Annotated in this window: 41 protein-coding genes, 1 tRNA gene and 1 pseudogene (1 of these 43 running past the window's edge); 24 read left to right on the forward strand and 19 right to left on the reverse strand. The window is 68.6% G+C overall.

Annotation, left to right across the window (positions count from 1 at the left end):
- Nucleotides 1–49 precede the first annotated feature (49 nt).
- Together EO081_RS00005 and EO081_RS00010 are read left to right on the forward strand one after the other, a co-directional pair.
- Nucleotides 50–126 (forward strand) — tRNA-Met (locus tag EO081_RS00005).
- Nucleotides 127–384: 258 nt separating this feature from the next.
- Nucleotides 385–640 (forward strand): annotated as a pseudogene (locus EO081_RS00010) (HutD family protein); the annotation flags it as partial.
- Nucleotides 641–919: 279 nt separating this feature from the next.
- Here the strand turns inward: EO081_RS00010 and EO081_RS00015 are convergent.
- Nucleotides 920–3,367, reverse strand: a complete 2,448-nt coding sequence (locus tag EO081_RS00015) for a zinc-dependent metalloprotease (protein WP_240697466.1) — start codon at nucleotides 3,365–3,367, stop codon at nucleotides 920–922.
- 141 nt (nucleotides 3,368–3,508) lie between these two features.
- On the opposite strand from EO081_RS00015, the gene EO081_RS00020 reads away from it, so the two are divergent.
- The 3 genes from EO081_RS00020 to EO081_RS00030 all read left to right on the forward strand — a co-directional run bounded on the left by EO081_RS00020 (nucleotide 3,509) and on the right by EO081_RS00030 (nucleotide 8,944).
- Entirely contained in the window at nucleotides 3,509–4,066 is a 558-nt protein-coding gene (locus EO081_RS00020) for an Lrp/AsnC family transcriptional regulator (RefSeq protein WP_129339956.1), read from the forward strand.
- A 187-nt stretch (nucleotides 4,067–4,253) separates the two neighbouring features.
- Nucleotides 4,254–7,313 (forward strand): TonB-dependent receptor plug domain-containing protein, encoded by a 3,060-nt coding sequence (locus EO081_RS00025; RefSeq protein ID WP_240697467.1) that lies wholly within the window; start codon nucleotides 4,254–4,256, stop codon nucleotides 7,311–7,313.
- 59 nt (nucleotides 7,314–7,372) lie between these two features.
- Entirely contained in the window at nucleotides 7,373–8,944 is a 1,572-nt protein-coding gene (locus EO081_RS00030) for an amidohydrolase (RefSeq protein ID WP_240697468.1), read from the forward strand.
- Nucleotides 8,945–8,991: 47 nt separating this feature from the next.
- On the opposite strand, the gene EO081_RS00035 is transcribed toward EO081_RS00030, so the two are convergent.
- The 3 genes from EO081_RS00035 to EO081_RS00045 form a co-directional block, all read right to left on the reverse strand.
- Nucleotides 8,992–10,893, reverse strand: coding sequence for a glycoside hydrolase domain-containing protein (locus tag EO081_RS00035; RefSeq protein ID WP_129339957.1), 1,902 nt, complete (start codon nucleotides 10,891–10,893; stop codon nucleotides 8,992–8,994).
- A 202-nt stretch (nucleotides 10,894–11,095) separates the two neighbouring features.
- On the reverse strand, nucleotides 11,096–12,496 hold the full coding sequence (locus EO081_RS00040; protein WP_206364333.1) for a sulfatase family protein: 1,401 nt from the start codon (nucleotides 12,494–12,496) through the stop codon (nucleotides 11,096–11,098).
- A 20-nt stretch (nucleotides 12,497–12,516) separates the two neighbouring features.
- On the reverse strand, nucleotides 12,517–14,997 hold the full coding sequence (locus EO081_RS00045; protein WP_240697469.1) for a TonB-dependent receptor: 2,481 nt from the start codon (nucleotides 14,995–14,997) through the stop codon (nucleotides 12,517–12,519).
- Between the two features lie 348 nt (nucleotides 14,998–15,345).
- Here EO081_RS00045 and treF point away from each other — a divergent pair, with 348 nt between their 5' ends.
- The 3 genes from treF (at nucleotide 15,346) to EO081_RS00060 (ending at nucleotide 18,416) form a co-directional block, all read left to right on the forward strand.
- A complete protein-coding gene (gene treF, locus EO081_RS00050; RefSeq protein ID WP_129339959.1) occupies nucleotides 15,346–16,923 on the forward strand; it encodes an alpha,alpha-trehalase TreF in 1,578 nt (525 codons plus the stop codon).
- 10 nt (nucleotides 16,924–16,933) lie between these two features.
- A complete protein-coding gene (locus EO081_RS00055; RefSeq protein ID WP_129339960.1) occupies nucleotides 16,934–17,398 on the forward strand; it encodes a MaoC family dehydratase in 465 nt (154 codons plus the stop codon).
- 142 nt (nucleotides 17,399–17,540) lie between these two features.
- A complete protein-coding gene (locus EO081_RS00060) occupies nucleotides 17,541–18,416 on the forward strand; it encodes a manganese catalase (RefSeq protein WP_129339961.1) in 876 nt (291 codons plus the stop codon).
- Nucleotides 18,417–18,457: 41 nt separating this feature from the next.
- Here EO081_RS00060 and EO081_RS00065 read toward each other — a convergent pair whose 3' ends face one another.
- Nucleotides 18,458–21,202, reverse strand: coding sequence for a DUF5695 domain-containing protein (locus EO081_RS00065; RefSeq protein ID WP_129339962.1), 2,745 nt, complete (start codon nucleotides 21,200–21,202; stop codon nucleotides 18,458–18,460).
- A 176-nt stretch (nucleotides 21,203–21,378) separates the two neighbouring features.
- On the opposite strand from EO081_RS00065, the gene EO081_RS00070 reads away from it, so the two are divergent.
- The 9 genes from EO081_RS00070 (at nucleotide 21,379) to EO081_RS00110 (ending at nucleotide 36,269) form a co-directional block, all read left to right on the forward strand.
- Complete coding sequence (locus EO081_RS00070) at nucleotides 21,379–23,763, forward strand: beta-L-arabinofuranosidase domain-containing protein (protein ID WP_311719738.1); 2,385 nt, start codon at nucleotides 21,379–21,381, stop codon at nucleotides 23,761–23,763.
- A 29-nt stretch (nucleotides 23,764–23,792) separates the two neighbouring features.
- Entirely contained in the window at nucleotides 23,793–24,800 is a 1,008-nt protein-coding gene (locus tag EO081_RS00075) for an Ldh family oxidoreductase (RefSeq protein WP_129341345.1), read from the forward strand.
- 2 nt (nucleotides 24,801–24,802) lie between these two features.
- Nucleotides 24,803–26,587 (forward strand): DUF885 domain-containing protein, encoded by a 1,785-nt coding sequence (locus EO081_RS00080; protein WP_240697470.1) that lies wholly within the window; start codon nucleotides 24,803–24,805, stop codon nucleotides 26,585–26,587.
- Between the two features lies 1 nt (nucleotide 26,588).
- Nucleotides 26,589–28,139 carry a family 43 glycosylhydrolase gene (locus EO081_RS00085; protein ID WP_129339963.1) on the forward strand — a complete coding sequence of 517 codons (1,551 nt, stop codon included), beginning with the start codon at nucleotides 26,589–26,591 and terminating at the stop codon, nucleotides 28,137–28,139.
- 224 nt (nucleotides 28,140–28,363) lie between these two features.
- On the forward strand, nucleotides 28,364–28,789 hold the full coding sequence (locus EO081_RS00090) for an organic hydroperoxide resistance protein (RefSeq protein WP_129339964.1): 426 nt from the start codon (nucleotides 28,364–28,366) through the stop codon (nucleotides 28,787–28,789).
- A 214-nt stretch (nucleotides 28,790–29,003) separates the two neighbouring features.
- Nucleotides 29,004–30,596, forward strand: coding sequence for an alpha-N-arabinofuranosidase (locus tag EO081_RS00095; protein ID WP_129339965.1), 1,593 nt, complete (start codon nucleotides 29,004–29,006; stop codon nucleotides 30,594–30,596).
- A gap of 108 nt (nucleotides 30,597–30,704) precedes the next feature.
- The gene (locus EO081_RS00100) at nucleotides 30,705–31,718 is read left to right on the forward strand and encodes an arabinan endo-1,5-alpha-L-arabinosidase (protein ID WP_129339966.1); all 1,014 of its coding nucleotides are present in this window, start codon (nucleotides 30,705–30,707) and stop codon (nucleotides 31,716–31,718) included.
- Nucleotides 31,719–31,747: 29 nt separating this feature from the next.
- Nucleotides 31,748–33,193, forward strand: a complete 1,446-nt coding sequence (locus EO081_RS00105; RefSeq protein WP_129339967.1) for a glycoside hydrolase family 43 protein — start codon at nucleotides 31,748–31,750, stop codon at nucleotides 33,191–33,193.
- Between the two features lie 220 nt (nucleotides 33,194–33,413).
- On the forward strand, nucleotides 33,414–36,269 hold the full coding sequence (locus EO081_RS00110; RefSeq protein WP_129339968.1) for a TonB-dependent receptor: 2,856 nt from the start codon (nucleotides 33,414–33,416) through the stop codon (nucleotides 36,267–36,269).
- A gap of 76 nt (nucleotides 36,270–36,345) precedes the next feature.
- Here EO081_RS00110 and EO081_RS00115 read toward each other — a convergent pair whose 3' ends face one another.
- Together EO081_RS00115 and EO081_RS00120 are read right to left on the reverse strand one after the other, a co-directional pair.
- Complete coding sequence (locus tag EO081_RS00115; protein ID WP_129339969.1) at nucleotides 36,346–36,696, reverse strand: MliC family protein; 351 nt, start codon at nucleotides 36,694–36,696, stop codon at nucleotides 36,346–36,348.
- Nucleotides 36,693–37,034: a DNA primase gene (locus EO081_RS00120; protein ID WP_129339970.1), complete on the reverse strand. Its 342-nt coding sequence runs from the start codon at nucleotides 37,032–37,034 to the stop codon at nucleotides 36,693–36,695. Before EO081_RS00120 ends, EO081_RS00115 begins: the two co-directional genes overlap by 4 nt.
- A 211-nt stretch (nucleotides 37,035–37,245) precedes the next feature.
- Here EO081_RS00120 and EO081_RS00125 point away from each other — a divergent pair, with 211 nt between their 5' ends.
- Complete coding sequence (locus EO081_RS00125; protein ID WP_129339971.1) at nucleotides 37,246–38,193, forward strand: isopenicillin N synthase family dioxygenase; 948 nt, start codon at nucleotides 37,246–37,248, stop codon at nucleotides 38,191–38,193.
- 174 nt (nucleotides 38,194–38,367) lie between these two features.
- Nucleotides 38,368–39,660, forward strand: a complete 1,293-nt coding sequence (locus EO081_RS00130; protein ID WP_129339972.1) for a homoserine dehydrogenase — start codon at nucleotides 38,368–38,370, stop codon at nucleotides 39,658–39,660.
- Nucleotides 39,661–39,913: 253 nt separating this feature from the next.
- On the opposite strand, the gene EO081_RS00135 is transcribed toward EO081_RS00130, so the two are convergent.
- Both EO081_RS00135 and EO081_RS00140 read right to left on the reverse strand, forming a co-directional pair.
- Nucleotides 39,914–41,110: a M24 family metallopeptidase gene (locus EO081_RS00135; RefSeq protein WP_129339973.1), complete on the reverse strand. Its 1,197-nt coding sequence runs from the start codon at nucleotides 41,108–41,110 to the stop codon at nucleotides 39,914–39,916.
- A 16-nt stretch (nucleotides 41,111–41,126) separates the two neighbouring features.
- Entirely contained in the window at nucleotides 41,127–42,344 is a 1,218-nt protein-coding gene (locus EO081_RS00140; RefSeq protein WP_129339974.1) for an NAD(P)/FAD-dependent oxidoreductase, read from the reverse strand.
- A gap of 75 nt (nucleotides 42,345–42,419) precedes the next feature.
- Between EO081_RS00140 and EO081_RS00145 the strand changes: the two genes are divergently transcribed.
- The 4 genes from EO081_RS00145 to EO081_RS00160 all read left to right on the forward strand — a co-directional run bounded on the left by EO081_RS00145 (nucleotide 42,420) and on the right by EO081_RS00160 (nucleotide 46,510).
- Entirely contained in the window at nucleotides 42,420–43,334 is a 915-nt protein-coding gene (locus tag EO081_RS00145; protein ID WP_129341347.1) for a dihydrodipicolinate synthase family protein, read from the forward strand.
- A 12-nt stretch (nucleotides 43,335–43,346) separates the two neighbouring features.
- Nucleotides 43,347–44,345, forward strand: a complete 999-nt coding sequence (locus EO081_RS00150; protein ID WP_129339975.1) for a 4-hydroxyproline epimerase — start codon at nucleotides 43,347–43,349, stop codon at nucleotides 44,343–44,345.
- Between the two features lie 61 nt (nucleotides 44,346–44,406).
- Nucleotides 44,407–45,063, forward strand: coding sequence for a GntR family transcriptional regulator (locus EO081_RS00155; RefSeq protein WP_129339976.1), 657 nt, complete (start codon nucleotides 44,407–44,409; stop codon nucleotides 45,061–45,063).
- A 25-nt stretch (nucleotides 45,064–45,088) separates the two neighbouring features.
- A complete protein-coding gene (locus tag EO081_RS00160; protein ID WP_129339977.1) occupies nucleotides 45,089–46,510 on the forward strand; it encodes an amino acid permease in 1,422 nt (473 codons plus the stop codon).
- Nucleotides 46,511–46,605: 95 nt separating this feature from the next.
- On the opposite strand, the gene tal is transcribed toward EO081_RS00160, so the two are convergent.
- The 10 genes from tal to EO081_RS00210 form a co-directional block, all read right to left on the reverse strand.
- On the reverse strand, nucleotides 46,606–47,727 hold the full coding sequence (gene tal, locus EO081_RS00165) for a transaldolase (protein WP_129339978.1): 1,122 nt from the start codon (nucleotides 47,725–47,727) through the stop codon (nucleotides 46,606–46,608).
- A gap of 80 nt (nucleotides 47,728–47,807) precedes the next feature.
- Complete coding sequence (locus EO081_RS00170; protein WP_129339979.1) at nucleotides 47,808–49,007, reverse strand: FAD-dependent oxidoreductase; 1,200 nt, start codon at nucleotides 49,005–49,007, stop codon at nucleotides 47,808–47,810.
- Nucleotides 49,004–50,083, reverse strand: coding sequence for a DNA polymerase IV (dinB, locus tag EO081_RS00175; protein WP_129339980.1), 1,080 nt, complete (start codon nucleotides 50,081–50,083; stop codon nucleotides 49,004–49,006). The genes EO081_RS00170 and dinB overlap by 4 nt, the downstream gene beginning before the upstream one ends.
- A gap of 209 nt (nucleotides 50,084–50,292) precedes the next feature.
- Nucleotides 50,293–50,856, reverse strand: a complete 564-nt coding sequence (locus EO081_RS00180; RefSeq protein WP_129339981.1) for a GNAT family N-acetyltransferase — start codon at nucleotides 50,854–50,856, stop codon at nucleotides 50,293–50,295.
- A 14-nt stretch (nucleotides 50,857–50,870) separates the two neighbouring features.
- Nucleotides 50,871–51,752 carry an RDD family protein gene (locus EO081_RS00185; RefSeq protein ID WP_240697472.1) on the reverse strand — a complete coding sequence of 294 codons (882 nt, stop codon included), beginning with the start codon at nucleotides 51,750–51,752 and terminating at the stop codon, nucleotides 50,871–50,873.
- Nucleotides 51,745–52,740: a stage II sporulation protein M gene (locus EO081_RS00190; protein WP_129339982.1), complete on the reverse strand. Its 996-nt coding sequence runs from the start codon at nucleotides 52,738–52,740 to the stop codon at nucleotides 51,745–51,747. Before EO081_RS00190 ends, EO081_RS00185 begins: the two co-directional genes overlap by 8 nt.
- Nucleotides 52,737–54,008 (reverse strand): DUF58 domain-containing protein, encoded by a 1,272-nt coding sequence (locus EO081_RS00195; protein ID WP_129339983.1) that lies wholly within the window; start codon nucleotides 54,006–54,008, stop codon nucleotides 52,737–52,739. The genes EO081_RS00190 and EO081_RS00195 overlap by 4 nt, the downstream gene beginning before the upstream one ends.
- Nucleotides 54,005–54,961, reverse strand: coding sequence for an AAA family ATPase (locus EO081_RS00200; protein ID WP_129339984.1), 957 nt, complete (start codon nucleotides 54,959–54,961; stop codon nucleotides 54,005–54,007). The genes EO081_RS00195 and EO081_RS00200 overlap by 4 nt, the downstream gene beginning before the upstream one ends.
- Nucleotides 54,958–56,190 carry a hypothetical protein gene (locus EO081_RS00205; protein WP_129339985.1) on the reverse strand — a complete coding sequence of 411 codons (1,233 nt, stop codon included), beginning with the start codon at nucleotides 56,188–56,190 and terminating at the stop codon, nucleotides 54,958–54,960. Before EO081_RS00205 ends, EO081_RS00200 begins: the two co-directional genes overlap by 4 nt.
- Nucleotides 56,187–56,849: a DUF4129 domain-containing protein gene (locus tag EO081_RS00210; protein ID WP_129339986.1), complete on the reverse strand. Its 663-nt coding sequence runs from the start codon at nucleotides 56,847–56,849 to the stop codon at nucleotides 56,187–56,189. Before EO081_RS00210 ends, EO081_RS00205 begins: the two co-directional genes overlap by 4 nt.
- Before the next feature lie 91 nt (nucleotides 56,850–56,940).
- On the opposite strand from EO081_RS00210, the gene EO081_RS00215 reads away from it, so the two are divergent.
- Nucleotides 56,941–57,671: the 5' portion of a hypothetical protein gene (locus EO081_RS00215; protein ID WP_129339987.1), read on the forward strand. Its footprint extends 115 nt past the window's final position; the window shows 731 of its 846 coding nt (coding positions 1–731); the start codon lies at nucleotides 56,941–56,943; the stop codon falls past the right edge of the window.

A 57,671-nucleotide genomic window follows, 5' to 3' on the forward strand; every position in this document is an offset into this window, starting at 1 on the left:
GGCTCCCGCCTTTCGGAAAAAGCGCCCTGAAGCCAACGCTCGCAATTGGCGCGGGGTGGAGCAGCCCGGTAGCTCGTCAGGCTCATAACCTGAAGGTCACAGGTTCAAATCCTGTCCCCGCAACCAAACTTCCTAATACCACCAACAGCCATGGCGCTCCGGAATATCCCCGGGGCGCTATTTTTTTGTGCGCTTTCCGTGGCTTGCGCGTGAGTCGCGGGATCTCGTCGCGTCCTGCTGGACGCCGCTCGCGCGGGACTGCGCACGGGAAAAGGGGCTCGACCTTCCGGGCATCCTCGGGTGAGCATCGGGCGGATTTTTCGGGCGGCGGACTGCCCGGAAATCCCCTGGAAGAACGGCGGCGGGACGACGCGCGAGATCGCCGTGTTCCCGCGCGGTGCGGGCGCCGGAGACTTCCTCTGGCGCCTCAGCCTCGAAGGTGGAGCGGGCCGGGGCGTTCTCCACCTTTGCCGGCGTCGACCGCGCCCTTGCGGTCGCCCGGGGCGCGCTGGGCCTGGTCGGCCCCACCGAACGCGTCGAGCTTCACGAAGGGGAGGGCACGCACGCCTTCGACGGCGATGCGCCGATCCGCGGCGAGCCGGGCGAGGGTGGCGCACTCGCCCTGAACGCGATGGCGCGCTCCGGCGCGTGGCGCGCGGAGATCCGATGGCTGCACGCCGGCAACACCGCCCAGGCCCGGCGCGCAACCTTCCGGTGCGCGCTGCAGGACCTGCCGCTTGGCGACGCAGTCCTTCGGCGGCTGGACTCCGCCGAACTTGATGGCGCCGTCGAACTCCCCGCCGCGGCGCTGCTGGTCACCCTTCCTCCCGACCTGACCCGTGCAGGTACCGACCGCCTCCCCGAGCCGGCCGGCAATGCCCTCAACAAGGACGCGCTGATGGCCACCACGCAGCGATGGTCAGAGGTCGTCGAACCACCCTGTCTCGCCGCCCCCGATCGGCATGCCCGGCGGGAGGTCGGGAGTACGGGGCATGTTGGCGAGTTCGCGCGCGAGCAGGTCCGGATCGCGAAACATCCGGCCCGTGCCGCGCGCCCAGGCAGCGTCGCTTCCCGTGCCGCGCGTGGCCGCCAGTCCGTTGGCAAGGCGCTCGACACGATCGGAGAGGATCGCCGCGATATCGGGCGCGGTTTCCCCGTCCTGCGCAGTGCGCGCCATCGTCAGAATCGTGCGATAGGCGATGCGCCGCTGCACCGCGTCGGGATGCGGGGGCACGGTCGTCGCGACCAGCCGGTCGAGCAGCGTCTCCAGCCCCGGCAGCCCCGCATCGCGCGCGTGCTGGGCATAGACTCGCGACAGCCGTGCGGGGGCCAGCAGCGTGTCGAGCGTCACCTGCGCGGCGACGTCGGTGGCCACCAGCGGGTCAAACGCGGCCGAGCCGGCGTTGCGAAACACCTCGGTGTCGAACTGCGGATCGCCGCGGCCGTTGACGCCAGAGGAGAGCACCGGCACCAGCGCGTCGGGCACGTGCAGCGCCTCTGCCGAGAGCGTCGCCATCAGCGCGTCGAGCGCGGCGTTCTGCTCGGCGGCCGACACCGGCACTGCCGGCGCCCGGCCGTCGCCGACCACGGCATATTCGAGCTGAACCCCGCCCACCAGCTTCCCCGCGGCGTCGACCTGGTAGCGGTGGAGCAGCCACACGGGCACGAACTTGCGGCGCAGGTTCGACAGCGCCTCGCCGGGGCGCAGCACCCGCGGACCATAGTTGGCGACCGCGACCCGGCGCACCTCCATCAGCCGCACCAGTTCGGCGGCCGGATCGGCACCATTGTCCCACATGCTGCCCCAGGGGCTCGGCGTCTCGGGCGAGCGGCCGTCGATGTCGGTGATGAAGCGGAGGCCGGCCTCATGGATCGCGCGGGCCTTGGCATCGGCCGCGGCGTCGGGATCCGCGCCCGGTGCCGGATCGGCGTAGAGCCAGTCCACTGCGAACTTGTCCCAGCTGCCGATCCCATCCGCATAGGCGTCCGACAGGTCGATCTGCCCGTCCGTGAGCAGGACATTGGGCCCCGGATAGTCCATCACCGAGGTGCGTCCCTGGGTGCTGCCGGCGAAATTGTGCATGAAGCCGAGTGCGTGGCCCACCTCGTGCGCGCCGAGCTGGCGGAGGCGCTGGAGCGACACGCGGACGGGATCGTTGGGCCCGCCGCGCCCGGTTTGGTCGGCACCGACCAGCCCCTCGAAGATCATCATGTCCTGCCGCACCCGCAGCGAGCCGAGCACCACCGAGCTCTTGACGATCTCTCCGGTGCGCGGATCGATAATCGCTTGGCCATAGGACCAGCTGCGCGTCAGGCGATGCCCCCAGTTGACGACGTTGTAGCGCACGTCGAGCGGATCAACGCCGGCAGGCAGGATTCGGACCTGAAAGGCATCCACCAGACCCGCGGCGTCGAACGCCTGCGACCACCAGGCGACGCCCTCGGCTAACGCGGTGCGGGTCGGTTCGGGGGCGGCGGAATCGATGTAGAAGACGATCGGCTTCTTGACCCGCGATCTGGCGGCGGCGGGATCGACCTTCTCCAGCCGGAACCGGTTGGCGAGGCCGTAGACCACGTCCTGGCCGAGCGGCGCGGCGAAGTCGAACACCTGGGTACCGTTGGCGCTGGATCGGATGTCGAAGCGCCGGGGGACGAAGCCGGGCTCGGGCAGGCGGATCAGCGAGTGGTGGACGACGAAGCTCACCTGCCGCGCATCGGGAGCGATGTTGCTGACCTCGCGGCCGGGCGTGTCGGAGGCGTAGGTCTGCACCGCCTCCATCTCAATGTTGTCCGGGAACGCCTTGACCGAGCCGGCGTCCGCCGCGCTCAGCGCATCCACGAGCTTGAACCCCTTGCCGCCGCCGGCGGGCGCATTGAGCGCGGAGGCGATGCCGACGCTGTCGCGGGTCAGGTAGTCCGCAATGTCGATCACGGTGCTGCCATCGGCATTGGTCGAGACGATGTCGGTCATCCAGGCCGTGGTGACCGGAAAGCTTTCGCGCGCGCCGCGCTGGACCTCCGCATCGCCGCCGGCGCGAAAGGCGGGATTTTCGAAGGTGACCGCGATTTTCTTCCCGTAGCGGCGGAAGGCGAGGATCTCCGTCGATCCGTTCATCGCATGGTCCAGCCGGATCGGGGCCGAACCCAGGCCCGTGCGCAGCGCGCTAGCGTAGAGGAAGCGGCCGGACACGCCATCCTTGTCGGGCGGCGGCAGCGTCAGCAGGATGCGGCCGCTGTCCTTCTCCGCCCTGACCGGGAGCAGCGGCGCCTCGCCCAGCTGCGCCCATGCCGCCGGCGCCGGCGCGATCAGCGCACTCCCCAGCGCGAGCGCCCCCAACAGCTGCCGGTGCATGCGTGTCGCCCCCATGCGCGAACCCCCTTTTTGTTGCGCTGCCGCATCAGTCGCGGCCCTCCGTCTCAGGCTAGCATCAGGACGGTTGCGCTTCCTGTCATTTTTGAACAGCTTTGCAGCGCAGCATAATTCTTTTCTGCGCCAAAGGGGAACGCCGTGCACGAATCCGTCGCGACACCGCTCGACGCCATTGACTATCGAATCCTTCAGGAACTGTCCGGCGACGGTCGCCTGTCGGATGTCGCGCTCGGCGAGCGGGTCCACCTGTCGAGCACCGCGGCGGCGCGGAGACGCAAGATCCTCGAAGAGCGCGGTGCAATCCGCGGCTACACCGCCGATTTCGATTTCGGCCAGCTCGGCCTCCACATGATGGCGCTCGTCTCGATCGAGCTCGCCTCGCAGGCGGAGCAGGCGCTCAACGAGTTCGAGACGGCGGTGGTGCGCTGTCCGTCCATGTCGTTCTGCAGCTTCGTGTCGGGCGACACCGACTTCATGATGATCGTGCATGTCCGGTCGTTCGAGGACTATGACCGCATCTACCGCTCCGAACTGTCGACGCTGCCGCATGTCGCGCGGATTCGCAGCAGCTTCGTGATGCGACGCGTCGCAAGCCGTCCGGTGCCGCCGGCCCTGCTCCAGCCGCCCGCCCCTCAGCCGGGCGGGGGAGGCGGTTCCGGTGGCCGATCGCTGCACCACGGTCTCGCACGGGTTTGAAATTGGGCGCCGGGACAGCGATCCGTCGCGCAATCATGCAATACGGCGTGAAAATCCCGTGGCATTTAGTGAGAAGCGGCGCGCCCTTTGCGATAGCTTGTTACGAAACCGAGGCTTTGTAAGGGCGGTGCTCGGGACAGTAGCCCATTGAGAGGATGTCGAACGGCCAACCACTATTGGGGGCTGTATGACGCATCTCGGCACTTCTTTCCTCTACCGTGCGGGCACGGCGCGGTTCCGCCTGGCGGTGCTGTCCACCGTCGGCGGCATGGCGCTGTCGCTCGGCAGCCAGGCCGGGGCGCAGACGACGCAGGACGCGCCGGCGTCGACGCTGCCCCAGGGCGGACCGATCCGCTCCTCCAACACCGATACCTCGACCGTCAACGAAGCCGGCGGCCGCCCGGTCGACGCGACCACGGGCGAACCGCTTTCGTCGGTAGAGGCCGCGCAGGCCGGTGATGGAGAGGTCGTCGTCACCGGAAGCCGAATCGTCCGCGACGGCTATAACGCACCGACGCCGGTCAGCGTGGTGTCCACCGCCGACATCCAGGCCAGTGCGCCCGCGAACCTCGCCGACTTCGTCAACACGCTGCCGTCGATCGCGGGCAGCTCGACCCCGGCGAACAGCTCGGGGGCGCTGTCCAACGGCAATGCCGGCATCAATGCGCTCAACCTGCGGTCGCTCGGCACCAACCGGACGCTGGTGCTGCTCGACGGCCAGCGATCGGTCGCCTCGAGCGTCAACGGCATCGTCGACATCAATACCTTCCCGCAGGAACTGGTCGAGCGGGTCGAGGTGGTCACCGGCGGCGCCTCGGCGGCCTATGGCTCGGACGCGGTCGGCGGCGTAGTCAACTTCATCCTCAACAAGACCTACACCGGTTTCAAGGCATCGGCCGAATCCGGCATCACCACCTATGGCGACACGCCGACCTACAAGCTTACCGCCACCGCGGGGAAAGCGCTGCTCGACGACCGGCTGCGCGTGATCGCCAGCGGCGAGTATTTCAAGCAGGTCGGCCAGCACACGATCGACCGCGACTGGAACAAGGGCCGGACCTTCCTCATCACCAACCCGGCCTATGTCGCCGGCAACGGGGCCCCGCAATATATCGTCGCCTCCGACGTCGGCCTGAGCCAGATGACGCCGGGCGGGCTCATCCGGCAGGTCGGGTCGAGCGCATCCGCCTATAGCGGAGCGCTCGAGGGTTCCTATTTCGGCACGATCGATCCCGCGACCGGTACCGCGTCGCTCGGGACGCTCGACTTCGGCGCGGTGAGCGCGCCGTGGATGGTCGGCGGCGACAGCGCATACACGCTGAGCAGCCACCTCGGCACCAACACGCTGTCGCCCGACGAGGAGCGCATCACCGGCTTCGGCCGGGTGAGCTTCGACGTGACGGAGAACCTCCAGCTTTTCGGCCAGTTCAGCTACAACCGCTACGAGGGCACGTCCTACTATCAGCAGTCCCGCACCCCGTCGGTGACGATCCAGGCGGACAATGCCTATCTGCCGCTGGGATTGCGGACCGAACTTGCCGCCGGGGGCTACACCTCGCTGATCATGGGCACCACCAACGCCGGCATCCCGGCGGCGGGCAGCAACAACACGCGCGAGGTGTTCCGCTACGTCGCCGGCGCCAACGGCAGCTTCCTGCTCGGCGACGGACGGTGGAAGTGGGACGCCTATTACCAGAAAGGCGTGATGAAGGCGCACGAGCTGTTGGTGAACACCTGGAACACCGAGCGGCTCGCGCTCGCCACCGATGCGGTGCTCGCGCCTGCCGGTAATGCGGCGGGAATCGCGGCGGGGACGATCGTGTGCCGCTCGACGCTTTCCGACCCGAGCAACGGCTGCGTGCCGATCAACCGCATCGGCGTCGGCGGGATCACCCAGGAGGCGCTCGACTATATCTTCACCGGCGGCCAGCCCTATCGCGACCAGACGATCAAGCAGGACGTCGGCGCGGTCAGCTTCAACGGCACGGTCTTCAACCTTCCCGCCGGGCCGCTGGCGGTCGCATTCGGCGGCGAGTGGCGGCGCGAGCAGGTCGATGGCTTCGTCGAGAGCCAGTATCAGGCCGGCTGGCAATACGGGAACTACCAGGTCAACCAGGGGTCGTACGACGTCACCGAAGGCTTCCTCGAGCTGGCGATCCCGGTGTTCGCGGGCCTCGATCTCAGCGCTGCCGGTCGCTACACTCACTACAGCACCTCGGGCGACGTCCAGACGTGGAAGGTCGGCGCCACCTACCAGCCGGTCGAGGACATCAAGTTCCGCGGCACTATCAGTCGCGACATCCGCGCGCCGAACCTCAACGAACTGTTCGCCAGCGGCACCCGTCGCACCAACACGGTCCAGATCCCGCTCGCCAACGGCAGCTTCCGCGCCGACACCTTCCTCGAGAACACCACTGGCAATCTCGAACTGCAGCCGGAAAAGGCCGACAGCTGGAGCGTCGGCGCGATCTTCAGCCCGCGCTTCCTGCCCGGCTTCGCCTTTTCCGCCGACTATTTCGATATCTCGATCAAGGAAGCGATCGGCACGATCAGCGCCGACAACACCGCGGTGCTGTGCTACAGCCAGAACGTCCAGTCGTTCTGCGACAACATCATCGTCGATCCGTCGACCGGCCTGACCCAGCAGATCAACCTCAAGCCGATCAACTTCGCGTCGCAGCAGGCGCGCGGACTCGATATCGAGACGAGCTATCGCATCGGCCTCAACGAGATTTCCTCGGGCTTGCCTGGTACGCTCGCGCTGCGCGGGCTCGTGACCCATTATATCGAGAACACCACCGACAACGGTATCAACCTGCCGGTTGATGCCGCCGGCAGCAACACCGGCAGCGGGCCGCCCAGCTGGGTCTACAACGTCAGCGCGATCTACAAGGTCGAGGGCGTGACGTTCAGCCTCACCGGCCGTGGGATCAGCGACGGCGTGTACAACAACAATTATGTCGAATGCGCGAGCGGCTGCCCCGTCTCGACTGCGGACAACCGCACGATCGCCGAAAACCACATCGACGGCGCGCTGTTCGTCGACACTTCGCTGACCTTCGACTTCCCGGCCTGGGCGGGCAAGGGGTCGCTGCAGTTCGCGATCCGCAACCTGTTCGACAAGGATCCGGTGATCGTCGGAAACGGTCCCGGCAGCGACAACACCACCGCCTATCCGCAGACCAATCGCACCTTCTACGACACGCTCGGCCGCGTCTTCCGCGTGGTCGCGCGCGTCGAGCTCTGACGGCGGCGGGGCAGAGGCCCCGCCCATATCTCACTGGCCGGTTTATTGGGGGAATACTGATGAAGAAGATGACGCTTGCCGCCGCGCTGCTGCTCGCCGGAACCACGCTGCCGCTGCCCGCGCTCGCCGATGCCAGCCCCAAGCTGAAGGGAGAGGCGGTCGCGGAGGTCGAGGAACGCGCCAAGCTGGCGCAGGAGATGGTCGATTCCGTGTTCAGCTTCGCCGAGCCGGGCTTCCAGGAGGTCCGCACCTCCGAATATATCACCGACATCCTCGCCAAGAACGGCTTCAAGATCGAAAAGGGCGTGGCCGGCATTCCCACCGCCTGGACCGCGACCTGGGGCGATGGCGGGCCGCTGATCGCGCTGGGATCGGACATCGACGCGCTGCTAGGCCTCTCGCAGGTGCCGGGTGTCCCCGAGATCAAGCCGCAGGTGCAGGGCGCACCTGGCCACGGCGAGGGGCATAATTCCGGCATGCCGCTGGTGGTGGTCGCGGCCCTCGCTGCCAAGGACGTGATGGAGAAGCACGGCATCAAGGGGCGGCTGATGATCTGGCCGGGCGTCGCCGAGGAACTGCTCGCGACCAAGGCCTTCTATGTCCGCGCCGGGCTGTTCAAGGACGTCGACGCGTCCATCTTCACCCATGTCGGGCGCGACTTCAGCACGTCCTGGGGCGAGCTGCCGGGCAACGGCATGGTCTCGGTCGAATATAATTTCCACGGCAAGACCGCGCACGCCGCCGGCCAGCCCTGGTCCGGGCGCAGCGCGCTCGACGGCGTCGAGCTGATGGACATCGCCTGGAACATGCGGCGCGAGCACCTGCCGATCACCCAGCGCTCGCACTATGTCATCACCAACGGCGGCGGCCAGCCCAACATCGTGCCGGGCGAGGCGTCGGTCTGGTATTTCTTCCGCGAGCACGACTTCCAGACGATCCGCGAGCTGTACGAGACCGGAAACGAGATCTCCGAGGCCGCGGCCAAGGCGACCGGCACCACCGTCACCCGTCGCGTGCTCGGCTATGCCGCGCCCCAGCACGCCAATCGCCCGCTCGCCGAGGCGGCGTGGAGGAACATCGCCAAGGTCGGCATGCCCAAGTGGAGCGCCGGCGACCAAGCGTTCGCGCGCAGCGTCCAGCAAGCGAACGGCTTCAAGTTGGAACCGCTCGCGACGAAGGTGACGCCGCTCTCGACGCCCGACAACCGCGGAGCCTCAACCGGCGGCGGATCGGACGACATCGGCGACATCATGTGGGCGGTTCCGACGATCACCATTCGCTATCCGTCCAACATCCCCAACGCTATCGGCCACAACGTCACCTCGGCGATGGCAATGGCGACCCCGATCGCCCACAAGGGCGTGCTTGCCGGCGCCAAGGCGCTGTCGATGACGATCCTCGACCTCGTGACCACGCCTAAGCTGATCGCCGACGCCAAGGCCTATTTCACCGACGTCCAGCTCAAGGACCAGAAGTACGACCCGGTGCTCGCCCCCGAGGATCAGCCGGCGATCCACCTCAACGCCGAGATCATGCAGCGCCTGCGGCCGGAGATGGAGAAGAACTATTACGACCCGGCGAAATACCCGACCTACCTAGAGCAGATCGGGATCGCCTATCCGGAAGACTGAGCGGAGAGGGCGGCATTGACGGCGGCCTGGCAGCCCGGGCGGTCAACCTAGTTCGGGCTCGCGCCGCGCCGGGCCATCGCTGGAATCGTGGCGCGCGTCACCGACGGCGTCGTGGCGACCAGGTCCGGTCTGCCCGGCACCAGCGGGTAGAAGCCGAGCGCGCCGAATACATACCAGGCCGACATCGCGCCCGCGTCGTCGTCCATGCCGTCGGCATAACCCTGCGGCGCGAGCGCGAAGCTGCGACCCCGGAAGGGGGCGGGGCGCTTGCCGGCGTTGGTGTAGGGGTGGTCGACCGGCTCGGTGAGGTAGCGGTGCACGAGCTCCCGCGTGCGATCCGGACGCCCGAGCGCCGCGTAGAGCCAGGGCACATGAATGTCGGGCTGGTTGGTCATGTTGTAGAGCCCGTCCGCGAAGAAGCGGTCCAGCTCGCGCAGGAAACGCTCCTTGCCAAGCGTCGCCACCATCCAGTCGAGGTCGAACACCGGCGCCCACCGATATTGCCACAGCGTTCCCTGGTAGAGGCCCCGCGCCTTCACCACGTCGGCGTCGGGTCCGAGGTTCTCGAACACCGAGCGCCACATCTTCCGGTAGGAGAGTGCCTTAGCGCGGAAGCGCTCCGCGATCGCCGTCTCCCCCAGTTCCCCCGCGAGCTCGGCGACCGCCCAGTCATCATAGGCGGCCTCGATCTGCTGGTCCGGGGTATCGCGTTGTAGCGTCTCGCTTTCGCGTACCATGCCTGCCAGGGCGGCGCGGGCATCGAAGCCGCGGATGCCGCGCCGGTAGAAGTCGAGCAGCGCGACCCCGGCATGCTCGGTGCGCACGGTCAGGAACGGCTCGGTCCGGGTCGACCAGCGCTGCTTGCCCTCGCCATAGAGTGCCACCAGCGAGCGTGCGATGTCGGCGGCGCGATCCGGGTCGAGGATCGCGATCAGCGGCATCTGCGTCCGGTAATTGTCCCATAGCGCCCAGCTGGCATAGCGCGTGGTGCCCGGCGCGGACCGATGCACCTGGCCGTCGCTGCCGCGGTGGCGGCCATCCGGATCGTCGATCGCGACCGGCGTCTGCATCACACGAAAGAGCGAGGTGTAGAACAGCGCACGCCGCTCCCGCGGCGCCTCGATGCGGACGCGCGACAGTTCCCGCTGCCAGCGCGCCCGGGTGCCCGCGAGTACCGTCGCGAACGATCGCGTGCCGATCTCCGTGTCTCGCACCATTGCCGCCGCGGCGGGGTCGACCGTCGAGAGGCCCGTGCGCACCTCCACGACGGCGCCGCGGCGCAGATCGAGCGGAAGTGAAGCCTGGCTGCCGGCGATGGTACCGGCGGCAGTGCGCGGCCTGCCGTCCACCGTGACCCGGCTCGCGCTGTGGATCGTATAGGCCCCCTCGTCGCAGACGGTGCCGGCGGTCAGAGTCGCCCGCAGGTCGGTGCCCTCGGCGGTGAGCCGGGCGGCATGACGTCGGGTATAGGCGTGCGCCGCATCGAAGCGGAGCCGGTAGCGCCCCGCCCGGGCGACGGTGAAGCGCAGCAGGCCGGCGCCGCGGGTCGCGGTCATGTCGGCAGTGATGCCGTTGGAATAGGTGACCCGGTAGTGCCCGGCTCCTGCGCGCTCGCTTGCCTTGTCGAGCGGCGCGAGCGCTCCCGAGCCCTCCGGCAGGAGCGACACCAGCAGGTCGCCGCCGCCGCCGCCACAGCCGACGCCGACCGCACGGGTGTGCGAGAAGCCGCGAAGGCTGCGCGCCGCATCGTCATAGCCGGCGTGGTTGGCAGGATCGGTATCCGGTCCCAGCTGCACCATGCCATAGGGCGCCACGGCGGCGGGCGAGAGCTGTCCGAAATCGGCGAGCGTGCCCACGAAGGGATCGACGAGGTCGACCGGCTTCTCGCGCGCGATCGCAGGTGCGGTGAACGCCAGTGCCGCACCTGCGGCCAGCAGGACGCGCTTCATTGGCCGGCCTGAACGAGGCGCGGGGACGACGGGAACGGCATGCCAGGTCCCTTCGGGTCGCACGGCGCGGGGGATCCCCCGGCATCGGCGCTCGGCATTATCGGCATTCATTCCCTCCATCAGGCGAGCAGCTGCCGCTCCTTTGCCCGGCCACCTCCCGGTGTCCAGAGCGGGCGGGCGAGCGCTGCCGGCGCTGCGCCGATCAGTGTGCGCCGAGGTGGGAGTAAGGGTCCGTCTGGCCGGCCAGCCATGGGTCCTTGGTTGCCGTCCGCATCGCGCCGAGGCGTTCCGCCAGTTTTGCCTTGATGCGGGCATGATCGGGGTCGCCCGCGAGGTTCGTAAGCTCGGCCGGGTCGCGCGCGAGGTCGTACAGCTCCTCCGCCGGTCGCTGTCGATAAGCCGCCTGGCTGCGCGCACCCAGGCGGATCGAGGGATCGGCGACGATGGCGTTCCATGACGGTGAACCCGCCACGTCGCCCGCGATCGGATAGGGGAGTGGATAGGCGAGGTTGAGGATATACTTGTACGTGCGCGTGCGGATCGCGCGCATCGGATAATACTGGTTGATCTCGTGGAAGTCGTGGCTTGCGAAGATCGCGTCGCGGGCCGGATCGTCGGCCTTGCCCAGCAGCGGGAGCAACGAGGTGCCCGACAGCTCGTACGCCGCGGGCGGCGCCACGCCTGCCCAGTCGAGCACGGTGGGCGCCACATCGGTCCAGCTGACCATCGCGTCGCAGACGCCCGGCGCGCTCCCGGCAGCGCGGACGATCAGCGGCAGGTGGATGCCGGGATCGTAGAAATTGGTCTTTGCGCCCGGAAACGGCCGACCATTGTCGCTGAGGAAGATCACCAGCGTTTCGTCCGCTCGGCCGGTCGTCGTCAGGTCGTCCAGGATCATGCCGACGCCGCCGTCCAGACGGCTTAGCGATTCATAGTATTCGGCGAGGTCCTGCCGCACGGCGGGCAGGTCCGGCAGGTGCGCCGGGATCTGGACCCGACGCGGGTCATAGCTCTCGGGCGTCACTCCGGGCCAGGCACGATCGTTGCCATAGTCGACGGCGGCGCGGTGCGGGTCGCTGTAGCCCACCGTCACGAAGAACGGCCGGTCGTCCGTCGATCGGATGAAGCTCGTGGCGGCGACCGCCAGCTCGCGAACGTCCCGGATGCCGGAGCGCTCGGGGACCAGTTCGGCTTCATAGGGAAAGGCGCTGTCCGGCCCGACGTGCTTCTTGCCGACCAGCGCCGTTGCATAGCCCGCGTGCCGCAGCAGCACGGGCAGCGTCTCGATGCCGGGCAGCAGGGACTGATGGTGCACGTCGTGGTTGAGGCCGTACATCCCGTTCTGGTGGGTAAAGAGCCCGGTGTTGATCACGGCACGGCTCGGGCTGCACGAGGACACCGCCGCATAGCCGTGGCGGAACAGGGTTCCGCCACGCGCCAGTCGGTCGATCCGCGGCGTTCGCACCGCGACGCCGTAGCAGCCGAGATCGAGCCCCTGATCGTCCGAGATCAGCAGCAGGACGTTGCGCTGCCGACGGGTGCGCCTCTGTGCCAGGGCCGGCGCAGCGGAGACCGCCGTCACGCCGGCCATGGCCTTCAGCACGTCCCGCCGCTCCATGGCGGTCAGAATTCGAATGCCGCGCTGAACCGGAACGAGCGGCCGAGGATCGGACGGGCAAGGATCGCGCCGGTGCCCTGGCCGCCGATGATGCGCGGATTGCCCTCGGTCAGGCCGATCTCGTCGGTCAGGTTGTTGCCGGTCACCTGCAGCCGGATGCGCTGCGCCACCTCGACGGAGATGCCCGCGTCGAGCTGGTAGAAGTGCGGCAGCAGCTGCAGGTTCTCCGGGTCGGAGAAGCGGTCCCCGGTATATTGCAGCGTCGCGAAGATCGAGGGACGCAGGTTGCCGATATCCACGTCGATCGCCGGGGTCACCCGCCACATCCACCTGGGCTGGCGCTGCACCCGGTTGCCGGTGTTGTCGATCGCACCATTTCCCGTGAAGAAGTCCCGGTAGGTCGCGTCGAGATAGGTGCCGGCGGCGGTGATGCTGAACCACGGCGTCGGCCGCAGGGCGCCTTCCAGCTCCACGCCGGTCGCCTTGGCGCCGCCGTTCGAGCTTACCGGCACATTGTCGATCAGCGTCGTGGTGGCGAGGCCTTCGAACTTGTTGTGGAAGACGGTGGCATAGAGGTTGGCGAACCCGGTCGAGATCTTCACCCCACCCTCGTAGGTATCGACCTCCGCGGTTGCCGCCAGTCCGGTGTCGTTGGCGATGTTCTCGGCCGTGGCCTCGCGCAGATTGTCGAACTGCGGGAAGCTGTTGCCGCGGCTGTAGCGGGCAAAGACGCCGATCTCGTCCGTGAAATCGTAGTTGGCGCCCGCCGTCCACGACCACGCATCGTTGCGGTAGCGGATCGTGCGCGGGTCGCCGAGCACGGTGACGGCATTGTCGTACAGCGTAAGGGGGTCGCCATCGAGGTCGACGTTGCCGCCCGCAACCGGCGTGCGCAGCACCGCATCGACGACATGGCGCTGCCAGCGGATGCCGCCGTCGATGCGCAGCTGCGGGGTCAGCTGCAGCTCGTCGACGGCATAGAGGGCATAGTCCTCGCCTTCGTAATGCGCGCGGACCTGAAAGGCCGGGCCGCTCGTGAAGCCGTCGAGCGTCGCCGTGCGGCCACCGTTCAGCGTCAGGTTGAGGCGTCGCGCGTTCGGTTCCGCCGCGAGCAGGACCTGATTGCCGAGCACCCAGGAGTCGCGCGACGTATAGTTGGTGTAGAAGAAGCCGGCGGTCAGCTTGTTCTTGCCCGCCGTCCATTCGGCTGCCGTGTCCGAGACGAACGACGAGATTTTCTTGCGCACTTCCCAGATGCCGGCGCGCATCACCCGGGCGTCGGCGCCGCCCTCGACCGCGCCGCCGCCGCTCGCATAGGTGAGCGCGCCGACGGCGGAGCCGGCGCCGCCCAGCGTCACCGCCATGGCGGATGCGGCGACCGGCGCCTCGACCGGCACCAGCCCCAGCGTATCCGCATTGCCGCCAAGGAAGCTGGTGCGCTCGCGCAGCCGCAGCCCGTCGGCGACTTCATATTCGAAGTTGATGCCGGTGTTGATCACCTTTGCGCCGCGGCCCTCGGCCAGGTCGAGCGTACGGCCGACCACGTTGGTCGTGATCCGCGTGTCCCGGCCCATCAGCGTGCCGGTGCCGGCATCGAAGCCGGGATAGGCGCGGATGTCGCCGTCGCTGTCGGAAATCACGGGGATCGGCAGCAGCCAGGCGCCGCGATCGTTCAGATAGCGCGCGTACACCTCCACCGATCCGCGGCTGCCGAAATCGTGATGGACATTGGCCGTGATCTGGCCGCCCTTCTCGGCGCGGAAGCCGGGATCGCGGATGCCGTTGCCTCGCGCGTAATAGCCGCCCACCATGAATCCGGTCTCGTCGTCGAGCGGGCCGGAGATCCAGGCATCGCCGCGGATCTCGTCGTAATCGGTGTAGGAGAGCTTGGCCAAGCCGTGGAGGTCGCCGCCGCCGATCCGCGGAACGACGTTCACGGTCAGTCCGGGCTGGCCGAGCGAGAACAGCGATCCCGTGCCGCCGCGCACCGCCTCGATCCGCTGCACGGTCTCATCCAGCCGGATCAGCTGCGAGTTCTCCAGGAACGACAGGGTGGGCGGCGCAAACACCGGCGCGCCGGCATATTGAAAGGTGACGAACTGGGCATCACCACCGGACGGATAGCCGCGGACGAAGATATTGGCGCCATTCTGGCCGCCCGAGCTTTCCGCCATCACGCCGGGCACCGCGCGCAGGATGTCGGCGGTGCTGTTGGGTGCCGCGCGTTCGATGGCGTCGTTGGAAAGCGCCGTTACCGCAAACGCGGCGTCCTGCCGGCGCGTGCCGCCGCCGGCGGTGCCGACGACGATGATCTCTTCGCCACTGGGCTGGCTCGTATCCACCAGCCCCTCCTCCGGCGCCGCACGCTGGGCGCTGTCCGCCGCTTGCGCTCCGTCCGTGTTCGTTTGCGCGAGTGCAGGGAGTGCCGTCATCAGCGCCCCGGTAGCGGTACCGATCATCAGTCGACGAATGGATATGGCAAGCATGTCTCATCCCCTACACTTGTACGAGCCGACTCTGATCCGGTCGGCCTTGAATATGGGACCTTCGTCCCAAGAGCTGTTATAGTAGTTCCCCCTGCTCGGGGCGATAGGTACAAGATACGAGGGCGGCTAACTGCTGCTTTTTGGCCACAGAGGAGGCGCGATCGGAGGCGAGTTCTGGATTGCTGATCTTCCGGGAAGCTTTCTTGTGGGAACGGCCGGCGCGACACCGACGGGACGGGGCGATCGTGCAGGCTCCCGCACCTCGATGATGGCATGCCGGCTTGCCGCCGCCTTCTTGGACCGGCATCTGGGCACGATTGCCGCGTCACGCTGACGAGAGGACCAGACATGAAGCTTTCGCGTTCGCTGATCGGCGGCCTGCTTGCGATCTCGGCACTGGTCGCGAGCCCGCTTGCCGCGCACCAGCAATCGCCTGCCGACCTCTACGGCCCGCTCTTCCGCGCGGTGCAGACCGGGCGCATCTTCCCGGACGGCAAGACCTTCGTCGATGCGGTGCCGAAGCGCGCGCCAGACGCCATCCTGGCAGAGTATCGCCGCGCGGCGCCGGATACGCCGGAGGCGCTGCGCGCCTTCGTGCTCGCCAACTTCGTCGTGCCGGGGGTCAACGACCGCGCGGCCGCGGACCTGCGCCGCCACATCCGCACGCTCTGGCCGACGCTCGTGCGCCAGCCCGAGCCGGTGCCGGCGGGCAGTTCGGCGCTGCCGATGCAGGCGCCCTATGTGGTGCCGGGCGGGCGTTTCCGTGAAATCTACTATTGGGACAGCTATTTCACGATGCTGGGGCTGACCGTCGACGGGCAGCAGCCGCTGGTGGAATCGATGCTCGCGGACTTCACCGACGCCATCGAGCGCTATGGCCACATCCCCAACGGCATGCGGACCTATTATCTCGGCCGTTCGCAGCCGCCCTTCTTCGCGCTGATGCTCGATCTGTCCAAGGATGCCGATCCCGCGCTCGCTGCGCGCCGGCTCGCGGCGTTGAAGCGCGAGCATGGCTATTGGATGCAGGGCACCGCGTGTCTGGATGCATCGGGTGCCTGTGCACGCGTGGTGCGCATGCCGGACGGAACGCTGCTCAACCGCTATTGGGATGATCGCCCGCTGCCGCGCGATGAATCCTATGCCGAGGACGTGGCCACCGCGCAGGAAGACCCGTCGCGCCCTGCCGAAATCCTCTACCGGCACCTGCGCGCAGGGGCGGAGAGCGGGTGGGACTATAGCAGCCGGTGGCTTGCCGATCCGCGGCGCCTCGCCTCGATCCGCACCACCGACATCGTGCCGGTCGACCTCAACAGCCTGCTGCTGATCCTGGAGGAGTCGATCGCGCGCCGGTGTGCGGCCGCGGGCGACCAGGGCTGCGCCACCCGGTTCGCCGCCCTTGCAAGCAAGCGCCGCGCTGCGCTCGACCGCTATTTCTGGGTGGCGAAGGAGGGGCGCTATGCGGATTGGGACCGTGTCGCGCGCGCCGCCACGCCGCGCCTGTCCGCCGCGATGCTCTATCCGCTGTTCGCGGGCGCCGCGTCTCCCGGGCAGGCTGCCGCCGTCGCGGCGACGGTGCGTCGGACGCTGCTCGCGACGGGTGGGCTGCGGACCACGCCGCTGCGGACCGGCCAGCAATGGGATTCACCCAACGGCTGGGCGCCGCTGCAGTGGATCGCCATCTCGGGCCTGGACCGCTCCGGCCAGCCGGAACTCGCGCGCGAGATCGCCCGCCGCTGGATCGACACGGTCGCCACCGCCTATGCCGAAACCGGCAAGATGCTTGAAAAATACGACGTCGAGGAGCGCAAGCCCGGGGGTGGCGGCGAATATCCGACGCAGGACGGCTTCGGCTGGACCAACGGCGTGGCGAGCGCGATCCTGGAGCGCTACCCGGACACCGGCGCTTCGGTCGGCGGCCGCTGAAAGGACTCCCATGCCTGCCCGCTACCTAGAGGACCTGTCCGTCGGAGAAACCTGGGAGGGCGGGCCGATCCCGATCGCCGAGGATGCGGTGATCGCGTTCGCCAAGGCCTATGATCCCCAGCCGATGCACGTCGATCCGGTGGCGGCGGCGCAGGGACGCTTCGGCGGGATCATCGCGAGCGGCTGGCATGTCGCGGCGCTGGTGATGCGCGACTATGTCGAGAGCAGCCCCTTCGGCGACACGCCGCTGCTGGGGCTCCAGCTCGACGGGCTCCGCTGGGAAGAGGCGGTGCGTCCGGGCGATGTGCTGCAGGCCCGCCGTGAGATCCTGGAGGTGACGCGTTCGCGCAGCAAGCCCGATCGCGGGCTCGTCCGCATCGGCGTCACCGTCACCAACCAGCATGGCCGCACCGTGATGCGGTACACGAACCTCGTTCAGATCTTCGCACGTCCGGATGCGGAGGCAGGATGCTAACCTAGTAGAATCCGTCCGCGTAATATCCGCTGCGCGCCTCCTCCCGTCGCAGTGGCGCGAACCTTCGCTCTCTGCGGAGCGCTTGCGGGATGCCGGAAGCCTTCAGGTTTCTTCAGGCGTCACCGCAACCGGAGGAGTTCCCATGTTCATCCACATCAAGGAGGCGGCCTACAACTGCACGCCCGAGCGTCCCGATCCTCTCTATGCCAAGAAGCTCCAGGAGCTGATCGGCGGCCAGTGGGGCGAGATCAGCGTGATGCTGGGCTACATGTTCCAGGCCTGGAACAGTCGCGGCCCGATCAAGTATCGCGACATGACCTTCGACATCGGCACGGAGGAGATCGGCCATGTCGAGATGCTGGCGACGATGGTCGCCCGGCTGCTCGAACAGTCCCCGGTGGAAGCGCAGGAACATGCCGCCAAGGATTCGATCGTCGGCGCGGTGATGGGCGGCGCGCGTGTCGACGACGTGGTGTTCGCCGCGATGAGCCCGCAGCACGCGATCGTCAGCGGCGGCGGCGCGATGCCGGTGGACTCGCAGGGCAACCGCTGGACCGCCGACTACATCGTCGCGAGCGGCAACCTGCTGGCCGACTTCCGCTTCAACGTGACGGCCGAGAGCCAGGGTCGCCTCCAGGCCGCCCGTCTCTACAACATGACGGACGATCCCGGCGTGAAGGACATGCTGAGCTACCTGATCGCCCGTGACACCATGCACCAGAACCAGTGGCTGGCCGCGATCGCCGAGCTGGAGGCCGACGGCCTGGACCAGACCCCGGTTCCCGTCACCTTCCCCAAGGAGCTGGAGCGCGAGGAATTCGCGTACAAGTACCTCCAGCATTCGCGCGGCGGCGAAAGCGCCACCGGCCGCTGGGCATCGGGCCCGTCGATGGACGGCAAGGGCGAGTTCGAATTCGTCGCCGAGCCGCCGGCCATGGGCCCGCCGCTCGAACTCGGGCCCACGGACCCGCGCCTCTACGGCACCCAGAAGGTACCGACTCCGCCGGCTGCATCCTGACGGAACGGGAGCGGCGGTTCTCTGCCGCTCCCGTCTCCCGCCTACCGGGGGGTGAGGGTGACGTGCGTGCCGCTGCCCGCCAGCGGGATCGTATAGGCCCCGCGCTCCAGCTTTGCGTCGTCGACCCCATAGGCGCGTGCGCCCGCGACCGTGGTCTCCACCAGCAGGCGTGCGGCCGGGGTGAAGCGCGTCTTGCCCGACAGCGTCAGCGTCAGCCGGCCGCTCGCGGGATCATAATCCGCCGCGTCGATCTTGCCCGCCTCCAGCGTCAGCCACAGCCCGGCCGGCGCCACGAACAGCCGCGTGCGCGCGCTGTCCTTGGGCTCGACGCGCAGCGTGCCGCCCTGCTGCTTCAGATTGCCGCCATAGGCGAGCCAGCCGAAGGTCGGGTCATCCACCAGATAAGTCGCCGTCGCATAGGCATTGCCGAAGAAGCCCATGCCATAATCGCCGGTATAGGCGTCCCATTTCATCATGTCGGGATAGGCGTGGAAGGCGGCGCTGGAGAAGCCCTCCTGGTCGATGTTGGTGATGCCGCCCATCAACCCGCCATAGGCGACGCGCAGCAGGTGGGTGTCCTTCGGGTTCGCGCGGAAGGCGTCGAACAGCGGCACCGCGTTGAGGGTCGAGCCATAATGGTGGATCTGCCGCTCGATCCGCGGGACCTTGCCGCCATAGAGGAAATCCCAGTAGCGGCGCGCATTGCCGTTATAGCCCCAGTGCGGGACGGCCGGATCATAGGCCAGGATCACCTCGCGCGTTTCGTCGGCCTGCGGCTGGTGGCCGAAATAGCGCATCCATGCATAGACCTCGGGCTGGCCGGTCGAATCCCAGGCCATCTCGCTGCCGAACGGATAGGGCAGGGTCTTCCAGTGATCGGCGCGGCCCTTCATCAGCCGTTCCATCTCGGCGGCCTCGGGCGCCATCCCCTCGCGCTTCAGGTCCTTGAGGATGTCGACGAACACGTCGCCCTCCATCTGGCCGAACTGCGCATAATGCGGCGCGTCGCGCATCATCGCGACCGTGGTCTGGTAGGCACGCTCCAGATACCAGCGCCAGTCGTGAGCCTTCACCAGGCCGGTGTGGTTGCGGGCTAGCCGGTACATCACCCAATGGCCGGCGGCGACGTGCGGATAATTGTAGGAGCGGCCGAGGTCGTCGGATTGCTTTTTGGTCCAGGCGGTCCAGTTCTTCCAGTTCAAGGCCGGGTCGTAATAGTCGCCGTGCTGCCCGGGCTCGTAATAGAACAGGCTCTTCTTGACGGCGCCCGCCTGCGGGCCGCTTGCCACCTGCAGCTTGCCGACCACCGTCTCGTTCATCATCCGCTCGAGCTTGGCGACTTCCTCCGGCACCGGATTGTTGAGCTGCTTCATCATCGCGGCGACCCAGGCGCCGGCGCCGCCCTCGTCGCTCAGCCCCGCGATCCAGACGCGGGCGTCCTGCGTGACGATGCGGTTCGCCTCGCGATCATAGGACATGACGGCCGGGCCGCGCCGGAACGGGTCGGAACGGTCGTCGTACCATTGCCGGGTAGTCGAGAAGCGGCCGAGGTCGGCGACCGCCTGTTCGAGCGGCTTGGTGATGAAGTAGCTCACCGCCTGCACGCTGTTGTCGGCATAGGTGATAGAGAGGCGCGCCCGGCCCCAGCCGCTGGCGCGCACGGCATAGCGGGCCCATCCGTTGATAGGCGCCGCCGGGGTCGCGGTGAGCGCGCCGGCGGGCTCGCTCTCTACCCGGATGACGGGCTGGGTGCTCTTCAGGAACAGCGATGCGTCCATGTCGGTCGGCACGACATAGCCGGGGATGCCGACGGCGACGGGCCGCGCCTGCTGCACCAGCGTGTTCTCGATGCCGCGGATGGAGGGCGCCTGCACCAGCCGCACACCGATGGTGCGGGTCTCGCCCGGCGTCAGGGTGATGCTGGTTGGCGTGTTCCACTGCTCGCCGGCGTTCTTCCATTCCTTGTCGGCAAAGCCCTTGCTGGCGACCGTCCAGTCGTAGAAGCCTTCCGAGGTCTGGCCGCGCGGGCTGCGATCGGTGAAGATGTCGCCCGGTTCGGCGTGGGCGGCCTCTGCGATCGGGCGATAGGCCTCCAGCGGGGTGCCGCGCTCCGGAATCACCAGCAACGCCGGCCCCTTGCCGTTCAGGCGGGTCACCTGCAGGTAGCCGGCGTCGCGGCCGATATAGGGGTCGACGAAGCTCGCCTGCGCATGGGCCGTGTCCAGCTCACGGTCGGTGATGATGTTGTCGAACACCATCGGCATGCCGAGGCCCCCGATCTCGACGGGCGTGCTGCCGGGGTTGGTAAGGGTGAAGCGTAGCGCGACCGCCTTGCCCTCCGTCGCCCAGCGCCGCTCCACCTTCAGCGGAAAGCCCGCGCCCATGCTGGCGGTGATGTCGGCGGCCGCGAGCGTGCCCGGCCGCGCAGCGAGCTTGCGGATCGGTGCACGCTTCTTGGAGGAGGCGAAATCCTGCCATGCGCCGCCGGGCGCGCGCAGCCGCAGGTTGAGGTCGCCGAGATGGACATAGCCGTCCTCCGCCCGCTCCGCCGCCCGCGCGCCGGGCACGAAGTCGAACGCAGGCTCGGCGTTGGGGGACAGACGCGCGAGCGTCCCCGTGTCGCTGCGCAGCTCCATGCGGAACTCCGCAGTCCGGTACGCGGTGCGCGCGATCGGCTTGGCGACCTTCTTTACCGGCTTCTCCTGCGACCAAGCGGGCTGCAGGGCCGGGACCAGCGGCACGGCTGCTAGCAAAGCGACGAGGGGCAGGGTACGCAGGACGTGCATTGGGTGGGGCTCCTAGTCTGCGGCGGCGGGCTGCAGGTGTATTCCCCAGCATGAAACCAGCCGCACCTCGGTACGTCAAATACATTATACGATGTTGGAGCTACCATGAGGATGGCACCGGTTGACGCCGCTAAAAGCCCGCCGTAATCGTATACCGTATTTCACGGGAGAGGCATGTGATCGAGAGCAGCCGTAGGGAACTGCTGGTAGGGGCAGCCACGTTGGTCTTCGCAGCGCAGAGCGCGAGCGCGATGGCGCGGGTGGCGAATCCGGGCGCGTCGCTGCTGCCCGCCAAGCCCAAGCCGCTACCGCTTGCGGCCGTCCGGCTCAAGCCGTCCGACTATGCGACCGCCGTCGAGGTCAACCGGGGCTATCTGCATCGGCTCGATCCCGATCGCTTTCTCCACAATTTCCGCAAATATGCCGGGCTCGAGCCCAGGGCGCCGATCTACGGCGGCTGGGAGAACGACACGATCGCCGGCCACACGCTTGGCCACTACATGACCGCGCTGGTGCTGACGTGGCAGCAGACCGGCGACCCGGAATGCCGCCGCCGCGCCGACTATATCGTCGACGAACTCGCCGAGGCGCAGGCCGCGCGCGGCACAGGCTATGTCGGTGCCCTCGGGCGCAAGCGGAAGGACGGCACCATCGTCGACGGGGAGGAGATCTTCCCCGAGGTGATGAAGGGCGACATCCGTTCCGGCGGCTTCGACCTCAACGGCAGCTGGTCGCCGCTCTACACCGTGCACAAGCTGTTCGCGGGCCTGCTCGACATCCACGGCGCCTGGGGCAATCCCAAGGCGCTTCAGGTCGTCACCGGCCTGGGCGGCTATTTCGAGCGGGTGTTCGCGGCCCTCGACGACGCGCAGATGGAGAAGCTTCTGAGCTGCGAGTACGGCGGCCTCAACGAGAGCTATGCCGTCCTCTATTCGCGCACCAACGACAAGCGTTGGCTGAAAGTCGCGGAGCGGCTCTACGACCACCGCGTGCTCGACCCGCTGGTCGCGGGCGAGGACAAGCTCGCCAACTTCCACGCGAATACCCAGGTGCCAAAGCTGGTCGGCCTGGCCCGCCTCCACGACCTCACCGGCAAGCCCGAGCAGCGCAATGCCGCCACCTTCTTCTGGAAGACGGTGACGCAGCATCACAGCTATGTGATCGGCGGCAACGCGGACCGTGAGTATTTCTCCGAACCCGACAGCATCGCCAACCACATCACCGAGCAGACGTGCGAGCATTGCAACACGTACAACATGCTCAAGCTGACGCAGCAACTCTACCACTGGCAGCCCGACGGCGCGCTGTTCGACTTTTATGAGCGCGCGCACCTCAACCACGTCATGTCGGCGCAGAACCCCAAGACGGGCGGCTTCACCTATATGACGCCGCTGATGACGGGCACGAAGCGCGGCTATTCGGACCCGAACGACGATCCCTTCTGGTGCTGCGTCGGCTCCGGCATGGAAAGCCACGCCAAACATGGCGAGGCGATCTTCTGGGAGGGTGAGGGCGGCCTGATCGTCAACCTCTACATCCCGGCCGAGGCGCAGTGGCAGACGCGCGGCGCGCAGGTCGCGCTGGAAACCAGCTATCCGTTCGAGCCCGGTGCGCGCCTGACGCTCGCGGCGCTGAACAAGCGCGGGCGCTTCCCGATCGCGCTGCGCGTACCCGGCTGGGCAGGCGATACCGTGCAGGTCACCGTCAACGGCCAGCCCGTCACCCCCGCGATCGGCAACGGCTATGCCGTGGTCGACCGCCGCTGGAAGGCGGGCGACGTGGTCGCGATCACCTTCCCCCTGGAACTGCGGCTCGAATCGGCGCCGGGCGACCAAAACACGGTCGCGGTGGTGCGCGGGCCGATGGTGCTGGCAGCCGATCTCGGTGCGGGCGAAGGCGAATGGCAGGGCGCGGATCCTGCGATGGTCGGCGAACAGCCGCTCGCCGCCTTTACCCCGGCGCAGGGCCGCGCGACCTATGCCACCAAGGGGCTGCTGCGTCCTGCAGACCTGACGTTCGTGCCCTTCTACTCGCAGTATGAGCGGCGCAGCGCCGTCTACTTCAAGCGCTTCAGCGAGGCCGGTTGGAAGAACGAGCAGGTCGCGTTCCTCGCGGAACAGGCGCGCGTGAAGGACATTGCCGCCCGCTCGGTCGACGTCATGCACCTGGGCGAGATGCAGCCGGAGCGCGACCACAATCTTACCTCGGAAATCTCCTATCCCGTCTCCTACCGCGGCAGGAACGGCCGCGACGCGCGCTCGGGCGGCTATTTCGAATTCTCGATGAAGACCAAGCCGGGCCCGCTCGTCCTGCAGGCCAGCTATTGGGGCAGCGAGCGCGCGCGCGACTTCGACATCCTCGTCGACAATGTGAAGCTCGCCACCCAGCATCTGGAGAACGACCAGCCGGGCAAGTTCTTCGACGTCGAATATCCGCTTCCCGAGGCCCTTACCAAGGGCAAGCAGAGCGTGAAGGTGAAGTTCGTGCCGCATGACCGCAGCAGCGCTGGGCCGGTGTTCGGCGTCCGCCTGTTCACCGCGAAGCCCGGCGCGACGACGTGAGCGAGACCACGCCCGCCGACACCGTGCCGATGACGCTGGACGAGGTCCGCACCCTGTCGCGCGGCGTGCTGTCCGGCGCCGGCCTCTCCGCCGATCATGCCGCGGCGGTTGCCGAGACTCTGGTCGCCGGCGAACGCGACGGCTGCGGCTCGCACGGCGTTTACCGGCTGCTGGTCGCGACCCGCAGCATCGCCACCGGCCGTGTGTCGAAGGACGCGGTGCCGGTGGTCAGCGAGCCCGCACAGGCGCTGGTGCGGGTCGATGGCGGCGGCGGCTTTGCCCAGCTCGCCTTCGAACGCGGCAAGCCGCTGCTGGTGGAAAAGGCGCGCAAGTTCGGCATCGCCGCGCTCGCGCTCAACAACGTTGTCCACTTCGCCGCGCTCTGGCCCGAGGTCGAGGCGCTGACCGAGCAGGGGCTGGTGGCGCTCGCCTTCACCCCCAGCCACGCCTGGGTGGCGCCGGCGGGCGGTACCGAGCCGGTGTTCGGCACCAACCCGATCGCGTTCGGCTGGCCACGGCCGGGCCGCGAGCCGTTCGTGTTCGACTTTGCAACCAGCGCGGTCGCGCGCGGCGAAATCGAGCTCCACCGTCGCGCGGGCAAGCCCGTGCCCGACGATTGGGGCTATGACGCCGACGGCAATCCCACCACCGACGCCGCGGCGGTGCTCTCGGGCGCGATGCGGACCTTTGGCGGGCACAAGGGGTCGGCGCTCGCCGCGATGGTCGAGCTGATCGCCGGGCCGCTGATCGGCGACATGACCAGCAAGGAATCGATGGCGGCCGATGATGGCGCGGGCGGATCGCCCCTGGGGGGGGAGCTGGTGCTCGCGATCGACCCGGCGGGCTTTCTGGGTGCGGGCGTCGCCGAGCATCTCACGCGGGCGGAAGCGATGTTCGAGGCAATCGAAACGCAGGGTGCGCGCCTGCCGGGATCCCGGCGCTATGCCGCGCGCCGGCGCAGCCTGGTGGAAGGCGTGCGGGTGCCCGCGTCGCTCCACGCCGATCTGATGGCGCTGGCACAGGGGGGCAAGGCTTAGACATGCGCAAGGTACGGTTTCTGCTTGGGGCAGCGTTGATGATGGGCCAGCTGGCGGCGGTGGAGGCGGCGGTTGCCGCGGCCCCGGCACAGGCGGCGGCAACCCAGACTGCCGACCAGCAGTTCGAGGCGATCTATACGGCCGAATGGGAATGGCGAAAGCAGCAGTCCGCCCCCAATGAGGACAGCCCCGCCGGCGCGGCCAAGCGCCTGCCGGACGTCGGCCCCAAGATACAGGCCGAAAAGCTTCAGCGCTGGGAAGCGACCGAACGGGCGCTCGCCGCCATTGATCCGGCCACGCTGTCGCCTGCCAACCGCGTCAACTTCGCGGTCTACAAGGGGCAGATCGACGCGCTCTTGGCGGAGCAGCGCTACCGCGAATATGAAAAGCCGCTCAACGCCGACACCAGCTTCTGGGGCGACATCGCCGGCTGGGCGCGCGAGCCGCTCGACAACGAGACCGCCTATCGCAATTACATCGCGATGCTGCGGGAGGTGCCGCGCTATTATGACCAGCAGATCGCGAACATGCGCGCCGGCCTCAAGCGCGGCTTCACCCCGTCGGCGATCACGCTGAAGGGCCGCGACCTCGGCGTCGCACAGGTCGCCGAGGCCAAGACGCTCGACGACCAGACCTTCTACGCGCCGTTCCGCAAGATGCCCTCCACCGTTCCGGCGGCGACCCAGGCGGCGCTGCGCAAGGAGGGAGAGGCGGCGATCCGCGAGGCGGTGGTGCCCGCCCACGCCAAGCTGCTCAAATTCCTGCGCGCCGAATATATCCCCGGCGCCCGCAAGGAGCTGGACGCCTACCACCTTCCCGGCGGCAAGGCGTACTACCAGTCCAAAATCCGCGAGTTCACCACGCTCGACAAGACGCCGGACGAGATCCACGCGATCGGCCTGTCCGAAGTCGCCAAGATCCGCGCGCGGATGCTGGAGGTGAAGCAGCAGGTCGGCTTCCAGGGTGACCTGCCGGCGTTCCTCACCTTCCTGCGCACCGATCCGCAGTTCTACGCCAAGACCCCGCAGGCGCTGCTCGACCGCGCCGCCTGGGTCGCCAAGACCTTTGACGGCAAGGCCAGCCAGTATTTCGGCCGGCTGCCGCGCAGCCGCTTCGCGATCAAGCCGGTGCCGGACGAGGTCGCGCCCTTCTACACCGGCGGGCGCGGCGGACCGGGCATCTACCTCGTCAACACCTACAACCTGCCGGCGCGCCCGCTCTATTCGATCCCGGCGCTGACCCTGCACGAAAGCGCGCCGGGCCACGCCTTCCAGATGCCGCTGGCGGCGGAGAACACCAGCCTGCCGGCGTTCCGCCGCGACAGCTATATCTCTGCCTATGGAGAGGGCTGGGCGCTCTACTGCGAGGCGCTGGGCGAAGAGATGGGGATGTACGACACGCCCTATGACGTGTTCGGCATGCTCAGCTACCAGATGTGGCGCGCGGCTCGGCTGGTGGTCGACACCGGCATCCACACCAAGGGATGGAGCCGCGAGCAGGCGCAGAAGTACCTCCACGACAACACCGCCATGGCCGATCACGAGATCACGACCGAGGTCGACCGCTACATCGCCTGGCCGGGGCAGGCGCTGTCCTATTACCTCGGAGAGCTCGCGATCCAGGAAGCGCGCGCCAAGGCCGAACAGGCGCTCGGCCCCAAGTTCAACATCCGCAACTTCCATGACGCGGTGCTCGAGCTCGGATCGGTGCCGCTGCCGGTGATGGCAGCGCGGGTCGACCAGCTGATCGCGGAAGGCGGCAAGGGGCCGTACCCGGACGAGGAATAACATGCGCGCGGCTCGGTCGGTCGCGCTCGCGGCGCTGCTCGCAGCGGCGTGGCCGGCCGCCGCGCAACAAGGCGTGCCGGTGCAGAGCGCCGGCAACCCAATCCTCGCGGACGGGCGCTTCTATTCGACCGATCCGGCGCCGGTGGTGCTCGACGACACGCTCTACATCCTCGCCGGCCGCGACGAGGCGCCTCCAGACGTCAACGACTTCATCATGAACGAGTGGCAGCTGCTTGCCACGCGGGCTCCGGCCGCGGGTGCCTGGACGCACTATCCGGCGGTCGCGACGCCGGAGGGCATCTTCCAATGGGCGGAGCCCGGCCGCGCCTATGCCGGGCAGATCGTGAAGGGCCCGGATAACCGCCTTTATCTCTACGCGCCGGTGCTGGAGGCGAACACCGACGCCAAGGACGGCTTTGCCATCGGCGTCGCCGTGGCGGACCACCCGACCGGCCCCTGGGTGGACGCGCACCCCGCCGGCCCGATCGTGTCGCAGCGCGTGCCCGAACCCAACACCATCCAGAACATCGACCCGACCGTGCTCGTCGACGACGACGGCCGCGTCTATCTCTATTGGGGGACGTTCGGGAAGCTGCGCGGCATCGAGCTGGAGCGCGACATGGTGACGCCCAAGGGGCGCCCGATTGCGGTGACGGCGCTGACCGGCTTCTTCGAGGCGCCGTGGCTGATGAAGCGCAAGGGCATCTATTACTTGCTCTACGCCGGCAACAATGCCGGCCCGGACTCGCCGTGCACGCCGACGCTCTACCACGCCTGCATCGCCTATGGCACCGCGCCGACGCCGCTGGGCCCCTGGACCTATCGCGGCACCGTGCTGAAGCCGGTGTCCTCCACCACGTCGCATCCGGGTGCGGTCGAGTATCGCGGGCAGTGGTATCTGGCCTATCACACCGCCGATGGCGCGGGCGGCGGTCACTTCCGTCGCAGCGTCGCGATCGACCGGCTGGAGTGGGACGACAGCGTCAGCCCGCCCGCGATCCGCCCGCTGGTGCCGACCCGCAGCCCGCAGCCGGTGCCGCCGCCCGGCCGCAACATCGCCCCGGCGGCCGTCCCCGCCGCCTCGAACGAGCCGGTTCCCGTGCGCTATTGGCTGCGTGCGCTCAACGACGGCGCCACCAGGGCGTCGCCGCTGCCGCCAGAGATGTGGGGCAGCGCGAGTCCCGGAAGCCCGCCGCAGCAGTGGATCGAATACCGCTGGCCCGATCCCGTGACGGTGGAGGAATCCCGCATCTGGTTCTTCGCCGACCGACAGGCCGGCATCGCGCCGCCCGCGACCTGGCGCATCGAATATTGGGACGGCAGCTGGAAGCCGGTTCGGCGCGCCGACCGCTATGGCACCGCCGTCGGTGCCTTCCAGCGGACGCGCTTCGCTCGCCTCCGGACCCGGTGCCTGCGTGCGGTCTTCCAGGCCGCGCGTGTGGACGGAACGAACCGGGCGATGGCGGTGCAGGAGTGGGAAGTGCTCACCTCTCGGCCGACGCGGGTCACGCCGCCCGCCGGCACGATCGCTCCCTGCGACCCTCGCGGGTAGCGGCCGGTCGGCGTAACGGCCGATCGCGCATGCCGCTCCGGAGCTTCCGTGTCGCCACCTAGCCAGCTTCGGGATGCACGCGGAAAGTGAGCGAGCCTGTCCGCTGCATGCCCGACAGCAACTCGAGGAAAAAAACATATCGCGATAAAGAAACCGTCTGGACATGTGCTGGTGCGTTCTCCATATTGTTTATCGCAATAAGGATCTTTCGCAGGAGTCAGCATATGTCCGTCGACGTGAAGTATCGCACCTCCGCCACCGCTACCGGGGGCCGCGATGGCCGTGCCCGTACCGCGGATGGCCGCCTGGAAGTTCAGCTGGCGACGCCCAAGGAACTCGGCGGCGCCGGGGGCGAGGGGACCAATCCCGAGCAGCTGTTCGCGGCGGGCTATGCTGCCTGCTTCCTCGGCGCGCTGAAGGTCGCGGGCCAGCAGCTCAAGGTGCGAGTGCCGGCGGAGACCAGCATCACCGCGACCGTCGGCATCGGCCCGCGTGCGGCGGGCGGCTTCGGCATCACCGCCGATCTGGAAGTGACGCTGCCCGGGGTCGAGCGCGCCGATGCGCAGAAGCTGGTCGAGGCCGCGCACCAGATCTGCCCTTATTCGAATGCCACCAGGAACAACGTGGACGTGGGCCTCAGCGTCGCCTGAGCGCGGTCCCATCGAAGTCTCTTGCGGGCGGGGTGGCGACACTCCGCCCGTTTTACGTTCCATTGCTGCTGCCCGAACGCGATTGCGTAAAACTGGGCGCTGCCATATGTCCGAGTAATACGGACGCGCACTTCGCCCGGCCGTCGTGCACCCCATGAGAGGGTGGGAACCAGGCTGCGGTCTTCAGCTGCGGCAGCAAAGGGAGAGACGACCCATGATCCGGACCCTCCGTCGCGCAGCGCTTGCGCTGATGCTTTCGGCGGCGCCGCTCGCCGCAGGCGCCCAGACCGCTCCTGGTCAGAGCGCGCCCAGCCAGCCGCCGGCCGCCGGCACCGCCACCGTCTCGATCGCGGGCAACCAGCCCGGGCCGACCTATGACCGCCGCATCTTCACCCAGTTCGCCGAGCATCTGGGCCACGGCATCTACGAGGGGCTGTGGGTCGGCAAGAACTCCAAGATCCCGAACACCAACGGCTTCCGCAACGACGTGGTGGCGGCGCTCCGCAACCTTTCCGTTCCGGTGATCCGCTGGCCGGGCGGCTGCTTCGCCGACGAATATCACTGGCGTGAGGGCATCGGTCCGCAGAACAAGCGCCCGATCAAGATCAACACCCACTGGGGCGGCGTGACCGAGCCGAACACCGTGGGCACGCACGAGTTCTTCGAGCTGCTGCGCCAGGTCGGCGCCGAAGCCTATGTCGCCGGCAACGTCGGCAACGGCACCCCGCGCGAAATGGCGGAGTGGGTCGAATACATGACCTCGCCGGCCGGCAGCCTCGCCGACGAACGCGCGAAGAACGGCCACAAGGCGCCCTGGGCGGTGCCGTTCTTCGGCGTCGGCAACGAACTGTGGGGTTGCGGCGGCAACATGCGGCCCGAGTTCGCGGCCGACGAGACCCGCCGCTACGCGACCTTCATCAAGGCGCCGGCCGGCACCAAGATCATGAAGATCGCGGCAGGCGCGAACGTCGAGGACTATAACTGGACCGAGACGATGATGCGGGTGGCGGCGCCGCAGCTCGACGGCGTGTCGCTCCACTATTACGTCCATCCCGCCGGCGGCTGGCCGCCGCGGGCACCTGCCGTCGACTTCGACGAGAACGGCTGGGCCGATGCGCTCGCCGGCGCGTGGCGCATGGACGAGCTGATCACCAAGCACAGCGCGATCATGGACAAATATGATCCGCAGAAGCGCATCTTCCTGGCGGTCGACGAATGGGGCGCCTGGTATGCCCAGGATCCGGGCACGCACCCGGGCTTCCTGCGCCAGCAGAACACGCTGCGCGACGCGCTGATCGCCTCGATCCACCTCGACATCTTCGCCAAGCATGCCGACCGCGTCCGCATGTCGGCGATCGCGCAGATGGTGAACGTGCTGCAGGCGATGATCCTGACCGACGGCGGCAAGATGGTGCTGACGCCGACCTACCACGTGTTCGAGATGTACAAGCCATGGCAGGACGCGACCGTGCTGCCGATCACGATCAACACGCCGTGGTACAACAAGGACCAGTTCACCATGCGTGCCGTCAGCGGTTCGGCGGTGCGCGGCAAGGACGGCAAGGTCCACATCGGCCTGTCCAACCTCGATCCGAACCAGGCGAACACCGTCACCGTCAACCTGGACGGCATCACTGCTTCTTCGGTGACCGGCCGGGTGCTGACCGCGCCCGCGATCAACGCACACAACACGTTCGACGCACCCGAGGTGGTGAAGCCTGCCGCTTTCAACGGCGCGCAGGTGAACGGCGGCACGCTGACGGTGACGCTGCCGGCCAAGTCGGTGGTCGTGCTGGAACTGCAATAACCTGCGGCCTTGTGCCCCTGCGCAGGCAGGGGCCCAGGGCCACAGGCGTGACGCATAGAAACCCTGTGCTCCTGCCTTCGCAGGAGCACAGGCGGAGGAGAGGATACAATGCTACGGTCGCTTCTGATAGGAGCCGCGCTGGTGCTGGGCGCAGCCGCCGCGACGGCGCAGCAGGCGCCCAGCCTCAACGCGCGGCTGACCGGCGACCTCGTCCCCACCCACGATCCCGTGATCGCGCGCGAGGGCGATACCTACTACGTCTTCGGCACCGGCCACGGCGATCGCCTGGTCGAGACCAAGCACTCCCCCGACCTGATCCATTGGAACGCGGGTGCGCCCGTGTTCACCAAGATGCCTGCTTGGGCGTCCAAGGCGGTGCCCGGCACCAACGGCATGTGGGCGCCCGACATCGCGTTCGTGAACGGCCGCTGGCGGCTCTATTACTCCGTGTCGACCTTCGGCTCGAACCGCTCTGCGATCGGCATGGCGACCAATGCCACGCTGGATCCGAAGTCGCCCAAGTTCGCCTGGCGCGACGAGGGCCTGGTGGTGCAGTCGATGCCCAGCGACGACTTCAACGCCATCGACCCGAACTTCGTGGTCGACCGTCAGGGTCGCCACTGGCTGTCGCTCGGCAGCTTCTGGAGCGGCATCAAGCTGTTCGAGCTCGACCGGAAGACCGGCAAGCTCCTCCACCCGAAGGAAAAGCGCTTCTCGATCGCCCGCCGCATGGCGCCCGCGGGCGCGGCGGCACCGGTGGAGGCGCCCTTCATCGTGCCGCATGGCGACTATTACTATCTGTTCGTCTCCTACGACTATTGCTGCAAGGGCGTGAACAGCACCTATTACACCGTGGTCGGCCGATCGAAGGAGATCACCGGGCCCTATGTGGGCAAGGACGGCAGTGCCTTGATGCAGGGGCAGGGCACGATCTTCCTGCGCGCCGACCTGGAAGAGAAGCAGCGCTTCCGCGGCCCCGGCCACCCCGGCTGGCTGCACGACAAGGATGGCCGCGATTACGTGGTCTACCACGCCTATGATCGGGAGAAGAACGGCGCGCCGACGCTGCGCATCGCTCCCGTGACCTGGGGCGCCGACGGCTGGCCCGTCGCCGCCCAATGACCTCCTCTCGCCGAATCCAGGGAGCCGACATGCTTCATCTCGACCGCCGCCTCTTCCTCGCCGGTGCCGCCGGCAGCGTCGCTGCCGCCCAGGCAGCAGTCGCCGGCGTGCGCGCGCCCGGTGCCGCGGCCGCGGCCCCCGTGCCGGTGAACCCGCTCGTCAAGCAGCGCGCGGACGCGCAGGTGTTCCGCAACACCGACGGCTATTACTATCTGACCGGCTCGGTGCCGGAATACGACCGGCTGGTGCTTCGCCGCTCGCGCACGCTCGCCGGCCTCGCGACCGCCGAGGAGCGGGTGCTGTGGCGGCATGAGGCCACCGGCCCGATGTCCGGCTTCCTCTGGGCGCCCGAACTCCACCTCTTCCAGGGCAAGTGGATCATGTATTTCGCAGCCGGCCCCAGCGGCGGCGGTGAGGACGTGTTCCGCATCCGCACCTATGCGATCGTGTGCGACGGCCCCGATCCGATGACCGGCAACTGGAAGGTGCTGGGCAAGTTCGAGTCGCCCTTCGACGGCTTCAACCTCGACTCGACGATCTTCGAGCATCGCGGCGTCTCCTATTTTTGCTGGGCGGAGCGCGAGCCGGGGATCGAGACCAACTCCAACCTCTATTTGGCGCCGCTCAAGACCCCGCTGACGCTGGCGCGCAAGGCCGTGCGCCTGACCGTGCCGACGCTCGACTGGGAGATCCGCGGGTTCAAGGTGGCCGAGGCGCCAGCGGTGCTCGCGCGCAACGGCCGCCTGTTCATGACCTATTCGGCAAGCGCCACCGACGATCGCTATTCGCTCGGCATGCTGACCGCGCGCGACGACGCCGACATCATGGACCCGAAGAGCTGGGTGAAATCGCCCCAGCCGGTGTTCGTGAGCTCGGAGGTGACCAGCGTCTACGGTCCCGGCCACAACAGCTTCACCGTCGACGAGCAGGGCCGCGACGTGCTCGTCTACCACGGCCGCGATTACAAGGCGATCACCGGCGATCCGCTGTTCGACCCGAACCGCCACACCCGCGTCCAGCGCATCTACTACCGCGAGGACGGCACCCCCGATTTCGGCATCCCGGTCGGCAACGGCCCGGTGCCGGATCGCTTCTCGCCCGCAAATGCGCCCAAGCAGTTCGTGCGGCACGACGGCGATCGCGTGGTGGTGGGGCAGGGTTCGATTCCGTCCAGCCAGTTCCGCAGCGTCGAGAGCATGGCAGGTTCGGGCGCCATCGCGCTGGCGCCCATCGACGTGACCGACCGGGTCCTGTTCGCCGCCCCCGACGGCAGCGTCCGTCTGGCCCAGCCGCTGCGCGACCGTCAGTTCGTGCTTCGCAGCAGCTTCGTGCGCGAGGCGGTCGACCGCGACACGGTGCGGTTCGCACTCGCCGGTCGTCCCAATATGGTACTCGCCCATGTCGGCGGCGAGCTCCGGCTCGTGGCGCGCGCCACGCGCGGCAACACCCAGAACAGCGTCTTCCGCGTCAGCTGACGCGGAAGTTTCGCCCGCTTTTCTCTCCTGACCCTGCTGGCCCCGCACGGCTCTGCCGTTGCGGGGCCAGTGCTGCGTGACTTTCGGGCAACGCTGCCCGCTTGCTGTGCAGCGGCCTTGCGAATGCAGCTTGCCGTCGCCCAGCTGTTGCCGTAATTTTGTAGGAGTAAAGTTTCGATCAATTACGCCCGGTCGCCAAGCCCGGCGAGGGGAGAGGCACATGGCTTTCAAGCCCATTTTCTTGCGTACCGCGTCCGTCGTTGCCCTGGTGCTGGCGCCGCCGGCCTTTGCACAGACTGCCGCGGACGACGCATCGCAGACCACCGGCACCGTAGCCGACCCGGTCGGCTCCACCCCCGACGAGGACGCGGGCGGCGAGATCGTCGTCACCGGCGTGCGCGGCAGCATCGTCGGCGCGCTTAACGTACGTCGTGAATCCATCCAGATCGTCGACTCGGTGGTGGCCGAGGACGTCGGCAAATTGCCCGACAATAACGTCGTCGAAGCGCTCCAGCGCATCACCGGCGTGCAGATCACCGACCGCGCCGGCGGCGAGGCGGCAGCGATCAGCATCCGTGGCCTGACCGACCCGCTGACCACGCTCAACGGCCGCAATATCTTCACCGCGGCCGGCACGTCGTTCGCGCTGCAGGATATCTCCGCCAACCTCGTCCGGCAGATCGACGTCTACAAGACGCGCTCGGCCGACCAGATCGAGACCGGCCTCGCCGGCCAGATCGACGTCAAGACCCGCCGCCCGCTCGACTTCGACGGCTTCGCGATCTCGGGCCTCGCCCGCGGCATCTACAGCGAGCTGGCCGACGAGATTAATCCGAACGTGGCGCTGCTGGTCAGCAACCGCTGGGAGACCGGCATCGGCGACATCGGCTTCCTCATCAACGGCAGCTATTCGCAGTACAAGTATCGCAACCAGAACCTCCAGGCGGGCGCGATGGTGCCGTTCGCGACGGAAAACCCGACCGCCGGAAGCGGCCTGACCCCGCTCGAGCGCATCTTCCCGGGCGATCGCAACCAGAACTGGACGCCGGGCCTCGACGCCGGTCTGCCCACCGCACCGGGCTCGACGCTCAACATCAACGGCGTCGATGTCCCCTACTATCTGTCGCGCGACGCGGTCATCAGCTCGGACCTGTACGGCGAGCGCAAGCGCCCGTCGGTCAACGCAGCCCTGCAATGGGCACCGAACGATCGCTCCGTCTACACCGCCGAGTTCTTCTACACGGGCTTCCGTGGCAAGACGCTCAACAGCCTCCACTTCAGCTTCGCCGACTGGTGGGGTGACATCGAGAACCCTGCGTCGAGCTTCGAGCTGTACGAAGGCACCAACATCATCAAGTCGCGTCGCGCCGGATCGGTTGCTGGCTTCAACAGCGGCGATTATGCCACCAACAAGACCGACAGCTTCGTCTATGCCCTGAACGGCGCCTGGGACGTGGCGGACCGCGGCAAGATCACCGCCGACGTCGCATACCAGAACAGCAAGAACCAGACCTCGTTCTTCGCCATCCGCACCGACCGCGGCCCGCTCGACCTCGACGTCGACTTCAACGCGGGCGGCGGCATGCCGTCCTACAGCTTCGCCAATCAGGGAGTCCTGACCGACGCCTCCGCCTGGACGGTCGGCAACCTGTTCGACAGCGGCACCAAGAACACGGGCAGCGCGCTGACCGTGATGCTCGACGGCGAGTACAGCTGGGACGAGGGCTTCCTGCGCCGCATCAAGGCGGGCTTCCGCTACGACAACCGCGATGCCGACAGCTTCGTGCGCGATCAGGGTGCGGGCGGGCTCGGCGTATCGCTGGCGGATTTCGCAGTAGGCACGCCGTTCACCAACAGCGGCTTCTTCGACGGTCGCGCCGACATTCCGACCAGCTGGGTTCTGGCCGATCCGCGCACCATGGACCACGATGCCGTGCGCCGGCTGTACCAGACGGTCGCCCCCGGCCTGCTGCTCTCCGACCAGCTGAGCTTCGGCAAGGTCTTCGGCATCAACGAGATCACCACCGCCGCCTATGTCGTGGCGGACGGCGAGATCGAAGTGTTCGGTCGCCCCCTGCAGATCCAGGGCGGCGTGCGCTATGTCATGATCGACACCGACTATGACTATTTCGATCGCGGAAACGACTTTGCCCGCACGTCGGTCTCGACCGGCTCGGAGAAGTTCTTGCCGTCGTTCACCGCGCGCTATGGCATCACCGACAATCTGCGCCTGCGCTTCAACTATGGCGAGACGCTGCGCCGTCCGGCCTTCGGTGACCTGAACCCGAACCGCGTGCTGACGGGCGACCTGTCGCGCATCGGCTTCGGCACGGGCACCTCGGGCACGGCGACGCTGGGCGCGACCCACTCCAAGAACATGGACCTGGCGCTGGAGTGGTATTTCGAGCGCAACAGCGCGATCTACGTGACCGGCTTCCGCCGCGAGATCGAGGGGCTGGTGGTGCCGCTCACCATCCGCGAGTTCATCCCGGACAATTACCTGCCGCGCAACGACACCTATACGGAGAACTTCAACATCACCCGGCCGGTGAACGCGTCGAACGGCGTGCTGAAGGGCGTAGAACTGGGGCTCACCTACTTCCCGACCTATCTGCCCGGCCCGCTCGACGGTCTCGGCTTCACCGGCAGCGCGACGATCCTCGATTCGGAGCAGACGATCCCCGTCACCAACACCGAAGGGGAAATCGTCGGGGAGACCAACTCGTCGTTCTTCGGCGTATCGAAGCTGTCGTACAATGCGACGCTCGCCTACGACAACGGCCCGATCGGCGCCCGCTTGTCGTACATCTGGCGCAAGGGCTTCCTACAGCGCAACGAGGGCCGGTCCTTCGCCAATCCGATCGGCGTGTGGCGCAACCCGGAGCAAAGCCTGGACCTGCAGCTCACCTGGCGCGTGACCGACGATATCGGCGTGACCTTCGACGCGGTGAACCTCACCAAGGCGAAGCAGCAGGAATATTACAAGTTCGGATCGGTGGGGAACAAGGATCAGTTCAACACCAACACGCTGCTGATCGATCGGACCTTCGCGCTCGGCGTGCGCTTCTCGATGTAAGCTGCAGGCGGGGGAAACCCCGCCGATGCATCAATCCTTCAGGGGGTCGGCATTGCCGGCCCCCTTTTCGCGTCGGCTAGTCCCGTGCGACGCACTGCGTCGGGGCACGCCCTTCGGCCTCGAACCGCGCGTCGCGGCCCTTGCCGCGCAGGGTCATGCCGCTGCCGGCGTACCAGATTCCCGATGCCGGTCGCTGGCCCTCCAGCACGCCCAGCGTCCTGCCACCCTCGCGCAGCGTCACCGTGTCTGCGCGATTGTCGAACGTGGCGACCAACCGGGTTCCATCCTTGCAGCGATAGCGGGCGGTGACGCGCGCCGGCAGATCGCGCACGACCGCCTCCGGCGCGTTTCCCCAAGGCTCTGGCGCGCTGCCGCCGCAACCGGCGAGCAACAGCGCCAGCGCGGCAGCAGTCGCGGTTCGGATCACGGCTCCAGTGCGGTCCTGTCGGTATCTTCGAGATCGTCGTCCTCGGCGAGGTCGTCCTCGTCGAAGTCCTCCTGGAGCTCGTCCTCCTGCTGATCGTCGGGATCGATCAAGCCGTCGTCGTCATCGTCCTCGCTGCCGAGCTCATCGTCTTCCATGAGCAGGTCGTCGTCGTCCTCGTCATCGTCCTCGCCGAGGTCCGGCTCGATGTCCGTCAGCATGGTGCCGTCCGAGGGGCCTTCGCTGGTGACTTCCAGGATCTCGGCGCGCTGGCTCTCGTCATAGCCTTCTTCGTCGTAGCTGTCGCCGGAGCCCAGCCCCGGTACCTGGTGACCACCCATGGTTCGCTCCTTTGTCTGGCCCATCAGGAAACTGGACCTCCAAGGCGCGAACGGCGGGCGCGCCCGCGTGTTCCCGGACGACGGCGCGATCGGGGCGGCGACGCGGAAGAGCGTGCCTGCGGTATACTCCTGGCCGGAGGGTGCAAGGGGCTGTTCCCGCACGGGTTGCAGGCGTATTCACGCCCATATTCATACCCCTACAGGATTCCCCATGCTCGACGTTCCCATGACCCAGGTGCCGCTCGTCTCGCTGGCCGACCAGCAGAACGATCCGGAGGGTTTCGCACAGGCGTTCGGCGGCTCGTTCGAGCGCTTCGGCTTCGCCATGGTCGCGGACCACGGCATCGACCCGGCGCTGATCGATCGCGCCTGGGCTCTGACCGAGGAGTTCTTCCGGCTGCCGGAGGACGAGAAGCGCACCTATCATACGCCCGGCGGTGGCGGCGCGCGCGGCTACACGCCGTTCCGGACCGAGATCGCCAAGAACGCGAAGGTCACCGACCTCAAGGAATTCTGGCACATCGGCCGCGAACTGCCGGCCGGCCATCGTTTCCGCGACGTGATGCCGGACAACATCTGGCCGTCGGCGCCCGCGGGTTTCAAGGAAACGTTCCTTGAGCTGTTCGCCGCCTTCGACACCGCCGGGCTCAAGCTGCTTTCGGCGATCGCGCGCTACCTGAAGCTGGATCCCAACTGGTTCGAGCACGCGGTGAAGGACGGCAATTCGGTGCTGCGCCTGCTCCACTATCCGCCGATCCCCGCCGACGCGCCGGGCGTGCGCGCAGAGGCGCATGAGGACATCAACCTCATCACCCTGCTGCTTGGGGCCGAGGAAGCCGGGCTGGAACTGCTCGACAAGGACGGCGACTGGCTCGCGGTGAAGCCGCCGGTAGGCGCGATGGTCGTGAACGTCGGCGACATGCTGCAGCGGCTGACCAACCACGTGCTGCCCTCGACCACCCACCGCGTGGTGAACCCGGCGCCCGAGCGGCGCGGCAACTCGCGCTACTCGATGCCCTTCTTCCTCCATCCGGCACCCGATTTCCTGATCGAGACGCTGCCGAGCTGCGTGGGCGAGGGCAATCGCTACCCGGAGCCGATCACCGCGCACGACTATCTGCACCAGCGGCTGGTCGAGATCGGCCTTCTGAAGAAGTGATGCGACGCGCCCCCGTTCGGTGACGGGCGCGCGCTCCGCCTCCGCGGTCCGGCTCACACGCGGTAACTTTTGCAAAGTTTTCTGGTTGTGCCGGGGTTGTTTATACCACGGCCCCTCCGCTAACGCCTGCCGCTCCGCCGGGACGTGCCCGGCGGCGAAATGGAAGAGGCAGGCATGACGGAACCGCTACGCGTCGCGATCGCAGGACTTGGTACGGTCGGCGCGGGCGTCATTCGTCTGCTGGACGCGAACGGGGCGTTGATTGCCCGCCGCGCCGGCCGCCCGATCGAGATCGTGGCCGTGTCTGCGCGGGATCGCGCCAAGGATCGCGGCGTCGACCTGTCGCGCTTCGACTGGGTGGACGACACCGCCTCGCTTGCTGCCGACGCGCGGGCCGATGTGGTGGTGGAACTCGTCGGCGGCGCCGACGGCCCCGCGCTGACGCTCACCCGTGCGGCGCTCGCCAATGGCAAGAGCGTCGTCACCGCCAACAAGGCGATGATCGCGCACCATGGCCTCGAACTCGCCCGCGCCGCCGAAGGGCGCGGCGTCGCGCTCAAGTTCGAGGCGGCGGTCGCAGGCGGCGTGCCCGTCATCAAGGGGCTGCGCGAGGGGGCCGCGGCCAACGAGATCGGCCATGTCTATGGCATCCTCAACGGCACCTGCAATTTCATCCTGTCGAAGATGGAGGCCGAGGGCCGCGACTTTGCCGAGGTGCTGGACGAAGCGCAGCGGCTCGGCTTTGCCGAAGCGGACCCCAGCTTCGACATCGATGGCGTCGATGCCGCGCACAAGCTGTCCATCCTGGCGAGCTTCGCCTTCGGCACCCGCCCGGCCTTTTCGGATGTCGCGATCACCGGCGTGCGCCACGTACTCGCGGCCGACATCGCCGAAGCGGCGACGCTCGGCTATCGGGTGCGGCTGGTGGGCGTGGCGGAGGCCGGCAAGAACGGCCTGTTCCAGCGCGTCCACCCGCATCTGGTCCCGCTCGACCATCCGCTGGCGCACGTCACCGGCTCGCTCAATGCGGTGGTGGCCGAGGGCAATTTCGTCGGCCGGCTGTTCTTCCAGGGCCGCGGTGCCGGCGACGGCCCGACCGCCAGCGCGGTCGTGGCGGACCTGATCGACATCGCCCGCGGCGAGTTCGGGCCGCCCTATGCGGAACCGGCCGAGGCGCTGGCCGAGCAGCCGGCGGCGCCCACCGGTGAGCGCCGCGGCCGCGCCTATCTGCGGCTGATGGTCGCCGACAAGGTGGGCGTGCTGGCGGAGATCGCGGCGGCGATGCGCGACGCCGGCGTGTCCATCGAGCGGCTGATGCAGCGCGGCGCCAATGCCGACGGCAGCGTGCTGGTGGCGATCGTCACCCACGAAGGTCCGGAGCGCGCCGTCGCGGCCTCCCTCGATCGCCTGCGCGGCTCCCCCAGCCTGGTCGGCGAGCCGATGTGGATGCACATCCTGGAGAGCTGAAGGCGCCATCGCCGCACCCGCCTCATTTCCTCGTCATGCTGACGAACGTCAGCATCCAGGAGGTGAGAGCGCAGCGGCAATGGATCCTGACTTCCGTCAGGATGACGGTAGGGGGGCGTTCGTGCCTCTCCTCGTGCTCCTGCGAAGGCAGGAGTCCAGGGTCACAAGCACCGCTGACTGTTGCTCTGCTTGGCCCTGGGACCCCGGCTTGCGCCGGGGTGCGGCCCGCCTTGCGGACGCGGTGTGCTTCGTTCTAATCCGCGAACGGCCGGTCGATCGCGTGCTGCGGCTGGGTAAACCACGCCGCCCCCGTCTCGGTGACGTGGAAATGATCCTCCAGCCGCACGCCGAAGCGATCCGGCACGACGATCATCGGCTCGTTGGAAAAGCACATGCCGGGTGCAAGCGGCGTCCGGTCGCCGCGCACCAGATAGGCCGGCTCGTGGATCGACAGACCGATGCCGTGCCCGGTGCGGTGCGGGAGGCCCGGCAGGCGATAGTCCGGGCCGAGCCCTGCCGCCTCCAGCACGCGCCTTGCTGCCGCATCGACGCTCTCGCAGGGCGCCCCCGGCACCACCGCGTCGAACGCCGCCTGCTGGGCTTCCTTTTCCAGCGACCAGATGCTGCGTACCTCGTCCGGTACCGCCCCGAACGCATAGGTACGGGTGATGTCCGAGTGGTAGCCCTCGACCAGGCAGCCGGTATCGACCAGCACCAGCTCACCCTCCTGCAGCCGCTGCTCGCCGGGAAGTCCGTGCGGAAAGGCGGTCGCGCGCCCGAACTGGACGATGCAGAAGCTCGATCCCGCCGCCCCGATCGCGCGGTGCGCGGCGTCGATGAAGCGGACCACCTCGCTCGCGGCGATGCCCGGGCGCAGGATGCGCGCGGTGCGGCGATGCACCTCCAGCGTCATCGCCTTGGCCTGGGCAAGCAGTGCCAGTTCGGCCGGTGACTTCACCATCCGGCAGCCGTCGATCGCGGGGGCGCCGTCGAGCAGCCGAACGCTGCCCGCCTTCGCCCGCAGCCGCTCGGCCCATTGGAACGGAAACAGCGGGTCGACGCCCAGCTTCGTGATCCCGGTGGCCGCAAGCGTATCGGCGAGCAGCGCGATCGGGTCCTCGTCCTCCTCCCAGAGCCGGATATCGGCGTCGATCGCGAGGTCGGCCTCCAGCGTGCCCAGCTCGAATGCCGGACACAGCAGCACCGGGCGGCCGCGCGCCGGCAGCAGCATCGCCACCAGCCGCTCGCTCGGGCCCCAGGGCACACCCGCGAAATAGCGCAGCGTCGCGCCCACGTTGAGAAGCAGTCCGTCCGCACCGGCCGCATCCGCCAGCGTCCGGGCGCGCTCCAGCCGCACCTGTCGCTCCGCGCCGCCGATCGGTGCGGCGCGATCCGCCCAGGGTGCGATGGCTGCGAGTTCGGCCTCTGCGCTCGATCCGCCGATGGTCATGGCTGTTCTTCCTTGTTCAAAACCGTGCGAGGTCGAAGGGCGCCAGATCGACCGGTGGACGCTCGCCTGCGACCAGGGCTGCGACGAGCTCGGCCGTGATCGGCGCCAGCGTCAGCCCCAGATGCTGGTGGCCGAATGCATAGAGCAGATTGTTCGCGCGAGGCGAGCGGCCGATCGCGGGCAGATAGTCGGGCAGGGTGGGGCGCGATCCCATCCACCGGCGGAAGGGCCCTGTGATGGGGAGGCCGAGTGCGCGGACGTGCTCTTCCAGTCGCTCCCATTTGCGGGGGTCGGGCGGCGCGTCGGGGCTGCCCAGCTCGACGAAGCTCGCGGCCTGCACGCGATCGGCATAGCGGGTGACGATCATCGACCGGTCCTCGAACACCAGGGGCGGCAGGTCCGCCGGCCAGCGATCGGCGGCGGCGCGAATGTGATAGCCGCGCTCGGCGATCATCGGGGCGGCGTGGCCGGTCGCCTCCATCAGCGCGCGCGAGCCGATGCCGGCCGCCACCAGCACCAGTTCGGCCGGGTGCCCGGGGACCAGCGCCACGCCGTCGATGATCCGAAGGCGCGCCCGTGTGCGGACGATGCGGCCGCCTGCCCGCGTGAACGCCCGTTCGAGCGCCTGCGCCAGGGTCGAAAGGTCGCGGATCTGGCCGCTTCCCGAGAAGCGGATGGCGCCGGCAACCGGCGCCTGGGTCACCGCGCCGATCGCCGCCAGCTCGGCCGGAGTCGCATCCCGAAACTGTGTCGTGCCCGTTTCGGCCGCAGCCCAGGCGGCACGCCCGGCGTGCGCCGTCTCGGGCGTCTCCCAAAGTACGAGATGGCCGTCCTGGACCAGCAGTTCGGGGGCGCCGATCGTCGCCGCCAGCCGCTCCCAGGCGGGCATCGCCTCCTGCAACAGGCTGCCGAGGGCGGCGCTGCCCAAGGCGAACCGGCCCGGAGTCGATCGGCTGACCAGCCGCAGCGCGAACGGCAGCCAATCCGCGATCCGGCCGAGCGGGAGGTCGAGCGCGCCGCCGCGCACGAACAGGCGCCGCGGCGCCGACCGGATCGCCGCCGGCGAGGCGAGGGGCGCCACCTGCTCCGTGGCGATGTGGCCGGCATTTCCCCAGGAGGCAGCCGTGTGTGCGGCGTCCGGCTCCAGCAGCGTCACGGAATGACCGGCACGTGCCAGCGCCACGGCGCATGCCAGCCCCACGACGCCTCCCCCGACCACATTCGTCGCACCCACGCCCGTTCTCCTGTTGCGGCACAGCGATCTCTATCGTATACGGTATATGTCCGCAACGAGAAGAGAATGGTTCCGATGATGGTCGATTGGAAGGGTGTGTTCCCCGCCGTGACGACGCAGCTCCGTGAGGATCTGACGATCGACTTGGGCGAAACCCAGCGGGTGGTGGACGACCTGATCCGCGACGGGGTGACCGGCGTAATCGCGCTCGGCACCGTGGGCGAGAACAACTCGCTGATGTTCGAGGAAAAGCAGCAGGTCCTCTCCGCGATCGTGGAGGTGGTCGCCGGCCGCGTGCCCGTGCTGACCGGCGTCTCCGAATATGATCAGCGCCGCGCCACCCGCTATGCCCAGGCGGCCGAAAAGATCGGCGCCGACGGCCTGATGCTGCTCCCGCCGATGGTCTATGTGCCCAAGGCCGAGGAACTGGTCGCGCACTTCCGTGGCGTGGCTGAGGCGGTGAGCCTGCCGATCATGCTCTACAACAACCCGCCGGCCTATCGCACCGTGATCGACCGCGGCGTGCTCGCGGCGCTCGACGATGTGAAGAACATCGTCGCGGTCAAAGAATCCGCGCCCGATACGCGCCGCTTCACCGATTTCCGCAACGAGTTCGGCGAACGCTTCGTGCTGTTCGCGGGCCTCGACGACGTCGCGCTCGAGGGCCTGTTCCTGGGTGCCAAGGGCTGGGTGTCGGGCCTTACCAACGCCTTCCCGCGCGAGTCCGTCGAGCTGGTGCGCGCCTTCGAGCGCGGCGACCCTGCCAAGGCGCTCGAGATCTATCGCTGGTTCATGCCGCTGCTTCATCTCGACGCGGAGCATGACCTGGTGCAGACGATCAAGCTCGCCGAGCAGGTGATGGGCCGCGGGTCGGAGCGCGTGCTCCCGCCGCGCCAGGTGCTGACCGGCGAACGCCGTGCAGAGGTGATCGCCATGGTGGAAAAGGCCGCGGCGACCCGCCCGACGCTCGACATCGCCAAGGCAGCCTGACACGAGACACCCATGCGGCACACCTTCTTCTGTATCGACGGCCACACCGCCGGCAATCCCGTCCGCCTGGTCGCGGGCGGCGCGCCGCTGCTGAAGGGGGCATCCATGTCGGAGCGGCGCCAGGACTTCCTGGCCCGCTTCGACTGGATCCGCACGAGCCTGTGCTTCGAACCGCGCGGGCACGACATGATGTCGGGCGGGTTCCTCTACCCGCCGACGCAGGCCGATGCCGACATCGGCATCCTGTTCATCGAGACGTCCGGCTGCCTGCCGATGTGCGGCCACGGCACCATCGGCATGGTCACCTTCGGCCTGGAACACGGCTTGATCCAGCCCGCCACGCCCGGCAAGCTGCGCATCGAAGTGCCGGCCGGGGTGATCGACGTCGCCTATGAGACGCAAGGCGACAAGGTGACCGCGGTGCGCATCACCAACGTGCCCGCCTATGTCGCGGCGACGGGCATCCAGGTCGATCTGGAGGGGCTGGGGCCGCTCAGCGTCGACGTGTCCTATGGCGGCAACTACTATGCCATCGTCGAGCCGCAGGGGGCCTATACCGGCCTCGACGATCTCGGCGCCTCGCGGCTGGTCGAACTCAGCGCCCGCCTGCGCGAAGCGATCCGCGAGAAGTTCGAGCCGGTCCACCCGCTCGATCCCACCATCCGCGGCGTCAGCCACATCCTGTGGGCGGACAAGCCGCGCGGCGAAGGCGCCGATGGGCGCAATGCCGTCTTCTACGGCGATCGCGCGATCGACCGCAGCCCCTGCGGCACCGGCACCTCTGCGCGTCTCGCCCATCTCGCCTCCAAGGGGCAGCTGAAGACCGGCGAGCGCTTCGTCCACGAAAGCTACATCGGCAGCCGCTTCATCGGCCGGGTGGAGGCGGATACCGCGATCGGCGACCAGCCGGCGATCATTCCCTCGATCGAGGGATCGGCGGTCGCCACCGGCTTCAACACGATCTGGATTGATCGCACCGATCCTTTCTGGAAGGGTTTTCAGGTCAAGTGACCTTGGTACCCGCAGTCGAACGGCGGCGGGCGAGCCATGCCCTTCCGGAGGTTCCCCGTCGATGAGCATTGTTGTCCGCACGCTCTCCGAACAGGTTTTCGAGATTATTCGCGAGCGGATCATCACCGGGGTGCTCCAGCGCGACGTCCCGATCCGGCAGGATGCGCTCGCTAACGAGCTGGGCGTCAGCAAGATCCCTCTGCGCGAGGCGCTGGCCCGGCTGGAGCAGGAGGGGCTCCTCACCAGCCAGGCCAACCGCGGCTATTTCGTGCGGCCGATGTCCGCGATCGAGGCCGACGAGATCTTCGCGCTCCGGCTGGTGCTGGAGCCGCCGGCCGCAGCCCGCGGCGCCGAGGGCGCCGACGACGCGGACCGCGCCGCCACCATCGCTGCCTTCGAGGCACTGGACAGCGCCGCCAGCAACAATCTCGCCAGCGTCGCCAGCTGCAACCGCAGCTTCCACACCGCGCTCGTGCGCCCGAGCGGCCGCCTGCTGACCACCCAGCTGGTCGAGCGGCTGACGGTGCTGTCGGAACGCTATGTCATCGCGCACCTCAAGCCGGCCGGGCGCGAGGACCGGGCGCACCTCGAGCACCGCGACCTGCTCGATGCTTGGCTTGCAGCGGACGGGCCGCGGGTGGAGGCGCTGCTGAGCGCGCATATCCAGGCAACGCTGGACGATCTTCGCGCCGAATTCGGCTCGGAATTGTCCGGCTAAGACGAAAAACGAGGGGGGAGAGCCGATGTTCGGGCCGCGTAAATCGATCCACACGATGAGCAGTCAACAGGAGGGGCACCGGCTCGCCAAGACGCTGAGCTGGCCGCACCTGATCGCGCTGGGGGTCGGCGCCATCGTCGGCACCGGCATCTACACGCTCACCGGCGTCGGCGCCGAGCGTGCCGGGCCGGCCGTGATCCTCGCCTTCGCCATCGCCGGGGCGGTCTGCGCCTGCGCGGCACTCGCCTATGCCGAGATGGCGACGCTGATCCCGGCTGCGGGCAGCGCCTATACCTTCAGCTACACCGCCATGGGCGAGGGAATCGCCTGGATCGTCGGCTGGAGCCTGATCCTCGAATATTCGCTCGCCTGCTCGACCGTCGCGGTCGGCTGGTCCGGCTATCTCGTCGGCTGGATCCAGGCGGCGGGCGTGACCCTGCCGCAGGCGCTGCTGGTGGGGCCGCATGATGGCGGCATCATCAACCTGCCGGCCGTGCTGGTCGCGCTCTCCGTCATGGGCATGCTGATCGCCGGCACGCGCGAGAGCGCGACGCTCAACATCATCCTGGTCATCATCAAGCTGGTGGCGCTCAGCGTGTTTGTCGCCTTTGCGCTGCCCGCGTTCCAGGCCGACAATCTCCAGCCGTTCATGCCCTACGGCTTCGGCAGCACCGAGGTGATGGGAGAGAAGCGGGGCGTCATGGCCGCCGCCGCGATCGTGTTCTTCGCCTTCTACGGCTTCGACGCGGTGGCGACCTCGGCCGAAGAGGCGAAGAACCCGGGCCGGGACCTTACCATCGGCATCGTCGGCTCGATGCTGGTGTGCACGATCATCTACATGGCCGTCGCGGTCGCAGCCGTCGGCGCGCTCCCCTATACCGCGCTTGCCAACTCGCCGGAGCCGCTCGCGCTGGTGCTGCGCTCGCTCCAGCAGCCGGTCGCCGCGCACCTGATCGCGCTTGCCGCCGTGGTGGCGCTGCCGTCGGTGATCCTGGTGATGATGTACGGCCAGAGCCGCATCTTCTTCGTGATGGCACGTGACGGCCTGCTGCCCCGCGGCCTCGCCAAGGTCAGCCCGCGCACCGGCGCCCCGACGTTGATCACGCTGGTGACGGGCGTCTCGGTCGCAGCCGTAGCCGGCTTCTTCCGCCTCGACGAGATCGCGGAACTCGCCAACGCAGGCACGCTGGTCGCGTTCATCGCCGTCGGCGCCTGCCTGATGATCCTGCGCCGCCGTTTCCCGGAACTGCCGCGGCTGTTCCGCTGCCCGGCGCCCTATGTGGTCGGCACGCTCGCGATCCTCGGCTGCATCTACCTGTTCATCAGCCTGCCGAGCTCCACCATCACCCGCTTCTTCCTGTGGAACGTCATCGGCCTGGTGATCTACTTCGCCTATGGCCGCCGCCACAGCGATGCGCGCGAACCGGTACCGGTCGCGGGAGCCTGAACCCGGCGCGGCGCACCGGCGCCGCGCCCAGGTCTCCGGCGTCGGTGCCAGGATCGTGCGGGAGGTGCGGGGATACCGCACCTCCCGTTGTCGTTTCAGGCGCCGGGATGCTTCTTGGCGATCGCCCCCAGCAGGTCGTCGAACGCCTTCACGAACTGCGCGACCCCGTCTTCGACCAGCCGCTGGGTGACGCCGTCCAGGTCCAGGCCCAGCCGCTCGGCTTCGGCGAGCACGCGGCGCGCGCCGTCCAGGTCGGCGGTGAGCGTGTCGGCGACGACGCCGCGCTCGCGGAACGCGTCCATCGTCTTGGGCGGCATGGTGTTGACGGTGTCGGGGCCGATCAGCGCGTCGACATAGAGCGTATCCGGGTACGCCGGGTCCTTGGTCCCGGTGGACGCCCACAACAGCCGCTGCGGCTGCGCGCCCTTGGCGGCCAGCGCCTGCCAGCGGTCGCTCGCGATGAAGTCCTGGTACCAGGCATAGGCTGCCTTGGCGTTGGCGATCGCGACCTTGCCGCGCAGCGCCTTCAGCGCCTCCGCCTGCGGATCGCCCTCGGCAACGCGGGTGTCGATCGCCTTGTCCATCACCGCGTCGATGCGGCTGACGAAGAAGCTCGCGACGCCGGCGATGCGGTCGATCGGCAGCCCTTGCGCGGCGCGCTGTTCCAGCCCGGCGACATGCGCCTCGGCCACGCGCTGGTACGCCTCCAGCGAGAACAGCAGCGTGACGTTGACGTTGATGCCGGCCGCAACCGTCGCCGCGATCGCCGGTGCGCCCGCCGGCGTGCCCGGGATCTTGATCATCAGGTTCGGGCGGTCGACCGCGGCCCACAGCTTCTGCGCCTCGGCAATGGTCGCATCGGTGTCGTCGGCGATGTAGGGTGACACTTCCAGGCTGACATAGCCGTCCTTGGCATCGGTGCGGTCGTAGACCGGGCGCAGCGTGTCGGCCGCAGCCTTGATGTCCTGGATCGCCAGATGCTCGTAGCGGTCGATGGTCGCGGCACCCGGATGGGCGGCGTCATAGGCGGCCAGCGTCGCGTCATACGCGTCGCCATAGCCCATCGCCTTTTCGAAGATGGCGGGGTTGGAGGTGACGCCGGTCAGCCCGTCCTCGGCGACGAGCTTCTCCAGCCCGCCGGCCTCCAGGAACTTGCGATCGACGAAGTCGAGCCACGGTGCGGTGCCCTTGGCGCCGAGATCGTTGAGCAGCCCCATTTACCTGTCCTTTCAGCCTGCGCCGGCCCCCGCGGGGCGGCTTTGGTAGCGCTATGCCGCCAGCCGCCGCAAAAATCGACTCACGCGTGCAGTGCCAGCTTCGCAAGCGGCCGCCCGACCAGTCCGGCCACCAACGCAGCCTGGATCCCCTCCACCAGCGGCAGGCGGGAGAGCGGGGCCACCAGCCGGTCGCGCAGTGCCGGAATGACCCGGCTGTCCGATTGGTAGACCGGCGTGAGCAGTGCGGTCAGCGCCTGATAGAGCGCGACGTGTCGCTGCCGCATCGCCACCGTGCGGACGAGTCCTGCCTCCACCGTCGCGGCGCCGCGCAGCCCCTGCCGCAGCGCCCAGGCATCGAGCAGCGCCATGTTCGCCCCCTGACCCAGCTGCGGGCTTGCCGAATGCCATGTGTCGCCGATGTGGATCAGGCCCGTCGCCGCCGGCTTCGAGAGCGTGCGGTGCGCATAACGCGCCACGGCGAGTTGGTCGGGATGATCGATCTGGGCGAGCAGCGGCTCGGTCGCCGGCCACAGCGCCCGCACCTCCGCCTTCCACGCCGCCAGTCCCGCCGTGCGCCACGCTTCCAACCGGTCGAGACGCAGCGACCAGAACAGCGAGGCCTCGGCGCCGCCGCCACCGGCGCGCGTGCCCGTCGGCAGCACGCCGACCATCCGGCTCGCCCGGTCGTAGCGCTGCTCCAGCGTGCTCAGGGACAGCGAGGTCCCTTCGGGCCAGGCGAGGCTCGTCCACAGCGCGCCATAGGCGAGTTCGCGGCCCGTTGGCGGTGCCAGCGGCGTGCGGCTGCCCAGCGCGTCGACCACCAAATCGAATTTTGCGCTGCGGGTGCCGCCTTCGAACAGCAGGCGTCGCCTGCCGTCGCCTGCCGGCTCACTGCCGGTCACCGTCCGGCCGGTCTCGATCGGGATGCCGGCCGCGACCGCAGCATCGAACAACACCCCGAACAGGCTCGCGCGGTGAATGCCTAGTCCGAAGCGCTCGCCCTTGAGAGCCCGATAGGCGACGTCCAGCACGACCCTGCCCTCGGCCGTGCACCCGAGTAGGCGATCGACGCGGGCACCCCGGGCCAGCACTTCCTCCGTCAATCCGAGCTCCCGCAACACGGCAAGCCCGGTCGGCTGCAGCATCAGCCCCGATCCGATAGGCTGCGGCGTCGCGAACCGCTCGAGCAGGGTGACACGATGGCCGTCGCGTGCGAGCAGCAGCGCCGCGGCAAGGCCGGCGGGGCCGCAGCCCGCTATCGCGATCGTCCGCGCCGTCATCGTGCCAGGTCCAGCGCCATCTGCACGCCCGGCGTCGCGGGATCGGGCAGGGGGCCGAGGTTGGAGAGGGTGACGCCCAGCAGCCGCACCCCCATCGGCAGCGGATAGAGCCCGCGCACCAGCTCGACCGCGATCGCGTGCAGCGTTTCCCGGTCACCGACCGGATCGGCCAGGCTGCGGCTGCGCGTCAGGGTGCGAAAATCGGCGAAGCGGATCTTGGCGGTGACGGTACGGCCGGAGCTGTGCGTGCGCTCGCACCATTCCCAGACATCGTCGGCCATGGCGCGGATGCCGTCCTCCACTGCCTCGGGCGTGATGAGGTTGGTGGCGTAGGTGGTTTCCGATCCCGACGACTTGCGGACCCGGTCCGGCGTCACCGCGCGGTCGTCCTGACCGCGGGCGACGCGATGATACCATTCGCCCGACTTGCCGAAGTGGGCGCGCAGCCACGGCAGTTCCTTGGCGCGGAGGTCGGCACCCGTGCGGATGCCCAGCCGCGCCATCTTCTCGGCCGTGCGCGGGCCGATGCCGTGGAAGCGCCCGACCTCCAGCCCGCCGACGAACGCCTCGCCCGCGCCCGGCGGGATCACGAACTGGCCATCGGGCTTGTTCGCGTCCGACGCGAGCTTGGCCAGGAACTTGTTGTAGGAGATGCCCGCCGACGCGGTGAGGCCGGTCTCCTCCTTGATGCGCCGCCGGATCTCCAGCGCCGTCTCGGTCGCGGACGGCAGCCCGGCCAGGTTCTCGGTCACGTCCAGATAGGCCTCGTCCAAGGACAGCGGCTCGACCAGCGGTGTATAGGCGTGGAAGATCGCGCGGATCTGCTGCGATACCTGGCGATAGACGTCGAAGCGCGGCCGCACGAACACCAGCTCCGGGCACTGCCGGATCGCGCGCGCGGAGGGCATGGCGGAGCGCACGCCGAAGCGGCGCGCCTCATAGCTGGCCGCCGCCACCACGCCGCGCCCGCTCGAGCCGCCCACCGCCACGGGCCGCCCGCGCAGCTCCGGCGCGTCGCGCTGCTCCACCGACGCGAAAAAGGCGTCCATGTCGACATGGATGATCTTGCGGGTCATGGCACGGGAACAGGATAGGAACAAACGCACCTGATGTCACCCGCGAACCGTGGCCGTTTCTCCCATGATGGTGCCGGCAGCGGAACCGCAGCAACCCCGTACCCCGGCGAAGGCCGGGGTCCAGTTGGGGGGTCGGTCGAGGCGCGTGGCACATCGCGACGGCACCGCAACTGGGCCGCGGCCTTCGCCGGGGTACGGATAAGCTCCTGCTACGGTGTCACCCCAGCGCCGACTTGCGCTCCGCGCTCGAATAAAATGCCCGGTGCGTCGCGATAGCGAACCTCGCCAAAACGCCGGTAGCCGAGTTTCTCCGCCACGCGCACCGATGGCAGGTTGTCGGGATGGATGAGGCACACCGTGCGCTTCGCTTTGTGCACCTCGGCCATCCACGCATGCGCCGCCTGCACCGCTTCCGTCGCGTAGCCCCTTCCGTGGGCAGCCGATACCAGGATCCAGGCCGCCTCCGGAAAGGGATCGAAGGATGCGCCGAATCCGCGTGCGAAATGGCCGATCCCGACTTCGCCCAGAAAGCGCCCGCCGTCCTTTGCGCGGACGGTGAAGATGCCATGGCCAAAGGCAGCCCAGTGGCCGATGTTGCGCAACAGCTTGTTCCACGCATCCTCGCGGCCGAGCGGCTTGCCGCCGATGAAGGCCATCACGCTCGCATCGCTCAGCATCGCGCAGCTGTCCTCGAAGTCCGCGAGGGTGGGCCGCGCAAGGAGGAGACGTTCGGTCTCGATGACCGGTTCGCCGCGCGCTTGGGTGCCTTCCATCGATCCGTCTCCCCTCAAGCCTGCTGGTCGTGCTTGTCCTTCTTGCGCTTGCCGAACAGCAGCTTGCGCTCCAGTTCCAGCCGCAGCGCGGCGTAATAGGCCTCCAGGAACTCGCGATCGTAGCCCTCGTCCGGGTTGCGGCCGAGCTTGGTACGGATGGTGCGCGCGACCATGAACTGGTCGTGCCGGTCGTTCCGGCGCAGAACCTCCTCCAGCTTGTGCAACTCGAACGCGCCATAGGCGGCGAGTTCGTGCGGCGCGAAGCGATAGCGGTCGCCCTCCAGCGCGGCGGGATCGAGCAGCTCCGCGCCGATCTGCCGGCGCTCGTTCTCCACCACCCAGGTTCCCGCCACCAGGTCGCCCGCGCGCATCCGGTCGCGGTTGAACAGCAGGAAGAACAGGAACAGGCACGCCCAGCCGAGCGCCAGATAACCAACCCAGGCGTCGATCGTCCCCTCGGCAAAGGCAAAGGGGAGGAAGCTCAGCGGCAGGAACAGCTCGACCTCGCGCATCAGGTTGCGCGCCAGCACGGCCGTGGGGGTCAGCCGCCCGCCGTCGCGCGCCACCACCCGCAGCTTCTGCAGCCGCTTGCCCGGCGTCGCCGCGCGCCCGCCCGCCTCGAACGCCACGAAGTAGAAGTTGCGCAGCAGGAAGAAGCCGAGCAGCCACACGACCATCAGCAGCGGGCCGGTCGCGGTCCCCCCCGCCCGGGCGAGCAGCACCACCAGCAGAGTGAAGCCGATCAGGATGGCCAGCATGATCAGCAGGTCCAGCACCAGCGCGCCCGCGCGCGCACCGCCGCTGCCCAGCCGCACGTTCAGGGTCACCCCCTCCGGCGTCACCAGCGCGCGGTCGAGCGACAGCGGCGGGCGCGGCTTGCGCGGGCGCCTAGCCACGGCGACGGCGTCCCGCGAGGCCGAAATAGCCGACCCACAGGGCGAACATCGCACCGGCGATCGCGTATCGCGCGCTGTCGCTGGTCACCAGCTGGCGTGCGAACCCCTCCAGCAGTCCGGCCACCAGCAGCATCAGGATGACGCCGAGCATCACCGTGGCGGCGGTCCGGCCAGCCGCCCCTGCGGCAGCGACGCGTCCGCGCTCGCCCGGGAAGGCGATCGCGCGGCCGATCCGCAGCCCTGCGGCGGCCGCCAGCACGATGGCGCTCAGCTCGGTCGATCCATGGATCATCAGCCAGCCGAACAGCCCGGGGGCGAGGCCGTGCGGCGCATAGACCGCGAACATCGCGCCCAACATCGCGCCGTTCTGCACCAGGAGGATCAGCGTCGGGATGCCGAGCGCGAAGCCCAGCGCAAAGCACAGGAACGACACCTGCGCATTGTGGGTGAAGAGATAGGCCGCGAACAGTTCGAGCCCGCCGTCCTCGGGCTTGTCGTAGAGCGACTTGCGCAGGAACTCGGCGGAGGCGTTCATGTCGCGGCCGCTCGCCATCTCGGGAGACAGGATCGCGCCGAACCACGCCGGCTCGGCGCGGATCAAGGCGTAGGCGGCAACGGCGCTCAGGACGGTCAGCAGCGTCGCCACCACGATCTCGGGCCACAGTGCCCGCACCGCCTGCGGCAGGCCGGTTCCGAAGAACCCCGCGATCTGCCGGCCCCACGGCGCCCGGCAGCCGTAGAGCACGAAATAGGCGCGGGTCGACAGCCGCTCGAGATAGTCGACCAGCGACGCGTCCAGCGACGTCTCGCGCGCCACCGACAGCGCCGACAGGGTGGCGCGGTACAATCGCGGCAGCTCGAACAGGTCCTCTTCGGACAGCCGGCGCGCGCTCTTGCTCTCCACGATGTCCAGCAGCGCTTCCAGCCGCGCCCAGTCGGCCTCGCGCTCGGCGCGGAAATGGCGGCTGGCGAACAACGGCGCGTTCATGCCACCCGCTCTCGGTGGCGGAGATAGCGCTCGACCAGCTTGAGCGCCATCGCCTCGGCCGGCGCCTCGATCACGTCCACCCCCATCCTTCGCAGCCGTTCGATCACGATCCTCCGCTCGCGCAGCAGCGCATGCGCCACGGTTGCGCGCACGACATCGTCGGCCTCCTGCGGCTCGGCATCCTGGATCCCCTCCAGCTCGGCGTCGCGGAACAGCACGAACAGCAGCCGGTGACGCTTCAACATCCGCTGCGCGGCAGCGAGCATCAGCTCGGCGCTGGTCGGATCGGTGAACTCGGTGAACAGCACCACCAGCGAGCGCCGCTCGAGCCGCCCATCGAGCGTCACCAGCGACAGCGTGTAGTTGCTCTCGTCGGTGCCATAGTCGATGTCGGCGGCGGCATGGTGCAGCCGCGCAAAGCCGCGCGTGCCCGACAGCGTGCCCGAATCCACCTGCGGCCGCGCGGCGAACGAGAACAGCCGCACCCGGTCGCCCGACTTGAGCGCCACGAACGCGGCGAGCAGCGCGGCGGAGACGGCCCGGTCGACCCGCGGCACGCCGCCCACCGGATCGCTCATCGCGCGGCCGGCATCGACCGCGAACACCACCGCATTGTCGCGCTCGGTCTGGTACTCGCGGGCGAGCAGCGAGGCGTGCCTGGCCGACGCCTTCCAGTCGATAGTGCGCCGTTCCATGCCGGGCTGGAAATCGGTGAGCACCTGGAATTCCTGCCCGTCGCCGCTGTCGCGCCGCATGCGAAGGCCGGTGTGCTGGCTGTTGAGATACTGGCGCATCCCCTCGTCGCGCACGGGGCGGATGTCGGGCATGACGGCGATCGCCTGGCCGCCCGGTCGGCGCGTCTGCTGCCAGGCGAGGCCCATCGGCCCGGCATGGCGCGCCCACAGCGCCTCCACCACCGCACGCCCACGCCGTACGGCACGAAAGCGCGTGCTGGTGCGCGGACCCTCGCGCTCCAGCGGGCCGGCAATCTCCGCGGCAAAGGCGGCGGGCAGCACACGCTCGCCCTGCTCCAGCCGGGGGGCGAGGTCGATCGTCTCGCCGACCTGGATCGCCGCCGGGGTCGCGATCGACAGCCGGGCGCTGCCGAGCGGCGGCGCCAGCAGCGCGTCGACGACGACCAGCACCACCATCAACACCACCCAGCCGAGTGCTGCCACCCAGGCGCCGGGCGCGACGATGCCGATGGCAAGCGCCACCGGCGCCGCCGCCGCGACCAGCCACACCGCGCGCTGGGTGGGATAGATCAACGCGGCGCCTCGGTCGCGTCAATGAGCCCGATGACGACATCGTCGATCCGCCGCCCGTCGATCTCGGCCGCAGGCGACAGGATCAGCCGGTGGCGCAGCAGTGCCGGGGCGAGCAGCTTCACGTCGTCGGGGATAACATAGTCGCGCCCCTCCAGCGCCGCCGCCGCGCGCGCCGCCGCCGCCATTGCCGAAGCCGCACGCGGGGAGGCGCCGCTCGCGATGTCGGGGTGCTCACGAGTCGCCCGCACCAGCCGCACGATATAGTCGATCACCGGATGGACCAGCCGCACCTCGGACACTGCAGCGATGGCCGCCGCGATCTCGGCCGCGCCCGCGACCGGCTGCACGCCGGAGTCCTCCGGACGCGGGGTGCCGGTGCGATTGCCGTACTGCGCCACGATCGCGCGCTCGGACTCCTCGGACGGCCAGCCGATCGACAGCTTGAACAGGAAGCGGTCGAGCTGCGCCTCGGGCAGCGGATAGACGCCCTGCTGCTCGATCGGGTTCTGGGTCGCGACCACGGTGAAGCGATCCGACAGCCGCTCGGTCCGCCCGTCGGTGGTGATCGCGCGCTCCTGCATCGCCTCCAGCAGCGCCGCCTGCGTCTTGGGCGGGGTACGGTTGATCTCGTCCGCCAGCAGCAGCTCGCAGAACACCGGCCCCTTGGTGAGCGCGAAGCTCGAGGTCTGGAAGTTGAACAGGTTCGCACCGATGATGTCGCCGGGCATCAGGTCGGGCGTGAACTGGATGCGGCCGAAGTCGAGGCTCAGCGAGCGCGCGAAGCTCTGCGCCAAGAGCGTCTTGGCGGTGCCCGGCGGTCCTTCCAGCAGCACATGGCCGGCGGAGAACAACGCGATTGCCAGGAAGCGCACCACCGGCCCCTGGTCGACCACCGCCTTTGCGATCTCGCGGTCGATCGCGTGTCCGAGCGACCGGACCTCCTCGAGCGTCATGCCAATGCTTCCTTCCATGCGTGGAGTTGTCGGGCCGCCGCCACCAGCTCCGCTTCGGTGCGGGCGGTGCGCAGGCGATGGTCGATCTGCGAATAGGCGGCCGGGCGGTCGCCCAGCCGATCAAGCCGCGCCAGCACGCCGGCCTCGTCGAGATCGCGCGGCAGATCGAGGCTGCGCACCAGCCCCTCGCGGGCGATGTCGGCGTAGCGCGGGCCTGCCGAGAGCGTCCGGCCAGACAGCCGGGTGAGCGCGGCGATATTGTCGATCAGCGCCGCCTTGCCCAGCGCCACCGCCCGCCGCTCGCGCAGCACCGGGCCGAACCGGGCCGCGGTCGCAAGGCCGGCCAGCACCGCGGCGGCGATCATCGCCAGGGTCGCGGCCAGGAACGGCGGGGTGAACAGCAGCTTCACCAGGTTGCGATCGCCCGGGCCGTAATGAAGCGAGGCGTCGAACACGGCGGCTCCCGGATATTTAGGGTCGAGCGCCGCGAGCAGTGCGATCGCCGCCTGCGCATTCTGCGGGTGTTTCAGCGCCGCATTGTTAAGGAGGTCCGGATCGGACAGCACATAGGTGTTCGTCCGGCCGATCCGCGCCAGCACGGCCGCGCCATCGCCATCACGCAGGATCGGGACCAGTGTCTTGCCCGATACCGCCCTCAGGTACCTTGGCGCCAGGAAAGGCCGGAACTTCCAGCCGGGCGCGCTGCGCAGCCCCTGAGCGACGGCATAGTCGGTCTCGACCTCCTTGGCCGGAATCAGCGCCGCCGCCTTCTCGGAACTCAGCAGCCCCACGCGCTGCACGCGATTGGGCTGCAACGGCAGCGCCGACACCCTCCACTTGGGCAGCACGATCAGCGTCGGAAAGTCGCCGCTCTCCTCTGTGTCTTCCTCCTCCGCCGCGGCCGCGTGTGCCTCGCGTGCTTGCACCAGCTTGGCCACCTGCTCCGGCTGGGTGTCGATGGCAGGCGTCAGCACCGCCAGTTCGGGCATCGCGGCCAGGTCCTCCGGGTCGACCACCAGCGAGCCGCCGCCTCCGGTGCGATCGACCAGCTGGCGCAGCGCATAATAGCCGGCGCCATGCTTCTCGTCCGCGGCCGGAAGCGATCCCAGCCGGCGCGACAGCACGTCGGAAAAGCCGTTGAGCAGGATCGCCGCCAGCGCCAGCAGCGTGCCGACCACCACCAGCACGATCGCGGTGCGCCGCGCGAAAGGCTCGGTCGTCGCGCTCATGCGGTCTTCAGTGCGAACCGGGCATAATCGGTGCGAGCCGCTTCCCAGTCCGCCGCCTCCAGCGCGCGCCCGCCGAACCAGCTGCGCTCCACCGCTGCGACGATCCGCGCGAACACCCCGCGCGCCTCGCCGGGCAGCCCCTCGGCACGGGCGATGTCGCGGCTGGTGGAGGAGGGGCGCACCAGCTCGCCGCGCCAGGCGGCGATGTCGTCGATGCTGCGGAACAGGATCAGGTGGACCGCCTCGTCATAGCGCCCGCCGGCCGCCAGCGCGTCCGCCTCTTCCAGCAGGGCGCGCGCCTGGCCCTCGGTCGGCGCCCATTGCGGAGCCTCGGGCGCCGCGCCGCGGCCGCGCCGGACGAGCGAGAGCACCCACTCGCGCAGCCCCGGGACCAGCGCGAACAGCAGCACCGCGATCACCACCGCCGCCGCGATCCAGCCGATCACGCTCCAGCCGTCCCCGACCCATGCGACGAAGCGCGCGATCGCTCTGCCCAGCGTCTTCAGCCACTCGGGCATCTCGCGCGCCTCGATGTGGCGCATCGGCAGGTCGAACTGGATGCTCTTGTCGGCCAGGATCGCGCGATGCGCCTCGGCAACACGCGCGGGGTCGGGCGGCGCTGCCGCCGATGCGGCCTCCATGGATGCGCGTTCCGTCATTCGTCCCCCTGCACGCCGTTGGAGCAAATCGCCGATTTACACGCAACGCTTTTCGCCTAGGCTTGGGACACCGGCGGGGGGCGGGGGATCGATGGCCGCGATATTGATGTTGGTGGTGCTGCTTGCGCTGCCCTTTGTGTTCATCGTGGCGCTGCTCTTCGCCGCGCGTACCGAGGCGCGGCGACACCCCTGGCGCTTCCGCATCACCGACGTGGTCTCGCAGAGCTTCTCGACGGTGGGCCGCGCGCGCCTGCCGATGCTGGCGACGAGCCTGGTGACGATCGCGCTGCCAGCGGCCGCCCTCCAGGTCGCACTCGGCGGCGGCGACGCGGCAGCCGGGTTGTTCACCATGCCGGGCGAGCAGGTGCTGACCGCGCTCGGCATCGGCTGGCTCGTCAGCCTGCTGGTGGGCACGCTGGGCGAAATCGTGATGATCGCGATCGCCCTCGACGTGCTTGCCGGGCGGCCGGTGCAGTTCGGGCCGGCGCTGGCGCAGGGGCTGCGGCTGCTGCTGCCCGCCATTCTCGTCCGGCTGCTGCTGTGGGTGGGCGTCGCCTTCGGGTTGATGCTCTTCCTCCTTCCGGGACTGGTGCTGATGCTGACCTGGGCGATCGTGCTCCCGGTCCTGGTCGCCGAGCGTCCCGGCATCTTTGCCAGCTTCGCGCGCAGCGGGGAGCTCCTGCGCGGCGCCCGCTGGCGGCTGCTGCTGCTCTTCGCGATCGTGTTCGTGGCTTGGTCGCTGTTCGGCGGCATGGGCCAGGGGTTCGCACTCGCCAGCCAGACGAGCGGCGCCCGGATCGGCAGCATCGTCGTCCAGGCGCT

Source organism: Sphingomonas desiccabilis, from assembly GCF_004135605.1.
Lineage (GTDB): Bacteria > Pseudomonadota > Alphaproteobacteria > Sphingomonadales > Sphingomonadaceae > Sphingomonas > Sphingomonas desiccabilis.

What these genes read in the sequence shown, in the direction of transcription:
- EO081_RS00210 (WP_129339986.1), bottom strand. Translation starts at nt 56,849, where the DNA reads ATGACGGAACGCGCATCCATGGAGGCCGCATCGGCGGCAGCGCCGCCC.
- EO081_RS00025 (WP_240697467.1), top strand. Translation starts at nt 4,254, where the DNA reads ATGACGCATCTCGGCACTTCTTTCCTCTACCGTGCGGGCACGGCGCGG.
- dinB (WP_129339980.1), bottom strand. Translation starts at nt 50,083, where the DNA reads ATGACCCGCAAGATCATCCATGTCGACATGGACGCCTTTTTCGCGTCG.
- EO081_RS00065 (WP_129339962.1), bottom strand. Translation starts at nt 21,202, where the DNA reads ATGCACGTCCTGCGTACCCTGCCCCTCGTCGCTTTGCTAGCAGCCGTG.
- tal (WP_129339978.1), bottom strand. Translation starts at nt 47,727, where the DNA reads ATGGGGCTGCTCAACGATCTCGGCGCCAAGGGCACCGCACCGTGGCTC.
- EO081_RS00105 (WP_129339967.1), top strand. Translation starts at nt 31,748, where the DNA reads ATGCTTCATCTCGACCGCCGCCTCTTCCTCGCCGGTGCCGCCGGCAGC.
- EO081_RS00190 (WP_129339982.1), bottom strand. Translation starts at nt 52,740, where the DNA reads ATGAACGCGCCGTTGTTCGCCAGCCGCCATTTCCGCGCCGAGCGCGAG.
- EO081_RS00090 (WP_129339964.1), top strand. Translation starts at nt 28,364, where the DNA reads ATGTCCGTCGACGTGAAGTATCGCACCTCCGCCACCGCTACCGGGGGC.
- EO081_RS00130 (WP_129339972.1), top strand. Translation starts at nt 38,368, where the DNA reads ATGACGGAACCGCTACGCGTCGCGATCGCAGGACTTGGTACGGTCGGC.
- EO081_RS00155 (WP_129339976.1), top strand. Translation starts at nt 44,407, where the DNA reads ATGAGCATTGTTGTCCGCACGCTCTCCGAACAGGTTTTCGAGATTATT.
- EO081_RS00015 (WP_240697466.1), bottom strand. Translation starts at nt 3,367, where the DNA reads ATGGGGGCGACACGCATGCACCGGCAGCTGTTGGGGGCGCTCGCGCTG.
- EO081_RS00060 (WP_129339961.1), top strand. Translation starts at nt 17,541, where the DNA reads ATGTTCATCCACATCAAGGAGGCGGCCTACAACTGCACGCCCGAGCGT.
- EO081_RS00160 (WP_129339977.1), top strand. Translation starts at nt 45,089, where the DNA reads ATGTTCGGGCCGCGTAAATCGATCCACACGATGAGCAGTCAACAGGAG.
- EO081_RS00145 (WP_129341347.1), top strand. Translation starts at nt 42,420, where the DNA reads ATGATGGTCGATTGGAAGGGTGTGTTCCCCGCCGTGACGACGCAGCTC.
- EO081_RS00180 (WP_129339981.1), bottom strand. Translation starts at nt 50,856, where the DNA reads ATGGAAGGCACCCAAGCGCGCGGCGAACCGGTCATCGAGACCGAACGT.
- EO081_RS00200 (WP_129339984.1), bottom strand. Translation starts at nt 54,961, where the DNA reads ATGACGCTCGAGGAGGTCCGGTCGCTCGGACACGCGATCGACCGCGAG.
- EO081_RS00170 (WP_129339979.1), bottom strand. Translation starts at nt 49,007, where the DNA reads ATGACGGCGCGGACGATCGCGATAGCGGGCTGCGGCCCCGCCGGCCTT.
- EO081_RS00095 (WP_129339965.1), top strand. Translation starts at nt 29,004, where the DNA reads ATGATCCGGACCCTCCGTCGCGCAGCGCTTGCGCTGATGCTTTCGGCG.
- EO081_RS00030 (WP_240697468.1), top strand. Translation starts at nt 7,373, where the DNA reads ATGAAGAAGATGACGCTTGCCGCCGCGCTGCTGCTCGCCGGAACCACG.
- EO081_RS00045 (WP_240697469.1), bottom strand. Translation starts at nt 14,997, where the DNA reads ATGCTTGCCATATCCATTCGTCGACTGATGATCGGTACCGCTACCGGG.
- EO081_RS00100 (WP_129339966.1), top strand. Translation starts at nt 30,705, where the DNA reads ATGCTACGGTCGCTTCTGATAGGAGCCGCGCTGGTGCTGGGCGCAGCC.
- EO081_RS00205 (WP_129339985.1), bottom strand. Translation starts at nt 56,190, where the DNA reads ATGAGCGCGACGACCGAGCCTTTCGCGCGGCGCACCGCGATCGTGCTG.
- EO081_RS00085 (WP_129339963.1), top strand. Translation starts at nt 26,589, where the DNA reads ATGCGCGCGGCTCGGTCGGTCGCGCTCGCGGCGCTGCTCGCAGCGGCG.
- EO081_RS00135 (WP_129339973.1), bottom strand. Translation starts at nt 41,110, where the DNA reads ATGACCATCGGCGGATCGAGCGCAGAGGCCGAACTCGCAGCCATCGCA.
- EO081_RS00055 (WP_129339960.1), top strand. Translation starts at nt 16,934, where the DNA reads ATGCCTGCCCGCTACCTAGAGGACCTGTCCGTCGGAGAAACCTGGGAG.
- EO081_RS00035 (WP_129339957.1), bottom strand. Translation starts at nt 10,893, where the DNA reads ATGAAGCGCGTCCTGCTGGCCGCAGGTGCGGCACTGGCGTTCACCGCA.
- treF (WP_129339959.1), top strand. Translation starts at nt 15,346, where the DNA reads ATGAAGCTTTCGCGTTCGCTGATCGGCGGCCTGCTTGCGATCTCGGCA.
- EO081_RS00120 (WP_129339970.1), bottom strand. Translation starts at nt 37,034, where the DNA reads ATGGGTGGTCACCAGGTACCGGGGCTGGGCTCCGGCGACAGCTACGAC.
- EO081_RS00110 (WP_129339968.1), top strand. Translation starts at nt 33,414, where the DNA reads ATGGCTTTCAAGCCCATTTTCTTGCGTACCGCGTCCGTCGTTGCCCTG.
- EO081_RS00150 (WP_129339975.1), top strand. Translation starts at nt 43,347, where the DNA reads ATGCGGCACACCTTCTTCTGTATCGACGGCCACACCGCCGGCAATCCC.
- EO081_RS00075 (WP_129341345.1), top strand. Translation starts at nt 23,793, where the DNA reads ATGACGCTGGACGAGGTCCGCACCCTGTCGCGCGGCGTGCTGTCCGGC.
- EO081_RS00080 (WP_240697470.1), top strand. Translation starts at nt 24,803, where the DNA reads ATGCGCAAGGTACGGTTTCTGCTTGGGGCAGCGTTGATGATGGGCCAG.
- EO081_RS00125 (WP_129339971.1), top strand. Translation starts at nt 37,246, where the DNA reads ATGCTCGACGTTCCCATGACCCAGGTGCCGCTCGTCTCGCTGGCCGAC.